Annotated in this window: 57 protein-coding genes and 1 pseudogene (2 of these 58 cut by a window edge); 39 read left to right on the top strand and 19 right to left on the bottom strand. The window is 75.2% G+C overall.

Translation table 11 applies throughout. From position 1 onward, the window contains the following. Together ACR9E3_RS15975 and ACR9E3_RS15970 are read right to left on the bottom strand one after the other, a co-directional pair. On the bottom strand, positions 1-191 hold the beginning of the coding sequence (locus ACR9E3_RS15975; protein ID WP_460381265.1) for a hypothetical protein. 769 nt of this gene lie to the left of the window's left edge; only the first 191 of its 960 coding nucleotides appear in the window; it begins with the start codon at positions 189-191; its stop codon lies beyond the left edge, outside the window. 94 nt (positions 192-285) lie between these two features. Beyond that, complete coding sequence (locus tag ACR9E3_RS15970; RefSeq protein WP_460381264.1) at positions 286-702, bottom strand: VOC family protein; 417 nt, start codon at positions 700-702, stop codon at positions 286-288. 85 nt (positions 703-787) lie between these two features. On the opposite strand from ACR9E3_RS15970, the gene ACR9E3_RS15965 reads away from it, so the two are divergent. Beyond that, positions 788-1732, top strand: coding sequence for a helix-turn-helix transcriptional regulator (locus ACR9E3_RS15965; RefSeq protein ID WP_460381263.1), 945 nt, complete (start codon positions 788-790; stop codon positions 1730-1732). Positions 1733-1778: 46 nt separating this feature from the next. Here the strand turns inward: ACR9E3_RS15965 and ACR9E3_RS15960 are convergent, their stop codons facing one another. Genes ACR9E3_RS15960 through ACR9E3_RS15945 form a run of 4 tightly spaced genes read right to left on the bottom strand, consistent with a single transcriptional unit; the run spans position 1779 to position 6523 of the window. Further along, positions 1779-3176, bottom strand: a complete 1398-nt coding sequence (locus ACR9E3_RS15960) for a (Fe-S)-binding protein (RefSeq protein WP_460381262.1) — start codon at positions 3174-3176, stop codon at positions 1779-1781. Beyond that, positions 3173-4309, bottom strand: a complete 1137-nt coding sequence (locus ACR9E3_RS15955; protein WP_460381261.1) for an FAD-binding oxidoreductase — start codon at positions 4307-4309, stop codon at positions 3173-3175. The genes ACR9E3_RS15960 and ACR9E3_RS15955 overlap by 4 nt, the downstream gene beginning before the upstream one ends. After that, on the bottom strand, positions 4306-5757 hold the full coding sequence (locus ACR9E3_RS15950) for an FAD-binding oxidoreductase (RefSeq protein WP_460381260.1): 1452 nt from the start codon (positions 5755-5757) through the stop codon (positions 4306-4308). The genes ACR9E3_RS15955 and ACR9E3_RS15950 overlap by 4 nt, the downstream gene beginning before the upstream one ends. 4 nt (positions 5758-5761) lie before the next feature. After that, on the bottom strand, positions 5762-6523 hold the full coding sequence (locus tag ACR9E3_RS15945) for an HAD family hydrolase (protein ID WP_460381259.1): 762 nt from the start codon (positions 6521-6523) through the stop codon (positions 5762-5764). Positions 6524-7072: 549 nt separating this feature from the next. Here ACR9E3_RS15945 and ACR9E3_RS15940 point away from each other — a divergent pair. Further along, positions 7073-7753 (top strand): uracil-DNA glycosylase, encoded by a 681-nt coding sequence (locus tag ACR9E3_RS15940; protein ID WP_460381258.1) that lies wholly within the window; start codon positions 7073-7075, stop codon positions 7751-7753. 6 nt (positions 7754-7759) lie between these two features. On the opposite strand, the gene ACR9E3_RS15935 is transcribed toward ACR9E3_RS15940, so the two are convergent. Further along, the gene (locus ACR9E3_RS15935; protein WP_460381257.1) at positions 7760-8194 is read right to left on the bottom strand and encodes a hypothetical protein; all 435 of its coding nucleotides are present in this window, start codon (positions 8192-8194) and stop codon (positions 7760-7762) included. Positions 8195-8316: 122 nt separating this feature from the next. On the opposite strand from ACR9E3_RS15935, the gene ACR9E3_RS15930 reads away from it, so the two are divergent. Together ACR9E3_RS15930 and ACR9E3_RS15925 are read left to right on the top strand one after the other, a co-directional pair. After that, the gene (locus ACR9E3_RS15930) at positions 8317-8559 is read left to right on the top strand and encodes a DUF397 domain-containing protein (RefSeq protein WP_460381256.1); all 243 of its coding nucleotides are present in this window, start codon (positions 8317-8319) and stop codon (positions 8557-8559) included. Between the two features lie 175 nt (positions 8560-8734). Beyond that, entirely contained in the window at positions 8735-9634 is a 900-nt protein-coding gene (locus tag ACR9E3_RS15925; RefSeq protein ID WP_460381255.1) for a helix-turn-helix domain-containing protein, read from the top strand. Here the strand turns inward: ACR9E3_RS15925 and rpmB are convergent. After that, complete coding sequence (gene rpmB, locus ACR9E3_RS15920; protein ID WP_460381254.1) at positions 9631-9819, bottom strand: 50S ribosomal protein L28; 189 nt, start codon at positions 9817-9819, stop codon at positions 9631-9633. The genes ACR9E3_RS15925 and rpmB overlap by 4 nt on opposite strands. A 173-nt stretch (positions 9820-9992) precedes the next feature. Between rpmB and recG the strand changes: the two genes are divergently transcribed. The 3 genes from recG (at position 9993) to ACR9E3_RS15905 (ending at position 14717) form a co-directional block, all read left to right on the top strand. Then, complete coding sequence (recG, locus tag ACR9E3_RS15915; protein ID WP_460381295.1) at positions 9993-12233, top strand: ATP-dependent DNA helicase RecG; 2241 nt, start codon at positions 9993-9995, stop codon at positions 12231-12233. Positions 12234-12646: 413 nt separating this feature from the next. Continuing rightward, positions 12647-13582, top strand: a complete 936-nt coding sequence (locus tag ACR9E3_RS15910) for a C40 family peptidase (protein WP_460381253.1) — start codon at positions 12647-12649, stop codon at positions 13580-13582. 238 nt (positions 13583-13820) lie between these two features. Further along, entirely contained in the window at positions 13821-14717 is an 897-nt protein-coding gene (locus tag ACR9E3_RS15905) for an alpha/beta fold hydrolase (protein WP_460381252.1), read from the top strand. A gap of 60 nt (positions 14718-14777) precedes the next feature. Here ACR9E3_RS15905 and ACR9E3_RS15900 read toward each other — a convergent pair whose 3' ends face one another. After that, positions 14778-15503, bottom strand: coding sequence for a hypothetical protein (locus tag ACR9E3_RS15900; protein ID WP_460381251.1), 726 nt, complete (start codon positions 15501-15503; stop codon positions 14778-14780). A 185-nt stretch (positions 15504-15688) separates the two neighbouring features. Here ACR9E3_RS15900 and ACR9E3_RS15895 point away from each other — a divergent pair, with 185 nt between their 5' ends. The 4 genes from ACR9E3_RS15895 (at position 15689) to ACR9E3_RS15880 (ending at position 21040) form a co-directional block, all read left to right on the top strand. Beyond that, positions 15689-19066, top strand: coding sequence for a pyruvate carboxylase (locus ACR9E3_RS15895; protein ID WP_460381250.1), 3378 nt, complete (start codon positions 15689-15691; stop codon positions 19064-19066). Further along, the gene (gene rsmD, locus ACR9E3_RS15890; RefSeq protein WP_460381249.1) at positions 19066-19602 is read left to right on the top strand and encodes a 16S rRNA (guanine(966)-N(2))-methyltransferase RsmD; all 537 of its coding nucleotides are present in this window, start codon (positions 19066-19068) and stop codon (positions 19600-19602) included. Before ACR9E3_RS15895 ends, rsmD begins: the two co-directional genes overlap by 1 nt. Before the next feature lie 230 nt (positions 19603-19832). Continuing rightward, positions 19833-20237, top strand: a complete 405-nt coding sequence (locus tag ACR9E3_RS15885) for a hypothetical protein (RefSeq protein WP_460381248.1) — start codon at positions 19833-19835, stop codon at positions 20235-20237. Between the two features lie 263 nt (positions 20238-20500). Continuing rightward, complete coding sequence (locus ACR9E3_RS15880; protein WP_460381247.1) at positions 20501-21040, top strand: hypothetical protein; 540 nt, start codon at positions 20501-20503, stop codon at positions 21038-21040. 21 nt (positions 21041-21061) lie between these two features. Here ACR9E3_RS15880 and ACR9E3_RS15875 read toward each other — a convergent pair whose 3' ends face one another. The 3 genes from ACR9E3_RS15875 to ACR9E3_RS15865 all read right to left on the bottom strand — a co-directional run bounded on the left by ACR9E3_RS15875 (position 21062) and on the right by ACR9E3_RS15865 (position 23194). Further along, on the bottom strand, positions 21062-21307 hold the full coding sequence (locus ACR9E3_RS15875) for a hypothetical protein (protein ID WP_460381246.1): 246 nt from the start codon (positions 21305-21307) through the stop codon (positions 21062-21064). Then, entirely contained in the window at positions 21304-22305 is a 1002-nt protein-coding gene (locus tag ACR9E3_RS15870) for a hypothetical protein (protein WP_460381245.1), read from the bottom strand. Before ACR9E3_RS15870 ends, ACR9E3_RS15875 begins: the two co-directional genes overlap by 4 nt. 220 nt (positions 22306-22525) lie before the next feature. Further along, positions 22526-23194 carry a GNAT family N-acetyltransferase gene (locus ACR9E3_RS15865; protein ID WP_460381244.1) on the bottom strand — a complete coding sequence of 223 codons (669 nt, stop codon included), beginning with the start codon at positions 23192-23194 and terminating at the stop codon, positions 22526-22528. 36 nt (positions 23195-23230) lie between these two features. On the opposite strand from ACR9E3_RS15865, the gene coaD reads away from it, so the two are divergent. The 6 genes from coaD (at position 23231) to mutM (ending at position 27104) form a co-directional block, all read left to right on the top strand. Then, entirely contained in the window at positions 23231-23704 is a 474-nt protein-coding gene (coaD, locus tag ACR9E3_RS15860) for a pantetheine-phosphate adenylyltransferase (protein WP_460381243.1), read from the top strand. 89 nt (positions 23705-23793) lie between these two features. Then, the gene (locus tag ACR9E3_RS15855) at positions 23794-24567 is read left to right on the top strand and encodes an ATP synthase F0 subunit B (protein WP_460381242.1); all 774 of its coding nucleotides are present in this window, start codon (positions 23794-23796) and stop codon (positions 24565-24567) included. Between the two features lie 66 nt (positions 24568-24633). Then, complete coding sequence (locus tag ACR9E3_RS15850) at positions 24634-25218, top strand: YceD family protein (RefSeq protein WP_460381241.1); 585 nt, start codon at positions 24634-24636, stop codon at positions 25216-25218. Between the two features lie 15 nt (positions 25219-25233). Beyond that, positions 25234-25416 carry a 50S ribosomal protein L32 gene (rpmF, locus tag ACR9E3_RS15845; protein WP_285649338.1) on the top strand — a complete coding sequence of 61 codons (183 nt, stop codon included), beginning with the start codon at positions 25234-25236 and terminating at the stop codon, positions 25414-25416. Between the two features lie 25 nt (positions 25417-25441). Further along, positions 25442-26224, top strand: a complete 783-nt coding sequence (rnc, locus tag ACR9E3_RS15840; RefSeq protein WP_460381240.1) for a ribonuclease III — start codon at positions 25442-25444, stop codon at positions 26222-26224. Then, on the top strand, positions 26217-27104 hold the full coding sequence (mutM, locus tag ACR9E3_RS15835) for a bifunctional DNA-formamidopyrimidine glycosylase/DNA-(apurinic or apyrimidinic site) lyase (RefSeq protein ID WP_460381239.1): 888 nt from the start codon (positions 26217-26219) through the stop codon (positions 27102-27104). Before rnc ends, mutM begins: the two co-directional genes overlap by 8 nt. A gap of 56 nt (positions 27105-27160) precedes the next feature. On the opposite strand, the gene ACR9E3_RS15830 is transcribed toward mutM, so the two are convergent. Continuing rightward, entirely contained in the window at positions 27161-27652 is a 492-nt protein-coding gene (locus ACR9E3_RS15830) for a DUF1059 domain-containing protein (protein WP_460381238.1), read from the bottom strand. A gap of 155 nt (positions 27653-27807) precedes the next feature. Between ACR9E3_RS15830 and ACR9E3_RS15825 the strand changes: the two genes are divergently transcribed. Continuing rightward, positions 27808-28377 (top strand): helix-turn-helix transcriptional regulator, encoded by a 570-nt coding sequence (locus tag ACR9E3_RS15825; RefSeq protein WP_460381237.1) that lies wholly within the window; start codon positions 27808-27810, stop codon positions 28375-28377. 20 nt (positions 28378-28397) lie between these two features. Here ACR9E3_RS15825 and ACR9E3_RS15820 read toward each other — a convergent pair whose 3' ends face one another. Beyond that, positions 28398-28622 carry a hypothetical protein gene (locus tag ACR9E3_RS15820; RefSeq protein WP_460381236.1) on the bottom strand — a complete coding sequence of 75 codons (225 nt, stop codon included), beginning with the start codon at positions 28620-28622 and terminating at the stop codon, positions 28398-28400. An 86-nt stretch (positions 28623-28708) separates the two neighbouring features. Next, positions 28709-29155, bottom strand: coding sequence for an SRPBCC family protein (locus ACR9E3_RS15815; protein WP_460381235.1), 447 nt, complete (start codon positions 29153-29155; stop codon positions 28709-28711). Between the two features lie 97 nt (positions 29156-29252). Here ACR9E3_RS15815 and smc point away from each other — a divergent pair, with 97 nt between their 5' ends. The 8 genes from smc (at position 29253) to ffh (ending at position 42462) form a co-directional block, all read left to right on the top strand. Beyond that, positions 29253-32972 (top strand): chromosome segregation protein SMC, encoded by a 3720-nt coding sequence (gene smc / locus ACR9E3_RS15810; protein ID WP_460381234.1) that lies wholly within the window; start codon positions 29253-29255, stop codon positions 32970-32972. 144 nt (positions 32973-33116) lie between these two features. Beyond that, positions 33117-33767, top strand: a complete 651-nt coding sequence (locus ACR9E3_RS15805) for a hypothetical protein (protein WP_460381233.1) — start codon at positions 33117-33119, stop codon at positions 33765-33767. Positions 33768-34017: 250 nt separating this feature from the next. Beyond that, on the top strand, positions 34018-35754 hold the full coding sequence (ftsY, locus tag ACR9E3_RS15800) for a signal recognition particle-docking protein FtsY (protein ID WP_460381232.1): 1737 nt from the start codon (positions 34018-34020) through the stop codon (positions 35752-35754). A gap of 31 nt (positions 35755-35785) precedes the next feature. Then, complete coding sequence (locus ACR9E3_RS15795; protein WP_460381231.1) at positions 35786-36169, top strand: VOC family protein; 384 nt, start codon at positions 35786-35788, stop codon at positions 36167-36169. Between the two features lie 297 nt (positions 36170-36466). Then, complete coding sequence (locus ACR9E3_RS15790) at positions 36467-37801, top strand: ammonium transporter (RefSeq protein ID WP_460381294.1); 1335 nt, start codon at positions 36467-36469, stop codon at positions 37799-37801. After that, entirely contained in the window at positions 37798-38136 is a 339-nt protein-coding gene (locus tag ACR9E3_RS15785; protein ID WP_133824904.1) for a P-II family nitrogen regulator, read from the top strand. The genes ACR9E3_RS15790 and ACR9E3_RS15785 overlap by 4 nt, the downstream gene beginning before the upstream one ends. A gap of 109 nt (positions 38137-38245) precedes the next feature. After that, a complete protein-coding gene (locus ACR9E3_RS15780) occupies positions 38246-40708 on the top strand; it encodes a [protein-PII] uridylyltransferase (protein ID WP_460381230.1) in 2463 nt (820 codons plus the stop codon). Positions 40709-40842: 134 nt separating this feature from the next. Next, positions 40843-42462 carry a signal recognition particle protein gene (gene ffh, locus ACR9E3_RS15775; RefSeq protein ID WP_460381229.1) on the top strand — a complete coding sequence of 540 codons (1620 nt, stop codon included), beginning with the start codon at positions 40843-40845 and terminating at the stop codon, positions 42460-42462. Here the strand turns inward: ffh and ACR9E3_RS15770 are convergent, their stop codons facing one another. Continuing rightward, entirely contained in the window at positions 42463-42867 is a 405-nt protein-coding gene (locus ACR9E3_RS15770) for an MmcQ/YjbR family DNA-binding protein (protein WP_460381228.1), read from the bottom strand. Further along, entirely contained in the window at positions 42864-43340 is a 477-nt protein-coding gene (locus ACR9E3_RS15765; RefSeq protein WP_460381227.1) for a MarR family winged helix-turn-helix transcriptional regulator, read from the bottom strand. Before ACR9E3_RS15765 ends, ACR9E3_RS15770 begins: the two co-directional genes overlap by 4 nt. A 120-nt stretch (positions 43341-43460) precedes the next feature. Between ACR9E3_RS15765 and ACR9E3_RS15760 the strand changes: the two genes are divergently transcribed. Both ACR9E3_RS15760 and ACR9E3_RS15755 read left to right on the top strand, forming a co-directional pair. Then, the gene (locus ACR9E3_RS15760; protein ID WP_460381226.1) at positions 43461-44666 is read left to right on the top strand and encodes an FAD-dependent monooxygenase; all 1206 of its coding nucleotides are present in this window, start codon (positions 43461-43463) and stop codon (positions 44664-44666) included. Positions 44667-44708: 42 nt separating this feature from the next. After that, on the top strand, positions 44709-45800 hold the full coding sequence (locus ACR9E3_RS15755; protein WP_460381225.1) for an amidohydrolase family protein: 1092 nt from the start codon (positions 44709-44711) through the stop codon (positions 45798-45800). A gap of 1 nt (position 45801) precedes the next feature. Here the strand turns inward: ACR9E3_RS15755 and ACR9E3_RS15750 are convergent, their stop codons facing one another. After that, positions 45802-47232 (bottom strand): MFS transporter, encoded by a 1431-nt coding sequence (locus ACR9E3_RS15750; protein WP_460381224.1) that lies wholly within the window; start codon positions 47230-47232, stop codon positions 45802-45804. A 66-nt stretch (positions 47233-47298) separates the two neighbouring features. Between ACR9E3_RS15750 and ACR9E3_RS15745 the strand changes: the two genes are divergently transcribed. The 4 genes and pseudogenes from ACR9E3_RS15745 (at position 47299) to rimM (ending at position 49317) form a co-directional block, all read left to right on the top strand. Next, positions 47299-48051, top strand: coding sequence for a LamB/YcsF family protein (locus ACR9E3_RS15745; RefSeq protein ID WP_460381223.1), 753 nt, complete (start codon positions 47299-47301; stop codon positions 48049-48051). A 132-nt stretch (positions 48052-48183) separates the two neighbouring features. Next, positions 48184-48516: pseudogene (rpsP, locus tag ACR9E3_RS15740) on the top strand (30S ribosomal protein S16); the annotation flags it as partial. Positions 48517-48536: 20 nt separating this feature from the next. Further along, a complete protein-coding gene (locus ACR9E3_RS15735) occupies positions 48537-48776 on the top strand; it encodes an RNA-binding protein (protein ID WP_133824910.1) in 240 nt (79 codons plus the stop codon). A 4-nt stretch (positions 48777-48780) separates the two neighbouring features. Continuing rightward, on the top strand, positions 48781-49317 hold the full coding sequence (rimM, locus tag ACR9E3_RS15730) for a ribosome maturation factor RimM (RefSeq protein ID WP_460381222.1): 537 nt from the start codon (positions 48781-48783) through the stop codon (positions 49315-49317). Between the two features lie 3 nt (positions 49318-49320). On the opposite strand, the gene ACR9E3_RS15725 is transcribed toward rimM, so the two are convergent. After that, positions 49321-50043 (bottom strand): MgtC/SapB family protein, encoded by a 723-nt coding sequence (locus tag ACR9E3_RS15725; protein ID WP_460381221.1) that lies wholly within the window; start codon positions 50041-50043, stop codon positions 49321-49323. Between the two features lie 44 nt (positions 50044-50087). On the opposite strand from ACR9E3_RS15725, the gene trmD reads away from it, so the two are divergent. From trmD to ACR9E3_RS15690, 7 genes are all read left to right on the top strand, one after another. After that, entirely contained in the window at positions 50088-50864 is a 777-nt protein-coding gene (gene trmD, locus ACR9E3_RS15720) for a tRNA (guanosine(37)-N1)-methyltransferase TrmD (protein WP_460381220.1), read from the top strand. 174 nt (positions 50865-51038) lie between these two features. Next, a complete protein-coding gene (rplS, locus tag ACR9E3_RS15715) occupies positions 51039-51398 on the top strand; it encodes a 50S ribosomal protein L19 (RefSeq protein WP_133824914.1) in 360 nt (119 codons plus the stop codon). 1199 nt (positions 51399-52597) lie between these two features. Beyond that, on the top strand, positions 52598-53587 hold the full coding sequence (gene lepB / locus ACR9E3_RS15710) for a signal peptidase I (protein ID WP_460381293.1): 990 nt from the start codon (positions 52598-52600) through the stop codon (positions 53585-53587). A 77-nt stretch (positions 53588-53664) separates the two neighbouring features. Continuing rightward, positions 53665-54489: a ribonuclease HII gene (locus tag ACR9E3_RS15705; RefSeq protein WP_460381292.1), complete on the top strand. Its 825-nt coding sequence runs from the start codon at positions 53665-53667 to the stop codon at positions 54487-54489. Beyond that, a complete protein-coding gene (locus ACR9E3_RS15700) occupies positions 54486-54806 on the top strand; it encodes a DUF2469 domain-containing protein (RefSeq protein WP_285649376.1) in 321 nt (106 codons plus the stop codon). Before ACR9E3_RS15705 ends, ACR9E3_RS15700 begins: the two co-directional genes overlap by 4 nt. 165 nt (positions 54807-54971) lie before the next feature. Then, positions 54972-55373 carry a YraN family protein gene (locus ACR9E3_RS15695; protein ID WP_460381219.1) on the top strand — a complete coding sequence of 134 codons (402 nt, stop codon included), beginning with the start codon at positions 54972-54974 and terminating at the stop codon, positions 55371-55373. Position 55374: 1 nt separating this feature from the next. Further along, positions 55375-56407, top strand: partial view of a YifB family Mg chelatase-like AAA ATPase gene (locus ACR9E3_RS15690; protein WP_460381218.1) — the 5' portion only. 545 nt of this gene lie beyond the right edge of the window; 1033 of the gene's 1578 nt are visible here — the first part of the coding sequence; the start codon lies at positions 55375-55377; its stop codon lies beyond the right edge, outside the window.

The raw sequence follows: 56407 nt of genomic DNA, 5'->3' as shown, positions 1-56407 counted from the left end.
AGCGCCTCGGGCGAGAGCGGCCCGTTGTGCAGCGCGTACACGCCGCGGTGCACCGGCTGCCACCGGCCTGCCCACACCTGTGCCTCGACGCCGCGCTTGGTGAAGCCGCGGCGGTAGAGCTGTTCGATCGTCACGATGTCGTGCTGCTCACGGCGGAGCGTCTGCCAGGCGTCCAGGTCGAGGTCATCCATGCCTGGTTCGACGCAGCCGCCACCTCACCGGATCCGTGTCCCTCGGCTCGTGAGCAGTTGGCGCCCTGATGAGGGCGCCAACTGCTCACATGGGTCAGGACGAGACCGCCACGTCCATGACCCACGTGACGCCGAAGCGGTCGGTGAGCATGGCGTAGAGCGGGGACCAGGGCGCCGGGCCGAGCGGGGTCCGCACCTCGGCACCCTGGGCGAGGCCCTCGTACAGCGCCGTGACCTCCTCCGCGCTCTGCGCGCGCACCGACACGAAGAACGACTCGGTGCCCCCGTCGAACGCCCGCGCCGACGGGACGTCGAACGCCATGACGTGGAACCCGCCCGGCGCGGCGACCTCGCCCCACATCACCTGCTTCGCCTCGGCCGGGTCGCCGACCGCGCCGAGAGCCTCGTAGGTGACGATCGTCGGCTCCGCCCCGGCCACGCCCGCGTAGAACTCGAGTGCCTCCCGGGCCTCGCCGCGGAAGTTCAGGTGGACGACGGTCTGCACGCTCATGTCTGGCTCCTCTTCTCCGGCTGTGGAACCAGTCTCGGCGGTGAAGAGGTCAGTTACTGGCCTCTTCTCGAGGAGGATCGGGGACGTGCACGAGACCTCCGCCCGCCTGCTCGCGCTCCTGTCGTTGCTGCAGGCCCGCCGTGACTGGCCCGGCGGGCTGCTGGCCGAGCGCCTGGACGTCAGCCCGCGCACCGTCCGCCGCGACGTCGACCGCCTGCGCGAGCTCGGTTATCCGATCCGGGCCACGAAAGGCCCCGACGGCGGCTACCGCCTCGACGCGGGCACCGACCTGCCCCCGCTGCTGTTCGACGACGAGCAGGCCGTGGCGCTCGCCGTCGGCTTGCGGATCGTGGCGACGAGCGGTGTCGGCGTCGAGGAGGCGGCCGCCCGTGCCCTGGGCACCGTGCGACAGGTGATGCCGGCGCGGCTGCGGCACCGGATCGACGGCCTGTCGGTCACGGCGATGGGGCCGTCCACCACCGTCGACCCGGCCGTCCTCACGGCGGTCGGCGACGCCGTGCGGGCCCGCGAGGTGCTGCGGTTCGGGTACGGGAACGACGCACCGCCGAGGCGCGCCGAGCCCCACCACCTCGTGACCCGCGGCGGGCGGTGGTACCTCGTCGCGTGGGATCTCGACCGCGCCGACTGGCGCACGTTCCGCGTCGACCGCATCGACCCGCGCGTCCCGACCGGCCCGCGGTTCGCGCCGCGCGAGGTCCCCGGCGGGGACGTCGCGGCGTTCGTGGCGGGGCGCTTCCGCGGCAACGCGGGCGCCGGCGACTGGCCCTGCCGCGGCGAGGCGGTCGTCGCGCTGCCCGCGGCCGAGCTCGTCCCGTACGTCCGCGACGAGCTGGTCGAGGAGGTCGACGCCGGCCACTGCCGGATGGTGGCCGGGGCGTGGTCGTGGGTGGCCCTGGCCGCGCGCTTCGGCGCCCTCGGCGCGGACCTCTCCGCCGTCGCCCCCGCTGAGCTCCGCGACGCCTGCGCCACCCTCGCCGACCGTTACGCCCGCGCCGCCGGCACCACGTGAGCAGTTGGCGCCCCCATGGGGGTGCCAACTGCTCACATGGGGACGGTCAGCCCATCTCCGGCGGCCGGACGCCGCGGATGGAGGCGTCGACCAGCTGGATCGGGTGGAGCATCGGGAGCTCGCCGCCCAGGTACTTCCGGATCTGCAGCAGGCAGCCGGGGTTGGCGGTGACGAGCGCGTCGGCGCCGGTGCCGCGGATGTTGTCGGCCTTGCGCTCCCCGAGCGCGCCCGCGGCCTCCGGCTGGAGCATGTTGTAGATCCCCGCCGACCCGCAGCAGATCTCCGCCTCGGGCAGCTCGACCAGCTCGACACCCGGGATCGCGCGCAGCACCCGCCGGGGCTCCGACCGGATCTTCTGCGCGTGCCCCAGGTGGCAGGCGTCGTGGTAGACGACGGTCGCCTCGAGGGGGTGCCGGCGTGCCCGCGGGTCGGCGAGGGTCTCGTCGACCACCTCGGAGATGTCCCGGACCTTCGCCGCGAACGCCTGCGCCCGCGCCGCCCACGCCGGATCGTCGGCGAGCAGCTCGCCGTACTCCTTCATCGACGAGCCGCAGCCGGCCACGTTCGTGGCGATCGTGTCCACGTCCGCCCGCTCGAAGGTCGCGATGAGCTTCTTGGCGCGCTCGATCGCCTCGGACTCCCGGCCGGCGTGCAGCCCGAGCGCGCCGCAGCACGTCTGCTCGCGCGGCGCGATGACGTCCCAGCCCTCGGCGGCGAGCACCCGCACGGTCGCCTCGTTGACCGGGTGGAAGAACACGTCCTGCACGCAGCCCGTGAGCAGGCCGACGCGGCCCCGGCGCGGGCCGACCGCCGGCGTCCGGGCGGGGATGCGGGCGAAGGCGTCCCGCACCCGCACCGGCGGCAGCAGCGACTCCATCGCGACGAGCCGCTCCAGCCGCTGCGGCAGCCGGGCCATCAGCGCGTCCATCTTCTTCGGCCGCAGCTTCTGGTAGAGCGCGCCGCCGAGCGACGCCGCGCGCAGCCGCCGCTTGTAGGGGAACAGCGCGAAGATCGCCTCGCGGAACAGCCGGTCGGCCCGCGACCGCGTCACGTTCCGCTCGATCTGCGGGCGCGTGGCCTCGAGCAGCCGGTCGTACTGCACGCCCGACGGGCACGCCGTCACGCACGCCATGCAGCCCAGACAGCGGTCGATGTGGGTGGTGAACGCCCCCTCGAGCGGGATCTCGCCCTTCTCCGCCATCTCCATGAGGTAGATGCGCCCCCGCGGGGAGTCCATCTCCTCGCCCCACAGCGCGTACGTGGGGCAGGTGGGCAGGCAGAAGCCGCAGTGCACGCAGTCGTCGAGCAGCTCCTGCGCCGGCGGGTGGTGGTCGTCGAAGGACCCGAACCCGCCGCCGAGCACGTCGGCGCGCTCCGGTGCGGCCTTCTCGCCGCGCTCGGAGGAGAAGTCGGGGGTGGGGCCGCTGGTGGGGTGGGTGGTCATGCGCTCACTCCGGTGGTCTCGGGCAGCGGCACCCAGGGGGCCAGGCGTCCGCGCCCGAAGCGCTGGTCGGGGTCGAGGGACGTGACGACGTGGCGCAGCAGGGCGGCCGACGCGGGCGCGGGCCCGAACGCGGGCAGCTCGGCCCCCGCGGGCCGCTGCCGCAGCGAGGACGTCCCGCCGGCGTCGGCGACCCGGCGGTGCGCGGCGGCGACGACGTCGGGGTCGGCGGGCAGGGCGACGGTCGCGACGCCGGTGCGCGGGGAGACGGTGACCTCGGCGGCGTCCCCGAGCCCGTCGAGCACGCCCGGCAGGGCCGCGGGGATCACGCCGAACCGCAGCACCGCGCGGCCCTCGGGGCGCGCGCGGACCGCGGCGGCGTGCGCGTCCCACGCCGCGGTCGCGTCGTCGGGGGCCAGGAGCTCGCCGCCGACGGCGTCGACCAGCCGCTGCGCCCGCGAGACGGCGCCGCGCTCGGAGCCCTCGACGAGCGTGAGCAGGCGGTCGGCGTGCCACTGGATCGCGGTCGGCTCGACCGGGGTGTCGGCCACCCGGCGGGCGAGGTCGGCCATCGCCGCGCGGTCGCACGGCACGGCGACCGTGGCCGTCGCCTGGGGGGTCGGGTGCAGGCGCAGGACCAGCTGCGCGAGCACGCCCATCGTCCCGTGCGCACCGTGCAGGATCTTGGTGAGGTCGTAGCCCGCGACGTTCTTGATGACGTGGCCGCCGGAGCGGGCGACCGTGCCGTCGGCGAGCACGATCGTCGCGCCGATGACGAGGTCGCGCAGCGAGCCGTACTGCAGCGCGCGGGGTCCGGAGTCGGCGGTCGCGAAGAGCCCCGCGAGCGTGGCGCCCTCGGCGGCGCGGGCGGGGTCGACGGCGACGCGCTGGCCGTGCTCGCGCAGCTCGTCCCGGAGGTCGGCGAACGGCGTGCCGGCGCGCACCTCCACGGTCATGTCACCGGGGTTGTGGGTGACGATCCCGGTCAGGCCGGCGGTGGAGAGCAGCGTGTCGGCCGGGGCCGGCGTGCCGGCCCAGTCGGCGGCCGTGCCCGCACCGGTGATCCGGATCGGGCCGGGGCGGTCGAGGACGGCGTCGCGGAGCTCGTCGAGCGAGCCCGGGGTCAGGGTGGTCACAGCCGCTCGATCACTCCGGCCTCCTCGAGGGGGTGCGGTCGGTACGGGCCGGGCTTCTCGCCGCAGAGCCGCGGCGTGGGGAAGACCTTCCCGGGGTTGCACCGCGAGTCCGGGTCGAACCCCAGACGCACCCGGTGCATCACGGCGAGGTCGTCCTCGGAGAACATCCGCGGCATCGAGCACGCCTTGTCGGTGCCGATGCCGTGCTCGCCCGACAGCGACCCGCCCAGCTCGACGCACAGCTCCGCGATCTGCGTGGACAGCTCCTCGGCGGCGTGGTGCTCGCCGGCGGCCTCCGAGTACAGGACCAGCGGGTGCAGGTTGCCGTCGCCGGCGTGGAAGACGTTGGCCACGCGCAGCCCGGCGTCGCGGCCCATCTCGGCGATCCGGGTGAGCACCTCGGCCAACCGGGTCCGCGGGACGACGCCGTCCTGGACGATGTAGTCGGGGCTGATCCGCCCGACCGCGGCGAACGCGGCCTTGCGCCCCTTCCACACCTTCTGGCGCTCCTCGAGCTCGGTCGGCACGTGCAGCCGCGTCGCGCCGTGGCGCTCGCAGATCGCGGTGAGGTGCTCGAACTCCGCGTCGACCTCGTCCGCGGGACCGTCCAGCTCGATGATCAGCGCGGCCGGGGCGTCCACCGTGAGCCCGGCGCCGGTGGCGGCCTCCGAGGCCTCCATCGACAGCGAGTCCATCATCTCGACGGCGGCCGGGATGATCGCCGCGTCGACGATGTCGCCGACGGTGTCGCCCGCGGCCTCGATCGACGGGAAGTCGGCGAGCACCGTGCGCACGGTCTCGGGCGTCTGCAGCAGCCGCACCGTGACCTTGGTGCAGATGCCGAGCGTGCCCTCGGAGCCGATGAACAGCCCCCGCAGGTCCGGCCCCGCCTGCTCGCCGGTCGGCCCGCCGAGGGTGACCATCGACCCGTCGGCGAGCACGACCTCCATCTCCAGCACGTGGTTGGTGGTGAACCCGTACTTCAGGCAGTGCGCGCCGCCGGAGTTCTCCGCGACGTTGCCGCCGATGGTGCAGACCTGCTGGCTCGACGGGTCGGGCGCGTAGTACAGCCGGTGGGGCTTGGCCGCGGTGGAGATGTCCAGGTTGAACACCCCGGGCTCGAGCACCGCGCGCCGGTTCTCGACGTCGATCTCCAGGATCCGCCGCAGCCGCTGCAGGGAGATCACGACACCGTCCGCGACGGGCATCGCGCCCCCGGAGAGCCCGGTGCCCGCCCCGCGCGCGACGAACGGCATGCCGTACTTCGCGCACAGCTTCACCGCCCCGGCGACCTCCTCGGCGTCGCGGGGGAGGACGACGAGCGCGGGCACCTGCCGGAAGCCGGTCAGGCCGTCGCACTCGTAGCTGCGCAGGCCCACCTCGTCGGTGATCACCCCGTTGTCGGACAGGAGATCGGTGAACTCCCGGACCATCGCGGCGTCGAGCATCGCGCTACCTCCCCGTTCCGCTGCGTGACCGATCCTCGCCCGTGGAGCGCACGACCGCCACCAGGCGGCCGGGGTCGGCGAGGTCGGCGAAGACGTGCTCGGCGCCCGTCGCGTGCAGCTCCTCGACGCTCGAGCGCCCCGTCGCGACGGCCACCGCGACCGCCCCGGCCCGGTGGGCGGCCTCGACGTCCCGCGGGGTGTCGCCGATGACGACCATCGGCGGGGCGGCGCCGTAGCGCGCGGCGAGGGCGTCACGGGCCTGCTCCACCACGCGGACGCGCTCGCCCGGGCCCTCGCCGTACCCGCCGAGGTCGAGGTCGATGGGGCCATCGGCGAGGCCCACCGCCGCGAGCTTGGCGGTGGCGCCCACCCGGACGTTGCCGGTGGTCAGGGTCTGCACGACGCCGGGCAGACCGGCGAGTGCCGCGACGGTGTCGTCGACACCGGGCAGCGTGTGCGCGACGGCGGGGAGGTCCTCGGCGCGGCGGTGCCAGCCCTCGGCGACCGCGGCGATCATGTCGTGACCGAACGCGTCGCCCCGCGCGGTGACCGCGGCGGCGTCCGCGGCGTCGAGGGCGTCGCGCAGCGCCTCGCCGATGAGCCAGTCGGTGTGCCCGCCCATCCGGATCGCGTCGAACCTGGCGGGGTGGCCGGTGACCTGCGTGAACGCGGCGCCGAGCACCTCGGTGCCGATCGTCCCGCCGAGCAGCAGCGTGCCGTCGACGTCCCAGCAGACCGCGACGTGCGGGATCGGGCGCGGCGTCACCGCCACACCTCAACATCTCCGCGCCGGGGCCGCAGGAGGTCGCGGTGCGGAGCGACGCCGTCGCACGGTGGGAAGGTCCTCGCGCCCGGGCCGACGAGCTGATCGACGGGGCGGCGTGGCGGACACCGACGGCGGAGCGAGGGCGTCCCTCGCTGCCTCCCGCGCAGCGAGGGACGCCCTCGCTCCCACCTCGACGCCGACGTTCCGGGTCGCCGCCTACGACGACCCCGACAGCGTCCGGTTCGTCGACGCCGTGCAGGCCTTCTCCGTCGAGCGCTACGGCGGCGCCGACCGCACGCCCGTCGACCCCGCCGAGTTCGCCCCGCCGCGCGGGCTGTTCCTGCTCGGCAGCCTGCCGGGCACCGGGCCCGTCTGCTGCGGGGGCTGGCGGCGGCACGACGCGGCGACGATCACGGCGGAGGACCGCGCGGTCCTGCGCCCCGGCGACGCGGAGATCCAGCGCATGTGGTTCGGGTGGGGTGCGGCGACGACGGGGGCGCGCGCTAGCGTCGCCGGGTCCGTCAGCGCGTCCCAGCGGAGGCTTGCACCGTGGCCCGTCCCCTCAGCGAGTCGATGGAGGCCGGCTGGGCCGAGGCGCTCGAGCCGGTCGCGGACACCGTCGCGGCGATGGGCGACTTCCTGCGCGGCGAGGTCGCCGAGGGACGCACGTACCTCCCGGCCGGCGCCAACGTGCTGCGCGCGTTCCAGCAGCCGTTCGAGCAGGTCCGTGTGCTGATCATGGGCCAGGACCCCTACCCGACGCCGGGGCACGCGGTCGGGCTGTCCTTCTCCGTGGCCCCGGACGTACGCCCGCTGCCCAAGAGCCTGATCAACATCTTCCGCGAGTACTCCAGCGACCTGGGCCACCCGCCGCCGAGCTCCGGCGACCTCTCGCCGTGGGCCGGGAACGGGGTGCTGCTGCTCAACAGGGTGCTCACCGTCGCGCCGGGAGCGCCGGGCTCCCACCGCAACAAGGGCTGGGAGAAGGTCACCGAGGCCGCCGTGGCGGCGCTGGTCGCGCGGCCGGACCAGCCGCTGGTGGCGGTGCTGTGGGGCCGGGACGCGCAGACGGTCAAGCCGCTGCTCGGCGAGGACGTCCCGACGGTGGAGACGGCGCACCCGAGCCCGATGTCGGCCGACCGCGGGTTCTTCGGCTCGCGCGCGTTCAGCCGCGTCGACGAGCACCTGACCGAGCTCGGGGACGACCCGGTCGACTGGCGCCTGCCCTAGCAGGGTCTAGCGCCGACCCCAGCGGGACCGGCGGCGGCGCTGCGGGGCGAACATGCTCCAGCTCGCCGGCGGGGTGGTCTCCGGACGGTGCCGTCCCGCGCGGCGCCGGGCGAACACGAGGCGCCAGAGGTCGGAGACCCGGCGGCGCGGCCGCGGCGCCACGACCGGCAGCGACGGGCGCGCGAGCACGGGCGCGGACGAGGGGACGGCGGGCACGTCGGCCGGTGGCCAGGGGCCCCAGCCGTCGCCGCCGCGCGCGGCGGGCAGCGGCCCGGTGGGGGCGACGACCCCGGCCGGCGTGGGCGGCACGGCCGTGGCGACCGGGGCGGCGGGGGAGGGCGCCGCGGCGGCGCGCGCCTCGTCCTCGGTGAGCCGCTGGGAGGACACGCGGAGCGGCGCGGGAGCGCGTCCCGGAGCTCCTGGTCGTCCCGGCTGGCTCACGTGGACCTCCGTTCGTCGCTCTCCCCGACGTCGGCGACGGGTCCGATCCTGACCGACGTAGTGTGCAGATGCAAGAACATCTGCACCGCCTGAGAGCCGTTGCACGACCGGGGGGAGGTCGCATGCACGAGACGACGGAGGACGGCATCCCGACCGCGGACGCCGTGCGGTGGCGCAAGAGTCGCCGCAGCAACCCCAAAGGCAACTGTGTCGAGGTCGCCCCGCTCCCCGACGGCGGGGTGGCCGTGCGCAACTCGCGCCACCGTGACGGGCCCGTCCTCGTCTACACGCGCGCGGAGATGACGGCCTTCCTCCTGGGGGCCAAGGACGGCGACTTCGACGATCTCCTGGCGGAGGGCGCCTGACCGCACACCACCCGCGCCACCACGGGCACCGCCGGGTCGACTGTTAGGGTCGTCACCTGGACGGGCGCGCCCGTGTGCGCCGTGGAGCGAGGTCGGTGGAGGTTCCGGCGTGGTCCCACCCGGGCAACGCACGGGGACGGATGCCGCAGTGGCGGCGGTCGGTACGGCGGAACCGGTGCCCGAGCGGCCCCGCGACATCCGCGACGTCCCCGGTGGCGGTCCGACGGTCCTGCGGATGATGCTCGGCGCGCAGCTGCGCGGCCTGCGCGAGCGCGCCGGCGTCACGCGCGAGGCCGCGGGCGACCGCATCCGCGGATCCCACGCGAAGATCAGCCGGCTCGAGAACGGGCGCACCGGGTTCAAGGAGCGCGACGTCGTCGACCTCCTGACGCTCTACGGCGTCGACGACGGCGACGAGCGGGAGACGCTGATCGCGCTCGCGCGCCGGGCGAACGCGCCGGGCTGGTGGCACCAGTACTCCGACCTGCTGCCGCCCTGGTTCGAGACCTACGTCGGGCTCGAGCAGGCCGCGACCCAGATCCGCACCTACGAGCCCCAGTTCGTGCCCGGCCTGCTGCAGACCGCGGCGATGGCCCGCCACGTCACGGCGCTCGGCCACGGCTCGATGTCCGATGACGAGCGGGAACGGCGCGTCGAGTTCCGGCTGCGGCGTCAGCGCGTCCTCGACACCGACGAGCCGCCGACGCTGTGGGCGGTGGTCGACGAGGCGGCCCTGCGCCGGCTGACCGGCGGCGCGGAGGTCATGCGCGAGCAGATCGACCACCTGATCGAGGCCGCCGACCAGCGGCACGTGGTGATCCAGATGGTGCCGTTCCAGCTCGGCGGGCACGCCGGGGCGGGCGGGCCGTTCAGCATCCTGCGGTTCACGCGGGAGTCCGAGGTGCCGGACGTGGTCTACCTGGAGCAGCTGACCAGCGCGCTCTACCTGGACAAGCGCTCGGACGTGGACGACTACCTCGCCACGATGGAGCTGCTCTGCGTCCAGGCGCTCGCGCCGGCGGAGACCCGGACCGCGCTGGAGGCGATCCGGGCGGACCTGGCCGGGGTCGGCTAGCGGGCGACCTTGCCGGCCTTCAGGCAGGACGTGCAGACGTGCATCCGCTTGCGGTTGCCGTTGGCCAGGCGGGTGTGCACGACCTGCACGTTCGGGTTCCAGCGGCGGTTCGTGCGCACGTGCGAGTGCGACACCGACTTCCCGAAACCCGGGCCCTTCGCGCACACGTCACAGACGGCACTCACGGCTGAACTCCTCGACTTGCTGGTGATGTCCGCTCGCGCACCCACGCCGACAGGCGGTGCGCACCGGCCACCAGCGTAACGGAGCCCCGGTGCCGCCCCGGGTGCCGGGGTCGTGAGCGGGTCGCGCACGGCCGCTGTCGGTGCGGGATGACATCCTCGACCGCGTGGTCGGCATGGACACCTCGCTGCTCACGGCCCTGGGCGACAAGACCGCGCGGCCGCTCGCGCGCCAGCTCGAGCTGCACACGGTGGGCGACCTCCTGCGCCACTACCCGCGCCGCTACATCGAGCACGCCACGCTCACCCACAACTCCGACCGGGAGGACTCCCGGTTCCGTCCCGGCGAGCACGTCACGCTGCTCGGCACCGTCGAGAAGGTCACGGGACGGCGGATGCGCCATCGCAAGGGCCACGTCGTCGAGGCGACGGTCGCGATGGGCGCCCAGCGGTTCACGTGCACGTTCTTCAACCAGCCCTACCGCGAGCGCGACCTGGGGGCGGGCACGAAGGCGCTGTTCTCCGGCGACCTGAGCCGTTACAAGGGCGGCTGGCAGCTCGCCGCACCGGAGTTCATCGTGCTCGGTCCGGGGGCCAGCGCCCAGCTGCCGGGCCTCATCCCCGTCTATCCCGCCACCCGCAAGCTGCGGTCCTGGGCGATCATGATGGCGGTCCGCCAGGTCCTCGACGTGTTCGACGATCCCGGGGACCCGCTGCCCGAGGTGCTGCGCGCCTCCCACGGCCTCATGTCGCTCGGCGACGCCCTGCGCCGCGTGCACCTGCCCGACACACGCGAGGAGCAGGTGGCAGCCCGGCGGCGGCTGGTGTGGGACGAGGCGTTCGGTCTGCAGCTGGCGATGGCCGGGCGCCGGGCGAGCGCCACCACCCGCCCGGCGGCGCCCTGCCCCCGGCGCGACGACGGCCTGGCCGCGGCGTTCGACGCGCGCCTGCCGTTCGCGCTCACCACCTCCCAGCAGGCGGTGGGGGAGTCGCTGGCCGAAGCCCTCGCGGGCACCGAGCCGCTGAACCGCCTGCTGCAGGGCGACGTCGGCTCGGGCAAGACCGTAGTGGCGCTGCGGGCGATGCTGCAGGTCGTCGACGCGGGACGGCAGGCCGTGCTGCTCGCGCCCACCGAGGTCCTCGCCGCGCAGCACGCCCGCTCGCTGCAGGCGATGCTCGGTCCGCTGGGCCGAGCGGGCGAGCTGGGCGCCGACCCGGACGGCAGGGCCACGCGGGTCACGCTGCTCACCGGGTCGCTGGGGGCGAAGTCCCGGCGGGAGGCCCTGCTCGACGCCCAGTCCGGGGCGGCGGGCATCGTCGTCGGGACCCACGCGGTCATCCAGCAGGGCGTCGCGTTCGCCGACCTCGGCCTCGTCGTCGTCGACGAGCAGCACCGCTTCGGGGTCCACCAGCGCGACGAGCTGCGGTCGCGCCCGGGCCCCACCACGCCGCACGTCCTCGTCATGACGGCCACGCCGATCCCGCGCACGGTGGCGCTGACGCTCTACGGCGACCTCGACACCTCCGCGCTCGACGAGCTCCCCGCCGGGCGGCAGCCGATCGCCACCACGGCGGTGCCCGCACGGGTCAAGCCGCGCTGGCTCGAGCGGGCCTGGGAGCGCGTGCACGAGGAGGTCGCCGCGGGCCACCAGGTGTACGTCGTCTGCCCGCGCATCGGCGAGGAGGGCGGCGACGAGGGTGCCGAGCCCGCGGAGCCGCTGCCCCAGCACCTCGCCGGCGACCTGCTCGACCCCGAGGCGCCCGTCGAGGAGGACGAGGACGAGGCGGCCGACCCGACCGAGCGCCCGCCGCTGGCGGTCAGCGAGGTCGCGCCCCAGCTGGCGGGAGGGCCGTTGTCCGGGCTACGCCTCGAGATGCTGCACGGCCGGATGCCGGCCGACGAGAAGGACGCGGTGATGCGGGCGTTCGGGGAGGGCCGGGTGGACGTGCTGGTCGCCACCACGGTCATCGAGGTGGGGGTGGACGTCCCCAACGCCACCATGATGATCATCCTGGACGCCGACCGGTTCGGTGTCTCCCAGCTGCACCAGCTGCGCGGGCGGGTGGGCCGCGGGGCGGCGGCGTCGTCGTGCCTGTTCGTCACCGACGCCGCGGAGGGCTCGCCCGCGCTGACGCGCCTCGAACGGCTCGCGGCGACGCCCGACGGCTTCGAGGTCTCGCGGCTCGACCTCGAGGTGCGCGACGAGGGCGACGTGCTCGGGGCCCAGCAGTCGGGTCGGCAGTCGGGGCTGCACATGCTCTCCGTGCTCAAGCACGAGGAGCTGGTGGCCGAGGCGCGCGACGAGGCGCGCACCGTGCTGGCCGACGACCCGTCGCTGGCCCGTCACCCGGGTCTCGCCGCGCTCGTGCGCTCGGTGGTGGGCGACGAGCGGGCCGACTTCCTCGAACGGCTGTAGCGGCGCGGACCAGGCCCCTCGTCCGGACGCAGGACCGCGACGGATGGTGAACGCGGCCGCTCGTCGTCACCGATTCGGGCCATCGTTGCGGCGAGCGGTTCAGGTTTCGGCGGCGATGCCGATGAGCGCGGTGCGACGACCGGCGAGCGCGCTGGCGCGGCGTGGCGTGGCGTCCCGGGGTCACGGATCGGTTACGTTCTGGTGGTCGCCAGGCATCAATGCTTCGGCGGCGCGCTCGGCCGCTACGTCCGGTTCCCCGTCCGGCGGCCTCCCCGGAGCGCACCACCTCCCAGGACGGGGCGGGTGACCGACGTCGCGCCGCAGCTCCCCAGCGGCCCGCCGTCCCACGGACCCCGGCCGTCCCCACGGCCGTCGGTCCGTCGTGCGCCGCCCGGCGGGCGAGGAGATCGCGCATGACGGCTGTGCTTCCCGAGATCGGCGAGGCCCCGACCTCGCGTCCCATGGGACGTCACCGTGCCCCCGAGGACGCCACCACCGGTTCGATGGGCGTCGTCCCCGCGGAGTACCGCAACCAGGCCCGCCACGGCCACCAGGGCATGCAGGCCCCGGCCGGCCTCCCGCAGGGCGGCGCCGGGCGTCCGGAGAGCACCCACGCCCACCCGCTCTCGCGTGCCGCGCGCACCGCGGGCCTCTCGCTGGCCGCGCTCGGCGCCGTCGCGACGGCCGGTGGCATGGCGACCCACGGTCTGATCGGTGGCCAGGACGCGCCCGCCACGGGCGAGCACGCGATCTCCCCCCAGCTCGCGTCCGCGAACCTGGCGGTCGCGCCGGCCGCGCACGACACCTCGGCGGCCACCTCCTCGGTGATGCCGGTCGTGAACTCCGGCGGCGGTGCGGCGCAGTCGATCAAGCACGACTCGCCGGACTCCCGCGCCGCGGCCGCGCGCCAGACGCAGCAGCAGGAGCAGCCGCGCCAGTCCGCGCGCAGCACCCCGTCCTCGTCCTCCGACAGCCAGGCCTCCTCGGCCGGCTCGTCCGCGGCGCAGCAGGCCATCTCGGCGGCGCGCGCCCAGCTCGGCGTCCCGTACGTCTGGGGCGGCACGACCCCCGACGGGTTCGACTGCTCCGGCCTCACGCAGTGGGCCTTCGAGAAGGCCGGCATCGAGCTGCCGCGCACCTCCCGCGCCCAGGCGCAGGAGGGCCAGGAGGTCTCCCAGGACAGCATGAAGCCGGGCGACCTCATCTTCTTCAACAGCCCGGTCAGCCACGTCGGCATCTACATCGGCGGCGGCAAGATGATCGAGGCCCCGCGCTCCGGCGAGGACGTCAAGATCTCGGACACCGCGCGGCGCATGGACGACCTGAACACCATCCGCCGTCTCGGCTGAGGCGAGCTCCCCCACGCACGAGAAAGGCCCGGGCCCGTCGCCCCGAACGACGGGCCCGGGCCGTGTGGTGTGCGGAGGCTCCCCAGCTCCCACTCACCAAGCCTGAGCTACGCACCGGGTGCCCCACGGCGTTACCGCCAAACATCGACAGTGGGGTGATCGGTCGGTCTCGTACGGTGACCGGCATCCTCGGGGGGTGTCACGGACCGCCGGACGGCACCGACGGACCCCCGTCGGCGTGGTGAGGCGCCCGTTCGGCGCAGTGCTCTCGACCGTCCTGCTCGTTCTCGCGGCCGGGTGCGCCACGCCGGGGGCCGACCGGTGCCCGCCGGCGGTGCCGGTCGGGCAGACCGTGACCGTGCCCACGTCCGGGACGGCCCTGCACGTCACGCTCGCCGGCCCGCCCGGCGCGCCGGTCGTGGTGCTGCTGCACGGCTTCCCGGAGACCGCCGCGACGTGGCGACCCGTCGCCGCCGACCTCGCGCGGGACCACCGGGTCGTCGTCCCCGACCTGCGCGGGGCGGGCTGCTCGGGGTTCGCGCCGCCCGGGAGCGACGCCTACGCGACCCGGGACCTCGCCGCCGACCTGACCGAGCTCGCCGTCGCGCTGCGCCTGCCGCCCGCGACCGTCGTCGGCCACGACCTCGGCGCGATGACGGCCGTGGCCTGGGCCCGGCAGCGTCCGGAGCAGGTCGCGCGCCTCGTGCTCTCCGGTGGCGGTGTCCCGGGGTTCGGGCTCGCCGAGCTCGGTCCGCCGCATCTGGCGGCCTTCGGCCACGCGCCGCCGGGCGCCGTGGAGGCCGCACAGCGCGGCCGCGTGCGGGCGTTCCTCGCCGACTTCACCGGCACGCCGGCCTTCCCCCTCGACGAGGCGGTCGCCGCCTACGCGCCACCGGGACGCCTCGACGCGGCGATGGGCCGGTACCGGGCGCTCGACCGCGACGCCCTCGACAACCGCGCCGATCCGCGCCCGCTCGCGATGCCGGTGCTCGTCGTCACCGGGGGAGCGCCCGATCTCGCGGCCGCGACGGTCACGCCGCTCGCGCCCGGCCGTCGCGTCGTCGTGGTCCCGGGCGCGGAGCACTACGTGCTGGTGGAACGGCCGGCGGAGTTCGCCGCCGCCGTTCGTGGGTGATCAACGGGGACTTCGCGCGCGTAGAAGCAGCGAACCGCCCTTTCGCTGCGAAACGTGGGGTCAGGCGCGGAGGCGGTCGCGCAGGTCGCGGGCACCGCGGGCGGCGGCGCGGCGGACGGCCTCGGCGGCCTGGGTGTACTCCGAGCCCGGCGTCGCGACACGCGGCGGCGCGGGATCGACGGCGCGGGTCTCGCGCGCCGCGGCGGCGTCGCCCGGGTAGCCCTCGCGGCGGGCCTGGGCGAGCCCCTCGGCGACGCGCTGGGCGTCCTTCCACGCGGCGGCGGCCCGGTCGACCGCCGCAGAGAACTCGGCGCGCCGGGGGCCGCTCGGCTCGGTGTCGGTGGCGAGGAACTCGGCGTCGGAGAGCGCCTGCACGAATCGGGCGGTGGCCGGCACCGTCACGTCCGCGAGCGCCGGGCGGGCGGCCACGGCCATCCGGTCCGCCTCGAACGCGGCGTACTCGGCCTGGAGCGTGGCGAACCGCTTCTTCGCGAGGTGCCAGCGGGCCGTGTCGTGCTCGTCGAGGCGGCCCATCCGGCCCTGCGGGTGGCCGTGCACGACCGTGCGCACCCGGGTGATGCCGCGGCGCAGGGCGATCACCGTGGCGACGATCGCGGCGATGGCCGCCGCGACGAGGTCGGCGACCGCGGCCAGCAGCGCGGCGCCGAGGCCCTCGAGGTCGCCCGCCCCGACCCAGACCGCCAGGAACACCACGGGCGAGAGCAGGGCCAGCAGGATCGCGACACCGAACAACCAGGGGGCGGCGGAACGCTTCGGTCGGTCCACGGTGTCCTCCTGGGCAGGTGCGTCCTCTCCCTTGATACCGCACAGTCATGGCACGCGTCGCCTGTCGTGACGGTGCCGCGTCGATGGTCGAGCTCCGCTGCGCTGCGTCTCCCGGCCAGAACGATCAGCACGGTAGGTTGCGCCGGCCCGTGTCCCGGGTGGTGCCGGTAGGAGGGTGTCGATCGATGTTCCGCAAGGTGCTCGTCGCCAACCGTGGCGAGATCGCGATCCGGGCCTTCCGGGCCGCCTACGAGCTGGGGGCGGCCACCGTGGCCGTGTTCCCGCACGAGGACCGCAACTCCGAGCACCGGCTCAAGGCCGACGAGGCCTACCAGATCGGCGAGGTCGGCCACCCCGTCCGCGCCTACCTGTCGATCGAGGAGATCGTCGCGGCCGCGCAGCGCTCCGGAGCGGACGCCGTCTACCCCGGCTACGGCTTCCTCTCGGAGAACCCCGGGCTCGCCACGGCGTGCCAGGAGGCCGGCATCACCTTCATCGGCCCGCCGCCGCGTGTGCTGGCGATGGCGGGAAACAAGCACCGCGCCGTGGCCGCGGCGCGCGACGCCGGCGTCCCGGTGCTGGACTCCAGCGACCCCTCCGACGACCTCGAGACGCTGCTCGCGGCCGCCGGGTCCATGACGTACCCGGTGTTCGTCAAGGCCGTCGCGGGCGGTGGCGGGCGCGGCATGCGCCTGGTGCAGGAGCACGGCGGGATGCGCGACGCCCTCCAGGCCGCGATGAACGAGGCGTCCAGCGCGTTCGGCGACCCGACCGTGATCCTCGAGCAGGCCGTCGTCGACCCCCGCCACATCGAGGTGCAGATCCTCGCCGACGGTGACGGCCACGTCATGCACCTCTTCGAGCGCGACTGCTCGGTGCAGCGGCGTCACCAGAAGGTCGTCGAGATCGCCCCCGCGCCCCATCTCTCGAGCGAGACGCGCGAGCGGATCTGCGCGGACGCCGTCAAGTTCGCCGAGGCGATCGGCTACGTGAACGCCGGCACCGTCGAGTTCCTGCTCGACGGCGACGGCAACCACCACTTCATCGAGATGAACCCGCGCATCCAGGTGGAGCACACGGTCACCGAGGAGGTCGCCGACGTCGACCTCGTCGCCGCCCAGATGCGCATCGCGTCAGGGGAGACCCTCGTCGACCTCGAGCTCTCGCAGGACTCGGTCGCCCTGCACGGGTTCGCGGTGCAGTGCCGCATCACCACCGAGGATCCGGCCAACGAGTTCCGCCCCGACATCGGGATGATCTCGGCCTACCGCTCGGCGTCGGGTTCGGGCGTGCGGCTCGACGGCGGCACGGCCTACGCCGGCGCGGAGATCAGCGCGCACTTCGACTCGCTGCTGGTCAAGGTCACCTGCCGCGGGCGCGACTTCACGACCGCGGTCCGGCGGGCCCGCCGGGCGCTGGCCGAGTTCCGCGTGCGCGGCGTCGCCACGAACATCCCGTTCCTCATGGCCCTGCTCGACGAGCCGGACTTCCGCGAGGGCCGGGTCACGACGAGCTTCATCGCCGAGCACCCCGAGCTGCTCGCCGCCCGCGCGCCCGCCGACCGCGGCACGCGCCTCATGACCTACCTCGCCGACGTCACCGTCAACAAGCCCTACGGGGAGCCGCCGCGGCTCGCTGACCCGCGGGCCAAGCTGCCCGCCGCGGACCTGTCGGTCGCGCCGCCGGACGGGTCGCGCCAGCGCCTCGCGGAGCTCGGTCCGGAGGGCTTCGCGTCGTGGCTGCGGGCGCAGACGACGGTGCCGGTCACCGACACGACGTTCCGCGACGCGCACCAGTCGCTGCTGGCCACGCGCGTGCGCACCCGCGACCTGCTCGACGTCGCCCCGTCCGTCGCCCGCACCACGCCGGAGCTGCTCTCGCTCGAGTGCTGGGGCGGCGCGACGTACGACGTCGCCCTGCGCTTCCTCGCCGAGGACCCCTGGGAGCGCCTGGCCCGCCTGCGCGAGGCCGCGCCGAACCTGTGCCTGCAGATGCTGCTGCGCGGGCGCAACACCGTCGGCTACACGCCCTACCCGACCGAGGTGACCGACGCGTTCGTCGCCGAGGCCGCCCGCGTCGGCATCGACATCTTCCGGATCTTCGACGCCCTCAACGACGTCGGTCAGATGCGCCCGGCGATCGACGCGGTGCGGGCCTCCGGCGGCGCCGTCGCCGAGGTCGCCCTCTGCTACACGAGCGACCTGATGAACCCGGCCGAGGACCTCTACACCCTCGACTACTACCTGCGCCTCGCCGAGCAGATCGTCGAAGCCGGGGCGCACGTGCTCGCGATCAAGGACATGGCCGGCCTGCTGCGCCCGCCGGCCGCGCGCACGCTCGTCACCGCCCTGCGGGAGCGCTTCGACCTGCCGGTGCACCTGCACACCCACGACACCGCGGGCGGCCAGCTCGCGACGCTGACCGCCGCGATCGACGCCGGGGTGGACGCCGTCGACGCGGCCGTCGCCTCGATGGCCGGGACGACCTCGCAGCCCTCTCTGTCCGCGCTCGTGGCGGCCACGGACCACAGCGACCGCCCGACGGGGCTCTCGCTCGACGCGGTCAATGCGCTCGAGCCGTACTGGGAGCTGGTGCGCAAGGTCTACGCGCCGTTCGAGGCCGGCCTCGCGTCGCCGACCGGGCGCGTCTACACCCACGAGATCCCGGGCGGGCAGCTGTCGAACCTGCGCCAGCAGGCCGTCGCGCTCGGGCTCGGCGACCGGTTCGAGCAGGTCGAGGACGCCTACGCCGCGGCCGACCGGATGCTCGGGCACCTGGTGAAGGTGACGCCGTCGTCGAAGGTCGTCGGCGACCTCGCCCTGCACTTCGTCGGCGCCGGCGTCGACCCGGCGGCGTTCGAGGCGGAGCCCTCGAAGTTCGACATCCCCGACTCGGTGATCGGCTTCCTGCGCGGCGAGCTGGGCGACCCGCCCGGTGGCTGGCCCGAGCCGCTGCGCTCGCGGGCCCTGGAGGGCCGCACCGAGCGTCCGGGCCTCGCCGAGCTCTCCGACGACGACCGCAAGGGCCTCGAGTCCGACCGTGCCTCGACGCTGAACGACCTGCTCTTCCCCGGGCCGACCAAGGACTTCCGCGAGCACCGCCACGCCTACGGCGACACCTCGGTGCTGCGCAGCCAGGAGTTCTTCTACGGGCTGGAGTCCGAGCGGGAGTACGCCGTCGACATCGACACCGGCGTCCAGCTGCTCATCGAGCTGGAGGCGATCTCCGAGCCCGACGAGCGCGGCATGCGCACGGTGCTGATGTCGCTCAACGGCCAGCTGCGCCCGCTGCAGGTGCGCGACCGGGCCGTCGACACCGACGTCAAGGCCGCCGAGAAGGCCGACCGCAGCAACGCCGACCACGTCCCGGCGCCGTTCGCCGGTGTCGTGACGCTGCAGGTCGGCGAGGGTGACCGGGTCGAGGCGGGGGCGACCGTCGCCACGATCGAGGCCATGAAGATGGAGGCCTCGATCACCGCGCCGAAGGCCGGGACGGTCGAGCGGGTCGCCATCGGGTCGGTGCAGCAGGTCGAGGGCGGCGACCTGGTCGTGGTGCTGAGCTGATGACCCGGATCATCGGCGGCGCCGCCGGTGGCCGGACCATCGCGGTGCCGCCGACGGGCACGCGCCCGACCTCCGACCGGGTGCGCGAGGCGGTGTTCTCGGCCCTCGAGGCGCGCGGGGCGATCGAGGACGCGGAGGTGCTCGACCTCTTCGCCGGCTCCGGGGCGCTCGGCATCGAGGCGCTCTCGCGGGGGGCGTCGACGGCGATCCTCGTGGAGCGCGACCCGCGGGCGTGCGGGGTGATCCAGAGCAACATCGGCGTCGCGGGCGTCCACGGCGCGATGGTGCGCCGCAGCGCCGTCGAGGCCTTCCTGAAGAAGACCCCGGGCCCCGTCGACCTGGTCTTCGTCGACCCGCCCTACGGCGACCCCGTCGACGACGTCCTGGCGCGCCTGCCCCGCTGGCTGCGGAGCGGGGGTGTCGTGGTCCTCGAGCGCGACACGCGCTCCCCGGCCCCGGTGTGGCCCGACGGCCTCGAGCCCGAGGAACCGCGGACCTACGGCGAGACGACCGTGTACCTGGCGACCGCCGCCTGACGTCCGGGCGGCCGGGTGTTCGAGCGATGCGGCTTTCCTGGCGTGTGACGCCAGGATCGCCACATGCTCGCCGCGGCGACACGCCGGGGCGGGACTCTGGCGAAGCAAGATCCTCGGTTGTGGAGCGAACGCTCCGCTCAGCGGAACGATCGCTCCACAACTCCGGATCTTGCCGCCGTCGCGTCGCCCGGGGGCGGAACATCCCGGGGTGCGCCGAGCGTCCGAGCACCGTGACCGTCCAGCCCACCCCGCGGTGGCAGCCCCCGTACCAGGTCGTGCGCGCGGACCGCCGCGAGCGGGCCGTCCGGGCGCACTCGATCACCGCGCTCGGCGTGATCCTCGGGCTCGGCGGCGTCGGCGCGCTGCTCGCGATGATCGTGGGTCTGCTGATGGCCGACGACTGCACGCGCCACGGCTGGGCGTGGGGGTCGGGCTCCCCGGACTGCTCGGTGACGGCCTGGTGGCTGGACCTCGTCGTGTCGCCCGCGTCCGTCGCCCTCGGCGCGGCGCTGGCGATCACCGGGCTCGTCCTGGCCCGTCGCGGCGGCGGCCACGGCTGGGCGTTCGCGGCGTGGACGGTGTGGGGCGGGTCCTGCGCGGTGTGGTGGGCCTCCGTCCTCGTCGTCCTCACCTGATCGCGGACGGCGTCCGCGCCGGCCGCGACGGGGCCACGCGGCGGACGGACGGACGCAGGCGTGACGGTGGGCGGATCACGGTGCGCTGGTGGGGCGCACCGGATGGGCCGGTCGGAGCCACTTCGCCCCGAGGTCGGGATCCGCGGCGTCGAACGGCCGTGACCAGGGAATGTCGGGCTCCCACGCGGCGGGACGATCACCCGACCCGGACCGCGCACCGACCGGACGCCGGCGTCCGGATGCCCCGGGAAGGACCAGCAGCCATGACCGAACCGCTCGGCCTCGAGTCCATCGACCTTCACGGGACGATCGTCATCGGTGGCCGCACCGTGCGGATCGACATCACGACCGAGAGCGAGCCGCCGCGAGGCCGCGACGCGGGTGCGGGCGCGCCGCCCGCCGACGAGCTCGACGACGCGCTCGACGACGAGTTCGTGGACGAGGAGCGCGACGACGAGCCCCGGAACGAGGTCGCGGACGACGAACTCGCGGACGACGAGCTCGCGGACGAGGTCGCGGACGAGGTCGAGGACGAGGAACTCGAGGACGAGGAGTTCGAGGACGACGAGCTCGATGACGAGGTTGAGGACGACGAGCTCGAGGGCGAGCTCGAGGACGACGTCGAGGACGACGACGCCGAGGACGCCGAGGACGCCGAGGACGTCGAGGACGACGACGCCGAGGACGCCGAGGACGACGACGCCGAGGACGTCGAGCCCACGGACCGCGGGGCCGCGGAGGCCGGCCCGTCGGAGAAGCCGCGGCGGCGCGGGCGGCGGACGAAGGCCGGATCGCGCGGCTGATCCCTCCCGGCGGCCGGTGGGTCAGCGGCCGCCGGGCCGATCGGCGTTCTCCGACGGGTCGTCGGTCGCCTCGAGCCAGGACAGGATCGCCGCGTCGACCCGGATGTCCTCGTAGGTCACGTGGGCCGCCACCTCGTCGGGGAGGTTCGTCCGCCGGCTCCCGTGACGGGTGGCGTCGATGTGGACCCGCGGTTCGGCGTGGAAGCGCACGCGGCGGGCCCGCACCGCGGCGCGGACCTCGACGTCGGGCGTGCGGTCGTCGTTCACCCGGTCGCCCGCCGCGCCGGCCGGGGGCGGGTGGACGAGCCGCGGCGCGAGGCGCTCTTCGGCGCGGAGTCGCCGCTGGAGTCGCCGCTGGAGCCGCCGGTGGAGTCGCCAGCGCCCTCGTCAGCCCCGGAGGCCTTGCGGGGGGACCGCCGCCGGCGGGCGCCCTGCGGTGCCCCGTTCCCCGACGCGCCGCCGGACCCGTCCGACTCGTCGACCGGCTCGGACGCGGTGCCGGTCGACGCCACCGCCGAGCCCACTGCGGACGCCGTGTCGTCCGCCGTCCCGGCGACGTCAGCGGTCACGTCGCTCGCCGCGCTGCCCACCTCGTCGGCGACGTCCGACGCGGCTTCGCCGACGCTGCCGACGGCGTCGCCGGCAGCCTCACCGACGGAGCTGCCGAGCTCGCCGACCGCCGACCCGGCGTGTCCGCCGAGCTCCTCCACCGCGGAACCGGCCGCGCTCCCGACCTCGCCGACCGCCTCGCCGACGCCCGACCCGACCTCGCGGACGGCGTCCTGCGCGGTCCGCGCGATCGTCTCGAGGATCGCGGGGTTGCGGTCGATGGTGGTCAGGACCCGGTCGATGATCGCCGCGACCTCGTCGAGGCGGACCTTCAGCGTCGCCTCGGCCGAGACGCCGTCGATCTCCAGCTCCACGGAGCCCAGCTGGGCGTCGACACCGACGTTGAGCTTGAGCAGATCGAGCACCTCGGCCTGCAGGGAGACCTTCGCCCGCAGGTCCTCGACCTTCAGCCCGATGTGGTCGACCTCGAGCTTCGGAACGTCGAGGTAGACGTCCGGGCGCGAGGCGGCCTCGCCGCCGCGCTGCGCCGTGGCGCGCTGCTCGGGGGAGCGTCGGGCGCGGGGCGTCTCCCCGCCGTCCTCGGCTCGGCGCCGGGAGCCGCCCTCCTCGCCGTCCCCGGCGCGGCGTCGGGCTCCGCCCTCCGCGGCGTTCCGGACGTGGCCGCCGTTGCGGCGCCGGGCTTCTCCTGTGGCCATGGGGCCTCCTTCGCGGGATCGCAGGAGGATGGCCGCCCGGGCTCGGCCGGGAAACGGCTCCGGTCAGCCGCTCCCGACCCGCCTCCTGCCGCGCGTCGGCGCGTCCGACCGCGTCGGATCGGTGGGCGACACGGGGCAGGCTGCGCGCCGGCGTGTCGCGCCGCGAGGCTGTGGCGATCCTGGCGTCACACGCCAGGAAAGCCGCATTGCTCGAACAGCCTCAGCCGCCCTGCTCCAGCGCCGCCAGGAACGCGTCGACGCCCTCGACGTCGACGTCGGTCAGGCGGCGCTTCCGCCACGCCGCGGGGGTGATCGCCGCATGCACCTCGACGACGCCGTCGGCGCCGGTCTCCCGGTGGGTCTCCCGGTAGCCGCAACGGGCCGTCACGCGGCGGGAGGCGGCGTTGCCCTCGGCGGCGCCGGTCACCGCGCGGGTCGCGTGGAGGTGGCCGAACGCCAGCTCGAGCAGCATCAGACGGACGCGCCGCCCGATGCCGCGTCCCTGGTCGGCGCGGGCGAGCCAGGACGACGTGCGGACGGTGCCCGCCGGGTCGTCGAGCTCGTGGGCCAGGACCGCCAGCCCGAGCGCGCGGCCGCCGTCGAGGACCGCGAGCGGTGCCCGCCAGCGCGCCGCCGTGGGCGCCTCGCGCAGCCGCCAGGCCCATTCGACGAACCGCCGGGCCGCGTCGGCACCCGTGTCGGACGGCCACCCCAGCAGCTCGCCCTCGCGTCCCGGCTCGACGATCCCGCCGGGCTCACCGACGATCTCGGCGAGCTCCAGCAGCTCCTCGTCGGTGGGCGCGACGAGCACCGTGCCCGCGTGGGCCACCCGCAGCCCGAACTGCGGGTAGAGCGCGGCGAGGTCGGAGCGCAGGAGGTCGGCGTCCACGCCCGTGATGGTCCCGCTCTGGAATGATCAGGCGCCATGGCGATCGCGGTCTGCCCCGGCTCGTTCGACCCCGTCACGCTCGGGCACGTCGACGTCGTGACGCGGGCGGCCGCGCTGTTCGACGAGGTGGTCGTCGCCGTGGCCGTCAACCCGAACAAGCAGGGCCTGTTCACCGTCGACGAGCGCCGCGAGCTGCTGGCCACCGCGCTCGAGGGCGTCGACAACGTCCGCACCGACGCCTTCTCCGGCCTCGTCGTGGACTACTGCGCCTCGATCGGCGCCGCGACGCTGGTCAAGGGTCTGCGCACGGCCGTCGACTACGGGTTCGAGGAGCCCATGGCGCAGATGAACCGCCACCAGACCGGCGTCGACTCGACCTTCCTGATCACCGACCCGCGGTACTCCTTCGTGTCCAGCTCGCTGGTCAAGGAGGTCGCCCGCGGGGGCGGCGACGTCAGCGCGTTCCTGCACCCGGAGGTCCACCGGCGCCTGATGGCCCGCATCGGCTGAGTCCGGAGACGCGGGTCGGTCGCCCCCGACACGCCGACGGGGACGCGCAATCCGCGGGGCCCGCGCGCCGCGGCGGCACACTGATCGGCGTGTACCGCGTGTTCGAGGCGCTCGACGAGCTCGTGACCCTCTGCGAGGAGGCCCGCGGGCTGCCGATGACGACCAGCTGCGTCGTCCCGCGCGGCGACGTGCTCGAGCTGCTCGACGACGTTCGTGAGGCCATCCCCGGCGAGCTGGACGACGCCCAGGACGTCCTCGACCACCGCGACAAGCTGGTCGCCGACGCCACCGACGAGGCCGAGAAGGCCCGCGCCGACGCGCAGGCCGAGGCCGACCGCCTCCTGGCCGAGGCCCGCGAGCAGGCCCAGCAGATGATCGCCGAGGCCGAGCACGAGGCCGAGCGCACCGTGGGGCGCGGCCGCCGCGAGTACGCCGAGCTCACCGAGCGCGCCGAGGCCGAGTCCGAGCGGATGGTCGAGGCCGGACGCCAGCACTACGAGCGCTCCGTCGCCGACGGGCGCACCGAGCAGGCCCGCCTCGTCGAGGCCCACGAGGTCACCCGCGCCGCCCACACCGAGGCCGAGCGCATCGTCGACGCCGCCACCGACGAGGCCGAGCGGCGCCGGGCCGAGTGCGACCACTACGTCGACGGCACGCTCGCCGACTTCTCCGAGACCCTCGAGTCCGTGCTCGACACCGTCGGGCGCCACCGCCACCAGCTGCGGATGAGCGCGCCCGCCGGGCCGTCCGCGGCCGGGCCGCCGCGATCGCGGGAGGACGACGAGCCCGACCCGCGCGACGAGGGCCGCGAGGGGCGCCGGCCGCGCTGGGGCGAGCGACTGAGCGAGCGGCTCGGCGCCTGATCCTGCTCGCGTAGACTGGCCCGTCGGGCCGTGCTCTGCGGCCGCACCCCGTCACCGAGCGGCGAGATGAGCGAGAAGAAGAACCCCGAGTCCCAGGTCGACGCCACCAGCCCGTGGGTGGTCGACGTCGCGCGCGAGCTCCTGCGCCGTCCCGGCCAGATGAAGGCGCTGCGCCGCGACGTGCCCGCGCCCGAGGGCTTCGGCCTCGAGATGGTCGGCGTGCCCGTCGGGGCGCCGATCCACCTCGACCTGCGCCTGGAGTCCGTGATGGAGGGCGTGCTGGCGTCCGGCACCGTCGAGGCGGACGTCACCGGCGAGTGCTCCCGGTGCCTCGAGCCGTTCACCGACCACGTCGACGTCGACCTCACCGAGCTCTACGCCTACCCCGACTCGGTCACCGACGAGACGGCCGAGGAGGACGAGGTCAGCCGCATCGTCGACGAGCGCATCGACCTCGAGCCGGCCGTGCGGGACGCGGTGCTGCTGGAGCTCCCGGTGACCCCGCTGTGCCGCGAGGACTGCCCGGGTCCGGAGTCCCCCGACCCCGAGGCATGGGCCTTCGTCCCGGCCGGGGAGGCTCGTGAGACAATCGATCCTCGCTGGGCCGCGCTGCAGGAGAAGTACGGCGGCACCGGCCGCACCGAGAACTAGGGAGAAGGAAACACCGTGGCCGTCCCGAAGCGCCGGATGTCGCGCGCGAACACCCACGCCCGCCGCTCGCAGTGGAAGGCGTCCGTGCCGCAGCTGGTGGCGTGCCAGAACAAGGCCTGCGCGAAGCCGAAGCCGCCGCACGTCGCCTGCCCGCACTGCGGCCAGTACGCCGGCCGCCGGGCCGTCACCCCGGCCTGACGCCCCGTCCGGACGTGACGGTGGCATGACGGCGACGAGCGCCCAGCAGGCCCAGGAGCAGGCCGAGTCCCCCACCGAGCCGACGCTCGGGGACGTCCTGCAGGTCGATCTCGACCCCGAGCTGGTCGAGCTCGCCCTCACCCACCGCTCCTACGCGTACGAGCACGGCGGGCTGCCCACCAACGAGCGCCTGGAGTTCCTGGGCGACGCGGTGCTGGGCATCATCGTCACCGAGCGGCTCTACCGCGAGCACCCCGACCTGCCCGAGGGGCAGCTCGCGAAGCTGCGCGCGAGCGTCGTCAACATGCACGCCCTCGCCGGCGTCGCCCGCGAGCTCGGCCTCGGCGAACGCCTGCACCTGGGGCGCGGCGAGGAGCTCACCGGCGGGCGCGACAAGCCGAGCATCCTCGGCGACGCCGTCGAGGCCGTGCTCGGCGCGGTGCACCTGCAGCACGGCATCGAGACCTCGCGCTCGCTCGTCGAGCGCCTCTTCGGCGAGCTGCTGCGCACCGCGCCGCTCCTCGGCGCCGGGCTCGACTGGAAGACCAGCCTCCAGGAGCTCACGGCCGCCTCCGACCTCGGCGTGCCCGAGTACCGGATGGAGGAGGAGGGCCCGGACCACCTCAAGGAGTTCACGGCGACCGTCGTCGTCGCGGGCGAGGAACGCGGCACCGGGGTGGGGCGCACCAAGAAGGAGGCCGAGCAGAAGGCCGCGCGCTCGGCGTACCAGTACCTCGACGGCTCGGACGGCTCGGCCGCGGGCCAGGAGGCGCAGCGCACCGGAGCCGGACCCTCGGGTAGTGCCTGAGCTCCCCGAGGTCGAGGTCGTCCGGCGGGGGCTCGCCGACCACGTCGTCGGCCGGCGGGTGAAGTCGGTCGAGGTCCTGCACCCGCGGTCGGTGCGCCGACAGCCCGGTGGCGCCGCCGAGCTCGGGGAGCGCCTGTCCGGCCAGGTGCTGCGGGCGATGCGCCGGCGCGGCAAGTACCTGTGGGCCGAGCTGGGCGAGGACGCGCCCGAGGCCGCCCTGCTCGCGCACCTCGGCATGAGCGGGCAGCTGCTCGTCCAGCCCGCCGAGCGGCTCGACGAGCTCCACCTGCGCATCCGGATCCGGTTCGACGAATCAGACGAGCACGCCGATAGGGGACCCGAGCTGCGGTTCGTCGACCAACGCACGTTCGGCGGGCTGACGGTCGTCGACGTGACCGGCCCCGACGCGTTGCCGGTGCCCGTGGCGCACATCGGGCGCGACCCGATGGATCCCGCGTTCGACGCGGAGGCCGCGGTCGGTGGTCTGCGCCGGCGCCGCACCGGTGTGAAGCGCGCACTGTTGGACCAGACGCTGGTCTCGGGCATCGGCAACATCTACGCCGACGAGTCGCTGTGGCGCGCGAAGCTGCACTACGAGCGCCCGACCGCGACGCTGACCCGCCCCGAGGGCCGGCGGCTGCTGGCGGCGGCGGCCGAGGTCATGGGCGAGGCGCTGGCGGCCGGCGGCACGTCGTTCGACGCGCTCTACGTCGACGTCAACGGCGACGCGGGCTACTTCGATCGGGCGCTGGCGGTGTACGGGCAGGAGGACCGCCCGTGCCCCCGGTGCGGGACGCCGGTGCGGCGGGCCCCGTTCATGAACCGCTCGTCGTACTGGTGCCCGACCTGCCAGCCCCGCCCGCGCCGCCGCCACCCGTGACCGCCCTACGTGAGCGAACTTCGGGGCCATAGCCCCGAAGTTCGCTCACATACGGACTACGGCGTCTCGGCGCGGATGACGTCGAGGTTCCGGAAGGTGATCGGGCCGTCGCAGAGGGCCGTCATCTTGCCGGCGAAGGCGCTGGTCACGGGGCTGTCGGAGTTCTTCTGGGCGGCGTCGGGGCTGGGGAACTCGACGACCTCGAGGTAGGTGTCGGCGCGGTCGCGGTCGCGGCTCATGACCATCCACTGCGCCGTGCGGTCCGCGCCGATCTCGGACACCCAGCCGTCGATGAGCGCGTCCATCTCGTCGTAGGCCTGCGTGCGGAACTCGATGATCTGGACGAACGAGCCCGGTCCCGTCGCCTGGGGTGCGTCGCGCAGGGCCGCGCGGAGCCCGTCGCGCAGCTCCGTACCGTCGGTGTGCCCGTGCACCGCCACGGCGTGGGCGGCACCGGCGTCGAGGACCTCGTCCTCCTCGCCGGTCAGGGTGAGCGAGCAGTTCGCCTCGCTCGGGACCTCGCGGCAGTCCAGCATCTTGCGCGGCACGGCGGCCTCCTCGGTATCGGGGGTGTCAGGCGGATCGCAATGCTCCAGTGAAGGCCCGTGCGACCTCCGTGTTCGATACGGAGGACTCCGTAGACCGTCCGGGTGACAACAGTCCGGTCGGCGCTGGTCAGCGAGGCCGCGGAGGTCGACACTCGGTGACCCGCTGGTCCTCCGAGGAGGAGCGCGTGCCCCTGACCGCCGACCGTGCCCTCACCGTGGCGCTCGACCTCGCCGCGGCGGCGGCCGCCGTGCGCACGGCCGCCGACCTCGACCGCGGCGTCTGGCCGGGCCTCGCGTCCCTGGTCGGCGGCGACAGCCTCGCGGCCACCGGCTTCGACGGCCGGCCGCTGGCGTGGGCGCGGCGCGGGGCGTCGGGAGCGGGACACCGCGCGACGCTGGTCATCCACCGCGAGGGAGCCGAGGCGTGCGTCGCGCTGCGTCGGGGCGACCGCGAGTTCGGCGACCGCGACCTCGCCCTCCTGCGGCTCGTCCGCCCCCACCTCGCCGACGCGCTCTGGCGCGCCGCGCACCGACCGGCCCCGCGGCGTCTGACGACCCGCGAGCTGGCGGTGGTCGCCCGTGTCGCCCGGGGCGCCACCGACGCGGCGATCGCCCACGAGCTGGGCATCAGCCGCCGGACCGTGGGCAAGCACCTCGAGAACGCCTACGCCGCCCTCGGTGTGCACGACCGCACGTCGGCCGTGGTGCGGCTGTCGTCGAGCTAGCCGTCGAGCTGGTCGTCGAGCTAGCCGTCGCCGCGGACCGAGCGGCGGATCTCCTCGAGCTTGTCCCGCGCGGCGGCGTCGTGCTTCGCCTCGCGCTCGGCGCGGGCCTGCCCCGCCGCGCTCTCGTTCGCCAGCTCCTCGGCGCCCATCGCCGTCGACGCCCGGCGCTCGATGGTCTCCCGGACGTGCTCGAAGGTCGGCACGCCGTCCTCGGTCCAGCCGCTCGGGTCCTCCGGCTCGGTCATGTCGTCAGGTTACGGCCGTGGTGGCGGCCCCGGGAACACGTCGGGCCCCGCACCGCGGAGGGTGCGGGGCCCGACGGGGCGCACGATCAGTTGCGCTGCGCGGACTCCATGAGGCCCTTGAACTCCTGGAGCGCCTTCTCGATCTTCTTCTGCGGGTCGGCGAAGAGCTTCGCCACCGCGTCGCCTGCCGACCCACCGGGGGTCTCCACGTGGAGGCTGACCTCGACGCCGGTGGAGTCGCCGTGCGGGTCGAAGCGCACTGCGCCGCCGGTCTCGACGGTGTTGTTGCTCTCTTCGAGCGACTTCCACGCGATCTTGCGGTCGGTCTCCTCGTCGATGATCTTCGCGTCCCACTCCACCGGCTTGCCGAGCGGGCCGTCGACCACCCAGTGCGTGATGCCGGCCTGGCCGCTCTTCGGCTCGACCGACTGCACGTCGTCGAGGATCTGCGGCAGGTGGGTCAGCGGCCGCCACCACTGGTAGCACTGCGCGGCCGGGGCGTTGACCTCGAGGTAATGGGTCGCTGTAGCCATGGGGCCGGGTTGACGGTCCGACCCGTGCCCGAAACCGGCGTGTCGGGGGTCTCGCGTAGCGTCTCGGGACACCCGGGGCGGGGGAGGAGGACCGGGCGTGCACCTGAAGAGCCTCACGCTGAAGGGCTTCAAGTCCTTCGCGTCGTCGACGACGCTGCGCTTCGAGCCGGGCATCACCTGCGTGGTCGGCCCCAACGGCTCCGGCAAGTCCAACGTCGTCGACGCCATCAGCTGGGTGCTCGGCGAGCAGGGGGCCAAGGCGCTGCGCGGCGGCAAGATGGAGGACGTCATCTTCGCCGGCACGTCGGGGCGCGCCCCGCTGGGCCGGGCCGAGGTCACGCTGACCATCGACAACGCCGACGGCGCCCTGCCGATCGAGTACGCCGAGGTGTCCATCACCCGGCGGGTGTTCCGCTCCGGCGCCGGCGAGTACGAGATCAACGGCAGCAGCTGCCGGCTGCTCGACGTCCAGGAGCTGCTCTCCGACTCGGGCATCGGCCGCGAGCTGCACGTCCTCGTCGGCCAGGGCCAGCTCGACACGATCCTGCAGTCGCGCCCCGAGGAGCGGCGGGCGTTCATCGAGGAGGCCGCCGGGGTCCTCAAGCACCGCAAGCGCAAGGAGAAGGCGCTGCGCAAGCTCGAGGCGATGCAGGCCAACCTCACGCGCCTGTCCGACCTCACCAGCGAGCTGCGGCGCCAGCTCAAGCCCCTCGGACGCCAGGCCGAGATCGCCCGCCGGGCGCAGACCATCCAGGCCGACCTGCGGGACGCCCGCCTGCGCCTCGCCGCCGACGACCTGGTGACGCTGCGGTCGACGATCTCCCGCGAGCAGGCCGACGAGGACGAGGCGCGGCGGCGCCGCGACGAGACCGAGCGCGCGCTGGCCGAGGTCGGGGCGCAGGTGACGTCGCTGGAGGCGGCGGTCGAGGCCGCGACGCCGGCGCACACCCGCGCCCAGGAGGGCTGGTACCGGCTCTCCGCCCTGCAGGAGCGCCTGCGGGGCACCGTCGCGCTCGCCGCCGAGCGGCACCGCCACGTCGCGACGCCCGAGGAGGCGCCCACCGGCCCGGACCCCGCAGACCTCCTGCGGCAGGCCGACGAGGCCGAAGGGCACGAGGCCACGCTGGACACCGAGGTCGCCGAGGCCCGCGCCGTGCTCGAGGGGCACGCCGAGACCCGGGAGGCGGCCGAGGACGCGCTGACCACCGCCGAGCGGCGTCTCGCGGCCGCGACGCGCGCCGCGGCCGACCGCCGCGAGGGCGTGGCCCGCCTCGCCGGGCAGGTCGAGACGCTGCGCGGACGGCTCGCGTCGTCGACCGAGGAGCTCGAGCAGATCGACGCCTCGCTCACCGAGGCCCGCGAGCGTGCCACCACCGCGCGCGAGGAGCTCGCGGCCGAGGAGGAGGAGAACGGGCCGGTCGAGGCCGCGGCGGTGGCGGCACCGGAGGAGGAGCACGCCTCCGGCGACGGCGACATCGACCCCGAGGCCGCCCTCGACGCCGCCGTCGAACGCCACGAGGCCGCCCGCAGCGCGGTCGACACGGCGGGCGCCGCGCACCGCGACGCCGAGCGCGACCGCGCGCACTGGCAGGCGCGCACCGACGCCCTCGCCCTCGGGCTCACGCGCCGCGACGGCGCCGGCGCGCTGCTCGCGGCCACCGACCGCGTGCCGGGGATCCTGGGTTCGGTCACCGCCCTGGTACGGGTCACGCCGGGCGACGAGGACGCCGTGACCGCGGCGCTCGGCCCCGCGGCCGACGCGGTCGCCGTCCGCGGCCCGGACGACGCCGCCGACGCGCTGGCCGAGCTGCACGCCTCCGAGGGCGGGCGCGCCGGGCTGCTGGTGGGCGGGGGAGCCGACGCCGAGGCGCCGCCGGACGCGCCCCCGCCCGGCGCGCGCTGGGCCGCCGACCTCGTGCAGGCGCCCGCAGGCCTCGCAGGGGCGGTGGCCCGGGTGCTCGCCGGGGTCGTCGTCGTCGACGACCTCGACGCCGCCCGCGCCGTGGTCGGCGAGCACCCGCACCTGCGGGCGGTCACCCGCGCCGGGGACCTCCTCGGCGCCGACTGGGCGTCCGGGGGCCCCTCGGGCAACCAGAGCTTCCTCGAGATGCAGGCCGCCGCCGACGAGGCCGGCGACCGGCTGGCCGCCGCCGAGCGGCACCTCCGCGAGGCCGACGCCGCCCTCGAGACCGCGCGCGAGGCCGAGTCCGCCGCCCGCGCCGAGGTCGGGGTCGCCCGCCAGGTCCGTGACGACCGCCGCCGGGCCGACGCCGAGGCGCGCCGGGCCGCCGACGCGCGTCGGGCCGCCGACGACGCGGCCCGTGCCGAGGCCGCCCGGCGGCTCGGGCGCCTCGGGGAGACCGTGCGGGGCGCCGAGGCCGAGGCCGAGCGGCTCACGGCGCGCCGCGCCGCCGTCGAGCAGACCCGCGACGAGCGCCGCGCCGAGCTCGACGACCTCACCGAGCGCCTGGCCATGGCCCAGGACCAGGCCGCCGACGACGCCGCGGGCGACGACACCGACGAGCAGGCCGCCGCCCGCGACCAGGCGTCGGCGGCCCTGACCGCGGCGCGCGCCGCGGAGGTCGACGCCCGCCTCGCCCTGCGCACCGCCGAGGAGCGGCTGCGTGCGGTCGCCGGGCGCGCCGAGGGTCTGCGGCGCCGGGCCGAGGGCGAACGCGAGGCGCGTGCCCGCGCCGAGGAGCGCGCGGCGGAGCGGGCCCGGGCGGCGACGCTCACCGAGGAGGCGGTCCGCCACGGTCGCGACGCCCTCTCGCGACTCGAGGGCTCCCTGGCCCGTGCCGCCGAGGCCCGCGACGCAGCGGCGGCGGTGCGCACGGCCCGGGCCGGCGAGCTCGACACCGCCCGGGAGCGGCAGCGCGAGCTCCAGGCCTCGCTGGAGCGGCTCACCGACACGGTGCACCGCGACGAGGTCGTGCGCGCCGAGCAGCGCACCCGGCTCCAGCAGTTGGAGGCGGGGATCGGCGAGCGCTTCGGCATCGGGCTGGAGGACCTCGTCACCGAGTACGGCCCGGACGTCGGCATCCCGCCGCCGGCCGGCGAGGTGGCCGAGGTCGAGGCGGCCCGCGAGCGTGGCGAGCAGGTCGTCATGCCGCCGCCCGAGGCCTACGACCGCGCCACGCAGGAGCGCCGGGCCGCCCGGGCGGAGAAGGAGCTCGGGACCCTCGGCAAGGTCAACCCCCTCGCGCTCGAGGAGTACGCCGCGCTCGAGGAGCGCTACCGGTTCCTCTCCACCCAGCTCGAGGACGTGAAGAACAGCCGCAAGGACCTCCTCGAGGTCGTCTCGCAGGTCGACGCGACGATCCTCGAGGTCTTCGCGACGGCGTTCACCGACGTGGCCCGCGAGTTCGAGGCCGTGTTCCCGGTGCTCTTCCCCGGCGGCGACGGACGGCTCGTGCTCACCGATCCCGACGACCTGCTGGCCACCGGCGTGGAGGTCGAGGCCCGCCCGCCCGGCAAGAAGGTCAAGCGTCTCTCGCTGCTCTCGGGCGGGGAGAAGTCCCTGACGGCCGTGGCGATGCTCGTGGCGATCTTCCGGGCCCGCCCGTCGCCGTTCTACGTGCTCGACGAGGTCGAGGCCGCCCTCGACGACGCCAACCTCCGGCGCCTCATCAGCCTGCTCGCCGACCTGCGGCGCAGCTCGCAGCTCGTCATCATCACGCACCAGAAGCCGACGATGGAGATCGCCGACGCCCTCTACGGCGTGAGCATGCGCGGCGACGGCATCACCGCTGTCATATCGCAGCGCCTCCGGGGCGCCGACGCGCCGGGACCCTTCGCGGAGACCACCCCAACGTGATCACTCTGCGTACTGCTACGTTGCGCTGAGTATCACGACGGCCCGGATCGGGGGGCCAGGACGACGCTGTCGTGGCCTCCCGAGCCGTTGGCGGCCGCTCTACCGTGCTGGTCAGAGCGCTGCGAGGGACCGGGGGGAGCAGACATGACGGCGGTGCGACACGGACCGGCCCACGCCGCCCCGTCCCACGCCTCCCCGGGCGACGCGGTCCGCACCGTGGAGACGTCGTCGAGCGCACTGAACGCCGCGGCCGGGTCGACCGGCCGGCACGCCCGCGTCGGCTCCGGGACCCCGTCCGGGCCCCTCGTCGCGCTGACCGTCAGCCCGCCCCGGACCGCGATCCGGCAGCGGTCGGTGGTGCCGCAGCGCGCCGCGGTGCCCGCGCTCGCCGAGCCGGACGCCGGACGCCTCGTCATCGACAGCTCCTACTGCCGCCTCACGCCGTACCTCGGCGCGCGGAAGGTCGCGGTGAGCGTCGACGGGCTGCCCTGGCGCTTCGCCTGGGGCCGGACCCCGATCGACCTGCCCGCCGGACGCCACCTCGTGGAGATCGAGGTCGAGCACGGCCGCACCGGCCGTCGCTCCTGGGGACACGTCGCCGACGCGGTCCCGGTCTGCGCGGGCAACACCGTCGAGGTCTTCTACCGCGCGCCCGCCCTGCCCCGCCTCGCCGGCTCGCTGGGCCCCGACCGCCAGCGGACCGCGGGCTTCTCCCTCTGCGCCCTGCTCCTGGCGCTGGGCGGCGCGGCGGCGCTGGCGCTCGTCGTCCTGGCGGTCGTCCTGCTCGTGGCCTGACGTCCGTCGCCGGTCCGCGCCCCTTGGCCGTGATCAGGGGCGCGTGGTGCACGCGGGTCGTGCTCCTCGGGTGGACAGCGCTCTCCTGATCTCCGGGACGCGGCGATCACCCCGGCGGCGCGCGTGATCAGGGGCGCGTCATGCACCGGGGTCGTCCTGCTCGGGTGGACGGCGCTCTCCTGATCTCCGAGGTCCGGCGCCTGCCCCCGGCCGCGCGCCCGGGCCTCGCCCTGCTGGGACACTGGCCGCCGTGTCCCGGAGCTCCCTGCTGACCTCCCCGCTCGACCTCCCCGCCACGGACGCCCCGCTCGCGGCGGCCGGGTCGGGCACCCTCTCGACCGGGCTGATCGCCACGATCGTCGTGGTCGCGGTGATCGTCGTCCTGCTCATCGTGCTGGGCGTCGGGCTCTACCTGCGCCGACGCCGGCAGGTCTCGCTCGCCGAGCCCGAGCCGGAGGAGCCGGCCAAGCCGGCGAAGGGCTCCTACCAGGCCGGCGGCGGGTTCAACTTCAGCGCGGGCACGGGCGGTGCGACGGCCGCGCCGCCCCGGCGCCCGGATCCGGGACCGGAGCCCGAGACCCCCGCGGAGCGCCCGGAGATCGCCGGGCCCCAGGGCACCGCGCCGCCCGGAGCCGCCGACGCGCCCCCGACCAGCGCCCCCGCCGAACCCACACCGGCGCCGGAGCCCACTCCCGAGCCGACGCCGGAGCCGGAGCCGGAGCCGGAGCCGGAGCCGGACACTGCGGGCCCGGGCACGACCGCCGAGCCCCAGGTCGCCGCCGGCCCCCAGGCCACGGCACCGCCGGAGGCCGCGGGCGAGCCCGCCGCCGACGCCAGCGCGACGGCCGAGACGACGACGGCCGAGACGACGACGGCCGGCACGACGACGGCCGGCACGAGCAGCACCACCGACACGACGGCCGACACCACTACCACCGCACCGGTCGCCGAGCCCGACACCACGACCCCCGCCACGACCCCCGCCGCCCCGGAGTCCGCCACCACGGAGTCCCCCGCCACGGTGACCGACACGCCCGCGGCGCCCGGCGCGCCGGCGGAGGAGATCGCGCCGACCGAGGGCCGTCTGGAGCGTCTCCGCAGCCGGCTGGGTCGCTCGCGCTCGACACTCGGCCAGGGCCTGCTCGGTCTCCTCGGCGCCGGCGACCTCGACGAGGACTCGTGGGAGGAGGTCGAGGACACGCTGCTCATGGCCGACCTCGGCTCGTCGACGACCCAGCAGGTCGTCGGCAAGCTCCGCGAGCGGATCGCGTCGCGCGGGATCCGCACCCCGGAGCAGGCGCGGGATCTGCTCCGCGAGGTACTGGTCGAGGAGCTCGGGCCGCAGATGGAGCGCTCGGTGCGGGCGCTGTCGCACGACGGCCGGCCCGCGGTGGTGCTGGTGGCCGGGGTCAACGGCACCGGCAAGACCACGACCACCGGCAAGCTCGCCCGGGTCCTCGTCGCCGACGGCTTCGTGGTGCTCCTCGGCGCCGCCGACACGTTCCGGGCCGCCGCGGCCGAGCAGCTCTCGACCTGGGGTGAGCGCGCGGGCGCGGAGACCGTGCGCGGCAAGGAGGGCGCCGACCCCGCGAGCGTCGCGTTCGACGCCGTGAAGCGCGGCACCGACGCCGGGGTCGACGCGGTCCTGCTCGACACCGCAGGCCGGCTGCACACCAAGACCGGGCTGATGGACGAGCTCGGCAAGGTCAAGCGGGTCGTCGAGCGCCAGGCCGAGGTCGACGAGGTCCTCCTCGTCCTCGACGCCACCACCGGGCAGAACGGGCTGACCCAGGCCCGGGTCTTCAGCGAGGTCGTCGACGTCACCGGCGTCGTGCTCACCAAGCTCGACGGGACGGCCAAGGGCGGCATCGTGTTCCAGGTGCAGCGCGAGCTCGGCGTGCCGGTCAAGCTCGTCGGGCTCGGCGAGGGCCCCGACGACCTCGCGCCGTTCGAGCCCGGGGCCTTCGTCGACGCGCTGCTCAAGTAGGGCTGTCGGGGAGCGGCCCTAGCCTGCGCCCATGACCGGCATCGCCCGCCTGCAGCTGACCGCCATCGACACCCCCGACCCGCTTGCGCTGGCGCGCTTCTACGCCGAGATCCTCGGCGTGGCGGTGGGGTCGACGGAGCCCGACTGGGTCGAGCTCGAGGGGGACGGCGGCCCGACGCTGGCGTTCCAGCTCGCGCGGGCCCGCCGTGCGCCGGCGTGGCCGGACGAGGGCGCGCTCCAGATGCACCTGGACCTCGAGGTCGACGATCTCGACGCCGGCGAGGCGGCCGTCCTCGCCGCCGGCGCGCGGAAGACCGAGCACCAGCCGGGGGAGACGTTCCGGGTCTTCCTCGACCCCGACGGCAACCCCTTCTGCCTCGTGCGGGCCACGGGTCCCGGTGTGGGTTCCGCGTGAGAGGGTGTGCTCCGAACGTGGCCTGGCGAGCTCGTTCGGGACGCCTCTGATCGCGCAGAGTCATGACGCACGTCTCTCGCGGACCGGTAACGCTCCTGAATGTCCGCCTGGGAAACACAACCGTCACATGGATCGGCAGGCTGTTAACTGCCGTGAAACGGTCAGCGCGGCTGCGCGAAACACGACGTCTTCATTCTCTCCTCGCAGTGAGCACGACAGGAGCAGGAGGGACGAGCGAACGTGCCCGAACTCAACGCAGGTAGCACCGCGTGGGTCCTCACCAGCGCTGCGCTGGTGATGCTGATGACCCCCGGGCTGGCCTTCTTCTACGGCGGCATGGTCCGCTCTCGCAGCGTTCTCAACATGCTCATGATGAACTTCATGTGCCTGGCGATCGTGGGGGTGCTCTGGTGCCTCTACGGCTTCTCCCTGGCGTTCGGTAACGACGCCTTCGGGGGCCTCGTCGGCAACCTCCAGTTCATCGGGCTGGGCGGCATGGGCAGCGCCGACGCGCCGACCCTCATCGGGACCGCCCCGGACACGATCCCGATCTGGGCGTTCGCGATGTTCCAGCTGATGTTCGCCGTCATCACGCCGGCGCTCATCTCGGGCGCGCTGCCCGACCGCGTGAAGTTCTGGGGCTGGACGCTGTTCGTCGCCCTCTGGGTCACGATCGTCTACTTCCCGGTCGCGCACTGGGTGTTCGCCTTCGACGGCAGCACCGCCGAGACCGGCGGATGGATCGCCAACCAGCTCGGTGGCTGGATCACCACCGACGGCGCGACGCTCGACTTCGCCGGTGGTACCGCGGTCCACATCAACGCCGGTGCCGCGGGCCTCGCGATCGCCCTGGTGGTCGGCAAGCGCCGCGGCTGGCCGCGTGACCCGGGCCGTCCACACAGCCTGCCGTTCGTGCTCCTCGGTGCTGCTCTGCTGTGGTTCGGCTGGTTCGGCTTCAACGCCGGTTCGGCCCTGGGCGCCAACGTCAACGCCGGCATCGCGTTCACCAACACGATGCTCGCCACCTGCGCGGCCCTCATCGGCTGGCTGATCGTCGAGCAGATCCGCGACGGCAAGCCCACCACGCTGGGTGCCGCGTCCGGTGCGGTCGCCGGCCTCGTCGCGATCACCCCGGCCTGTGCGTTCGTCAACCCGATCGGCGCGCTGGCGGTCGGCATCATCGCCGGCATCCTCTGCGCCCTCGCGGTGTCGCTGAAGTTCAAGCTCGGCTTCGACGACTCCCTCGACGTGGTCGCCGTCCACCTCGTCGGCGGCCTCTGGGGCACGCTGTCGCTGGGCTTCTTCGCCACGACGTCGCTGAACTCCAGCAGCGCCGACGGCCTGTTCTACGGCGGCGGCTTCAGCCAGCTGATCATCCAGCTCATCGCCGCCCTCGCGGTGCTGGTCTACTCGTTCGTGGTCACGCTGATCCTTGCCACGATCGTCAAGGCCACGGTCGGTCTGCGAGTCTCTGACGAGGACGAGAGCACCGGCATCGACGAGTCCCAGCACGCGGAGTCCGGGTACGACTACTCCGGTCTGCGCATCGGCGGCGGCTCCGGCTCGCTCTTCGAGCACACGACCGCCAGTGACCGCGTCCCCGCTACCCCGAGGGAGGGCTCGACGCCGTGAAGATGGTGACCGCGATCATCAAGCCGTTCGTGCTGGAGGACGTCAAGGGCGCCCTCGAGCAGCTCGGGGTCCTGGGCATGACCGTGAGCGAGGTCCAGGGCTACGGCCGCCAGAAGGGCCACACCGAGGTCTACCGGGGTGCGGAGTACTCCGTGGACTTCGTGCCGAAGGTCCGCATCGAGGTCGTCACCGACGACACCGCGGCGGAGAAGGTCGTCGACGCGATCGCCGAGACCGCCCGCACCGGCAAGATCGGTGACGGCAAGGTCTGGGTGACGCCCGTCGAGACCGTGGTGCGCGTGCGCACCGGTGAGCGCGGGGCCGACGCCCTGTAGTCACCGCGACGACGACGGCGCCGGGTTCCCTCGGGAGCCCGGCGCCGTCGTCACACCGGGCCGGGAGCAGGCCGTCGTCGTGACGTGCCGGAGAGGACGTGGGGGACGGATGGCCACGGAGGCGAGCGCGGCGCCGGGGGAGGGGCCGGTGGGCCCGGGCGACGAGCGGGGCGGCGCCCACGGCGACGCGGCCGACCTCGTCCGCGCGCGGGGTGCGCTGCTCGACCCGCCGGCGGGGGCGCGCCGGCTCGGGCCGGCCGCGCTGCGTGAGGCGCTGGTCGAGCTGCACGACTTCTGGTTGTCGTCGCGCGCCGCCGCGGTCGGCGTCGGCGAGGGCTCGGCCCTGGTCGCCGTCGGCGCGCTGGGCCGTCGCGAGCTGGCCCCGCACTCCGACCTGGACCTGGTCCTGATCCACGACGGGCGCAGCCGCCGGGGCGGACGCGAGCAGATCTCCCGCATGGCCGACGCGCTCTGGTACCCGCTGTGGGACGCCGGGGTCGGGCTCGACCACTCGGTCCGGACGGTCGGCGAGGCGATCGAGGTGGCCACCACCGACCTCCGCGTGGCCCTGGGCCTGCTCGAGGTCCGGTTCCTGGCCGGCGACCCCGAGCTGGCCGAACGCCTGGCCGCGACCGCCCGCCAGGCGTGGCGCGCCGGCATCCGCAACCGCTTCGACGATCTCGTCGCCGCCACCGAGGCCCGGTGGGAGCGGTCCGGCGAGGTCGCCCACCGCATCGAACCGGACCTCAAGAACGGCCACGGGGGCCTGCGCGACATCCAGCTGCTCGACGCGCTGTCCGCGGCGCAGCTGGTCGACCGCCCGACCGTCGACGTCCAGGACGCCCGCCGCCTCATGCTCGACCTGCGCGTCGAGCTGCACCGCCGCGCCGGCCGCGCCCGCGACGTGCTGCAGGCCGAGGACGCGCACGAGGTGGTCGCCGCGGCCGCGGGCGAGCTCGGTGTCACCGACCGTTTCGACCTCGCGCGCGCCCTCTCCGGCGCCGCGCGCACCGTCGTCTTCGCCACCGACACCGCCCTGCGCTCGGCGCGGGCCGCGCTGCCCCGCCGGGGCCTGGCCGCGCTGCGCCGCACCCCGGCGCGCCGGCCCCTCGACGACGGCGTCGTCGAGCACGCCGGCGAGGTCGTGCTCGCCCGCGAGGCGCAGGTCTCGCGGGACCCGGCGCTGGTGCTGCGCCTCGCCGCCGCGGCGGCGCGCACCCGGCTGCCGATCTCCGCCAGCACCCTGCACCGGCTGGCCGAGGCGGCGCCCGAGCTGCGCGAGCCGTGGCCGCGGGCGGCGCTGTCCGAGCTGCTCGCCCTCCTGGGCGCCGGGGAGGGCATGGTCGACGTGGTCGAGTCCCTCGACCGCACCGGCCTGTGGGGGCGGCTCTTCCCCGAGTGGGGCGCGGTCCGCGACCTGCCGCCCCGCGACCGCCAGCACGTCTGGACCGTCGACCGCCACCTCATCGAGGTCACCCGCCGCGCCGCCGAGCTGACCACCCGCGTCGCCCGGCCCGACCTCCTGCTGCTCGGCGCACTGGTGCACGACATCGGCAAGGGGCGCGAGGAGGACCACTCCGTGGTGGGCGAGCGCCTCGCCGGCAACATCGGCCGGCGCCTCGGGCTCTGGCCCGCGGACGTCGACCTCCTCGCCGCGATGGTGCGTCACCACCTGCTGCTGCCCCACACCGCGTCCCGCCGCGACCCGGAGGACCCCGCGACCGTGGAGCGCGTCGTCGACACGCTCGACGCCGACCCGGTGCTGCTCGAGCTGCTGGCTGCGCTCGCCGAGGCCGACTCCCTGGGCACCGGGCCGGGTGTCTGGACGCCGTGGCGGGCGACGCTCATGGGCGACCTGGTGCGCCGCTGCCGCGTCGTCATGTCCGGCGGCCCGGTCCCGGGACCGTCGCCCCTGTCCGAGGACGCGCTCGCGCTCGCGAAGGCCGTCGCCGAGAGCGGGCGGCCCGAGGTGTCGATCCACGGCGAGGGCGAGCTGACGACGATCACCATGACGGTCGCGGCCCCCGACCGGCCCGGACTGCTCTCCCGCGCGGCCGGGGTGCTGGCGCTGCACTCGCTGCAGGTCCACACCGCCGACCTCGGCGAGCACGACGGCGTCGCCGTCGACGCGTTCACGGTGTCCCCGCGCTTCGGGCGCCTGCCCGAGGCGTCCCTGCTGCGCGAGGATCTCGTCCGGGTGCTGCGCGGGTCGCTCGACCTGCCCGCACGCCTGGAGGCGAAGGAGCGCGACTACGACCGGCCGGGCCCGCCGCCCGCGCCCAGCCGCGTGGTGTGGTTCGACGACGAGGCCACCGGGGCCGTCGTCCTCGAGCTGCGCACCACCGACCGGATCGGCCTCCTGCACCGCGTGGCCGCTGCGCTCGAGGGCGAGGGGCTGGACGTCCGCTGGGCGCGGGTGTCGACCCTGGGCAGCTCGGTGCTCGACGCCTTCTGCCTGGAGACCGCCGAGCACTCCGGGCCCGACCCGGAGCGCCGCCGGGAGGTCGAGGAGGTCGTGCTGGCCGCGGCCGCGGGCGGCTACGCCGCGCCGGAGCCCACCGCGCCGAGCTGACACCGGGCCGACACGGGCTGACGCCGGGGCCGCCCGGACGCGCCCGTTAGGCTGGGGGTTCGTCCCCGACGGTGCCGACCCGCAGCGTCGAGGCTTCCCAGCGCCGCCAGCGAGACCCGAGGAGTGCGAGCGCCGTGTTCGACACCCTGTCCGACCGCCTCACGTCGGTCCTCTCCGACCTGCGCGGCAAGGGGCGACTCTCCGAGACCGACATCGACACGACGTGTCGCGAGATCCGGATCGCGCTGCTCGAGGCCGACGTCGCGCTGCCCGTGGTGCGGGGGTTCGTCAGGCAGGTCAAGGAGCGCGCCCGCGGCGCCGAGGTCTCCGAGGCGCTGAACCCGGCGCAGCAGGTCGTCAAGATCGTCAACGAGGAGCTCGTCGGCATCCTCGGCGGCGAGACCCGCCGGCTGCGCTTCGCCAAGAACCCGCCGACGGTGATCATGCTCGCGGGCCTGCAGGGCTCCGGGAAGACGACGCTGGCCGGCAAGCTCGCGCACTGGCTCAAGGGCCAGGGGCACACGCCCATGCTCGCGGCCTGCGACCTCCAGCGTCCGAACGCCGTCAACCAGCTCCAGATCGTCGGCGAGCGCGCCGGTGTCGAGGTCTTCGCCCCCGAGCCCGGCAACGGTGTCGGCGACCCGGTCGACGTCGCCCGCCGTGCGGTCGCCGACGCGAAGTCCCGCCAGTACGACGTGCTCGTCGTCGACACCGCCGGCCGTCTCGGCGTGGACGAGGAGCTGATGCGCCAGGCCGCGGACATCCGCGACGCGGTCACGCCGGACGAGACGCTGTTCGTCCTCGACGCCATGGTCGGCCAGGACGCCGTCACCACGGCCGAGGCGTTCCGCGACGGCGTCGGCTTCTCCGGCGTGGTGCTCACCAAGCTCGACGGCGACGCGCGCGGCGGCGCGGCGCTCTCGGTCCGCGAGGTCACCGGCGAGCCGATCCTCTTCGCCTCCAACGGCGAGAAGCTCGACGAGTTCGACGTCTTCCACCCCGACCGGATGGCCTCGCGCATCCTCGGCATGGGCGACGTGCTCACCCTCATCGAGCAGGCCGAGCAGGCCTTCGAGGAGGGGCAGGCCGAGAAGGCCGCCCAGAAGATGTCCGAGGGCGAGCTGACCCTCGAGGACTTCCTCGAGCAGATGATGGCCGTCCGCAAGATGGGCCCGATCGCCAACGTGCTCGGCATGCTGCCGGGCGCCGCGCAGATGAAGGACCAGCTCGCGGGCCTCGACGAGAAGCACCTCGACCGCGTCCAGGCGATCATCCGCGGCATGACCCCCGCCGAGCGCGACGACCCGAAGATCATCAACGGGTCCCGCAGGCTGCGGATCGCGAACGGGTCCGGCGTCGGCGTCTCCGACGTCAACCAGCTGGTCGAGCGGTTCTTCGAGGCCCGCAAGATGATGAAGTCGATGGCCGGCCAGTTCGGGCTGCCGGGCATGGGCGGGGGCCGCAAGGGCAAGCGCCAGGCCGCGAAGGCCGCCACCAAGGGGCGCAAGGGGCCCAAGCAGATGCCGGCGATCGCGGGCATCGCCCAGGAGAGCACCGGCGCCGACCGCGGCGAGCGGTCCGTCGGCAGCTACCAGACCCCGGGGCTCAACCAGCTCCCGCCGGCGCTCGCGGGCATGAACGAGCTCCCGGCGGGCTTCGACGCGGGCGCGCTGACCTTCCCGGGCAACAGCGGCGGCGGTGGCTCCCGCGGCAACGGCGGCGGCAAGAAGGGCAACAAGAAGAAGCGCAAGTAGCTAGCGGTCCAGCCACTTCGCCCGGCGGCGGTGCGACGCCCGCGCCAGCCAGGCGTCCTGCACGATCTCGGTCAGTTCCTCGTGGCTGATCCGGTCGAGGTGCGCGGCCCGGAGCAGCACCGAGAGGTGTCCGTCGAAGTGCGACGTCGTGAAGAACGGCGTGGACGTGTCGCGCACCAGCGCGTCCTTGTCCTCCTCCGACTCGACCCAGAACATGATCACGTCGGAGTACTTCTCGCCGGTGTCGGGGTCGCGCGCGTCGGGCCGTGGCGTCCGGAAGAACACGAACGACTTGCCACCGACCTGGTAGACGGTGTTGCCCTTCGGGCCCTCGAGGCTCGTCACGTGCGGCATCGCCGCGGCGAGCGCGTGGACGTCCTCGACGGTCGCGGGCCGGCCCGTCACGGCTCGCCCTCCCGGGCGGCCAGGCGCGCGGTGAGCTCGTCGACGAGGCGGCCCAGCAGGCGGCCCAGCTCCCGGCGGTCGTCGTCGGGCCAGTCCGCGAGCACCTCGGTGAACCACCGCAGGACCGTCTGGACGTAGCGGTCCGCGGCGGCCGCGCCCTCGTCGGTCAGCTCGACGAGGCGGGCGCGGTGATCGCCGGGGTCGGCGGCCCGCCGGACCAGTCCGCGCTGCTCGAGCCCGGTGACGGTGCGGGTGACGTGGGGACCGGCCACCTGCTGGCGCTCGGCGATCTCCCCGATCCGCAGGGGGGCGCCGGCCATCCGCAGCGCGGACAGGACGCCGATCGCCGGGCGTTCGAGGTCGGCCCCCGCCGCGCGCTGGGCCTCCTCGACCACCCGGCTGCGGTTGAGCATGGCGCCGAGCTGCGTCAGCCGCGGGAGGACCTGGCCGACCAGGTCGGACTCGGCGGTCACCGCCACCTCCTGGTCAGATACCTAAGTTAGGTATATGGTTGTCCCGTGCGATCGCGCAACCAATACCGGGGTCGTCGGTCGCGGAAAAGATACCAAAGGTAGGTAAACGAGGAGGTCGCCATGCCGGGAACCGTGCTCATCTCGGGCGCGAGCATCGCCGGGCCGACGCTCGCCTTCTGGCTCGCCCGCCGGGGCTTCGCCGTCACCGTCGTCGAGCGGGCCGACGCCGTCCGGGGCGGCGGCTACCCGATCGACGTCCGCGGGACCGCGCTCGGGGTCGTCGAGCAGATGGGGGTGCTGCCGGCGGTCCGCGCCGCCCACGTCGACTCGCAGCGGATCACGTTCCTCGACGCCGACGGATCGGCCGTGGGCGCCGTGTCGCCCGAGTCGGTGTCGGGCGGCACCGGCGGGAACGTCGAGCTGCCCCGGGGCGCCCTCACCGAGGTGCTCCACGCCGCCGTGCGCGACGACGTCGAGTTCCGCTTCGGCGACACGATCGCGACGCTCCACGACGACGGCGACGGGGTCGACGTGGCGTTCGCGAGCGGGGAGCGACGCCGCTTCGACCTCGTCGTCGGGGCCGACGGGCTGCACTCGCACACCCGCGCGCTCGCCTTCGGTCCGGAGGAGCAGTTCCACCGCTACCTCGGCTACTGCTTCGCCGGGTGGACCATGCCGAACGAGTTCGGGCTCGACCACGAGGGCGTGATCTGGAGCGTGCCCGGGCGGGCGGCGGTGATCTACGCGGTGGGCGGCGCCGACCAGGTGCACGGGTTCCTCAGCTTCACCCGCGACGACCCGCCGTTCGACGCGTTCCGCGACCCCCGCGCGCAGCGCGAGCTGGTGGCCGCGCGGTTCGCCGGCGACGACGTGTGGGAGGTGCCGCGTCTCGTCGCCGCGATGCAGGAGGCCGACGACGTGTTCTTCGACGTCGTCAGCCAGATCCGCATGCCGCGGTGGTCGACCGGCCGGGTCGGGCTGGTCGGCGACGCGGCGCACGCGCCGTCGTTCCTGTCCGGCCAGGGCTCGAGCCTGGCGCTGGTGGGCGGGTACATGCTCGCGGGCGAGCTGGCCACGGCGCCGACGTACCGCGAGGGCTTCGCGCGCTACGAGCACCGCCTGCGCGACTTCGTGGCGCAGAACCAGGCGCTGGCCGACGGCGGGCGCAGCGTGATCGTCCCGCGCACGGAGTCCGACGTCGCCCGTCGCGACGCGGCGCTGCGGGAGCCCGACCGGACCCGGATCCCCACCGGCGACGCGGTCGACCGGGCCGCGACCGCTCTCGAGCTGCCGGTGTACCCCGGAGCCGTCGACGGCGCGGCCTGAGGCCAGCGGCGACGCGGGCGGGTCGTCGCTACCCTCCGCAGCATGTCGCAACCCCCGCTGCACCTGCGCGGCGTGCTGCTCGACGGCACCGCCGAGGGCGAGCACGCCGGCGAGCTGTGGGTCACCGCGGACGGGCGGATCAGCCTCGACCCGGTGCCCGACGCGCAGACCGTCGCCGACGGCGCCTGGATCCTCCCCGGGCTCGTCGACGCGCACTGCCACGTCGGCATCGGGGCGGACGGGCCGGTGGATCTCGAGACCGCCCGCGAGCAGGGGCACGTCGACGCCGCGGCCGGCGCGCTGTTGCTGCGCGACTGCGGCAGCCCGATCGACACGCGCCCGCTCGACGACGACCCGCGGATGCCCGAGATCGTCCGCGCCGGGCGCCACCTCGCGCGCCCGAAGCGCTACATCCGCGGCCTGCCGGTCGACGTCGAGCCCGACGAGCTGCCGGCCGCGGTCGCCGAGCAGGCGCGGGCGAACCCGTGGGTGAAGCTCGTCGGCGACTGGATCGAGCGCGAGGCCGGCGACCTCGCCCCGCTCTGGCCCGACGACGTGCTGCGCGCCGCGATCGACGCGGCGCACGCGGAGGGGGCGCGGGTCACCGCCCACGTCTTCGGCGAGGACGCCCTGCCCGGGCTCATCGGCGCCGGGATCGACGGGATCGAGCACGGCACCGGCCTGACCGACGACACGATCGCGATGATGGTCGAGCGCGGCACGGTTCTCGTCCCGACACTGATCAACGTCGAGAACTTCCCGCTGTTCGCCGAGGCGGCCGGCGACAAGTTCCCGCGCTACGGCACGCACATGCGCGAGCTCTACGCGCGGGCGCCGCGGAGGATCGCCGCGGCGATCGAGGCCGGCGTCCCGGTCTTCGCGGGCACCGACGCCGGCGGGGGCATCGAGCACGGGCTCATCGTCGACGAGATCGCGGCCCTGGCGGCGGTGGGGCTCGGGCCCGCGCGCGCCCTGGCCGCGGCCTGCGGTGCGGCCCGGGACTGGCTGCGCCGGCCGGGACTCACCGACGGAGCGCCCGCCGACCTGATCGTGACCGACGGCGACCCGCGGACCGACGTCGACCTGCTGCGGCGCCCGCTGCTGGTCCTGCGGGCGGGCACCGCGCTGTCGTAGCTCAGGTCCGCGCGGGCAGGCGGCGCGAGAGCAGGACGGCGACGACGAGCACCCCGGCGACCACCAGCAGGGCATCGGAGAACGCGGCCCCGGCGCCGTCGTGCAGCGGGTTCCACGAGCCGGCACCGGCCGCGGTCCGGGCGGCGAGCACGGTCCCGAGCACGGCCGCCCCGGTGCCGCCGCCGAGGAAGAACGCGCCCTGGTAGAGCCCGAGGCCGACGCCGGCGTGCTCGGCGGGCACCGCGGCGGCGACCGCGTTGATCAGTGGTGAGGTGATCGACGCGAGGGCCACGCCGACCACGAACGTCACCGCGCTGAGCAGGACCGCCGACCCGCCCGCCGCCGTCGAGAGCGTCACCACGGCGACGGCCAGCAGGCCCAGCCCGATCCCGACGAGGCGGCGCGGTCCGAGGCGGTCGGAGAGCCGGCCCGCGGGGGACGAGAGCGCGGCGACCGCGACCGCGCCGGGCAGCAGCACGAGGCCGACCTGGCCGACCCCGAGCCCGTTCACCGTCGCGACGAGCAGCGGCACCAGCAGGATCGTGGCGAGGTAGCAGAACATCGCCAGGAACCCGACGCCGACGGCGGTGACGAACGGGCCGTGCGTGAGCAGCGCCGGCGGCACGAACGGCCGCGGCGCCCGGCGGATGCGCAGCGCGAAGGCGCCCGCGAGCACGAGCGCGCCGAGGACCGCGCCCCACGACGACGGCGCCACGCCGACCTGCTGGGCGCGGGTGAGCCCGAAGAGCCCGAGGCCCACGGCGCCGCCGAGCAGGACGCCGCCGATGAGGTCGATCTGCCGCCACGACGGGTCGGCGCTCTGCCGGCCGTCGGGGAGGACCCGCGGCGCGATCACCAGCAGCGGGGCGACGAGCAGGGCCGCGCCCAGGAAGGGCCAGCGCCACCCGGCGACCTCCGCGACGAACCCCGCCAACGGCGGCCCCAGCGCCTGGCCCGCCCCGACGCCGGTGCCGACGATCCCGAAGCCGAACCCGCGGCGGCCCGGCGGCAGCGAGCGTGCCACCGCGACCGACCCGAGCGCGGGCACCGCGGCGCTCCCGAGGCCCTGCAGGACCCGCCCGGCGAGGTGCAGGCCGATGCCCGGTGCCAGGCCCGCGAGGACCGAGCCGACGAGGAAGATCGCGATCCCGGCGGCGAACACCCGTCGCACGCCGAACACGTCGGCAATCCGCCCGTAGAGGGGTGTGGCGACCGCGAAGCTCAGCGAGAACGCCGTCACCACCCAGGCCAGCCCGCCCGGCGAGGCGGCGAAGTCCCGGCCGATCTCGGGCACGAGGACGAGCACCATGCTGTTGGCCAGCACCGCGACCGCGACGGCGACCAGCAGCACGCCGAGCAGCAGGCCGACGCGGACGGGCGGTGCCTCGGTCCCGGACGGCGCGGACGGCGCGGACGGCCGGAGATCGGTCACGGGGGACAGACTGCGCCCTCGAGTGCGCTCGAGGTCAAGGAGCGGCCGGTCCTAGGCTGGGGCGCCGTGCCGACCCTCGACCTCAACGCCGACCTCGCCGAGGGCTTCGGCATCTGGGCGCTCACCGACGACGACGCCCTGCTCGACGTCGTGACCTCGGCGAACGTGGCGTGCGGCTTCCACGCCGGAGACCCCGCGACCATGCGCCGGGTCTGCGAGCGCGCGGTGGAGCGCGGGGTGACGATCGGCGCCCAGGTGTCCTACCGCGACCTCGCCGGGTTCGGTCGCCGCTTCGTCGATGTCGACCCGGCCGAGCTCGCCGCGGACCTGCTCTACCAGGTCGGCGCGCTGCGCGAGTTCGCCCGCGCGGCCGGGGGAGAGGTCGCGTACCTCAAGCCCCACGGCGCCCTCTACAACGCCGTCGTGCACCACGACGCCCAGGCAGGCGCCGTCGTCGAGGCGGCGGATCGCGCGGGGCTGCCGGTGCTCGGGCTTCCGGGCTCGCGGTTCCTCGCCCGGGCGCTGGAGGCCGGGCTCACCACCCACGCCGAGGCGTTCGGCGACCGCGGCTACACCCCCGAGGGGACCCTCGTGCCGCGCCGCGAGCCCGGGGCGCTGCTCCCGGACGCCGACGCCGTCGTCGAGCGCGCCCGCCGCCTCGCCACCGACGGCGTCGTCGTGGCGGTCGACGGCACCGAGATCCCCACCCGGGCGGCCTCGCTGTGCCTGCACGGCGACAGCCCCGGCGCGGTGGCCTCGGCGCGCCGCGTGGCCGAGGCCCTGCGCGCCGCGGGCGTCACCCTGGCGCCGTTCGCCTGACCTGCCGTCTGGCACAATCGTCGCGTTGCCGTGGTCACGTGAGGCCACGGACGAGCACGAGCGGGCACGCCGTCCCGGAGGTCCTCCTCGGCAGGGCGGCCCCGAACGCATCGACCGAGGAGTTCCCCAGCAGTGGCTGTCAAGATCAAGCTCGCCCGCATCGGCAAGATTCGCGAGCCGCACTACCGCGTCGTCGTCGCGGACGCCAAGAACCGCCGCGACGGTCGCGTCATCGAGACGATCGGCGAGTACCACCCGAAGAGCGACCCGAGCGTCATCAAGATCGACTCGGAGCGCGCGCAGTACTGGCTGGGGGTCGGCGCGATCCCCACCGAGCCGGTCCACGGCCTGCTCAAGGTCACGGGCGACTGGCAGAAGTTCAAGGGCCTCCCGGGCGCCGAGGGCAAGCTGAAGCCGCAGCCGGAGAAGGTCGACAAGCAGGCCCGCTTCAACGAGGAGCTGGCCAAGGTTTCCGGCTCCGCGGAGTGAGCGAGCTCGCCGAGGCGCTCGAGCACCTCGTGCGCGGCATCGTCGCCCACCCCGACGAGGTCGCCGTCGATCTCGTCACCAACCGCCGCGGCCGCACGCTCGAGGTCCGGGTGCACCCCGACGACCTCGGGAAGGTGATCGGCCGCAACGGCCGCACGGCCACCGCCCTGCGCACCGTCGTGGGCGGCATCGGCGGGCGCGGCGTGCGTGTCGACGTGGTCGACACCGACCGCTGAGACCGTGACGACCCCTCCCGACGAGCGTGTCGTCGGCCGGGTGGTCAAGGCCCACGGCCTGCGCGGAGAGCTCGTCGTCGAGCCCCGTACCGACAACGTCGAGGCCCGGTTCGCTCCGGGCACGGTGCTGTCGGTGCGGGGCTCGCGCCTTCCCGCGCTGACGATCCGGGCGGCCCGCCGTCACGGTGACCGCCTGCTCGTGACCGTCGAGGAGGTCGGCGACCGCGACGGTGCCGAGGCCCTGCGCAGCGCCGAGCTCACCGCCCCCGCGCTGGACGGCGTCCCCGACGACCCCGACGAGTTCCACGACCACCAGCTCGAGGGGCTCACGGCGGTGCTCGCCGACGGCACGGTCGTCGGCACCGTCACCGCGGTCCTGCACGGCGCCGGCGGGGAACTGCTCGCGATCGAGCGCCCCGGTGCCGACGAGGCGCTCGTGCCGTTCGTGGCCGCGATCGTCACCCAGGTCGACGTCCCCGGCGGCCGGCTCGTCCTCGACCCGCCCGAGGGGCTCCTCGAGGGCTCCGGGGAGGACGGGTAGGGCTCACTCCTCCTCGGCAGGCACGCCCACCGCGAGAACGCCGGGCAGCTCGGAGAGCTCGCCGGACAGCGTGTCCAGCCCGCCGCGCCCGGTCAACGAGAGCGTCACCGAGGCGGTGCGCGTCCCGGTCGGGTCGTCCGGCGCGCCACCGTCCTCGCGGTCGACGTGCATGCCGGCGACGGCGAACCCGCGCTCGGTGCACACCGTGAGCACGGCGCGGAGCACACCCCGGCCGTCGTGGTAGGAGATGGTGACGTCCCGCGGCACCGTCGAGGACTCCGTGACCAGGCGCGCGAGCGGGCGGTACCCGCGGGTGACGAGGTAGTGCACGGCGGTCCCGGCCACGGCGAGCAACGGCAGGCCGGCACCGCACGCCGTGCCGACCGCGGCGGCCGCCCAGACCGTCGCCGCCGTGGTGAGCCCGCGGACGGCGTCGCGGCGCACGAAGATCAGCCCGCCGCCGATGAACCCGATCCCGGACACGATCTGGGCCGCGACGCGGGAGGGGTCGAGGGCGATGTGCTCCATCCCGAGCAGGTCGGAGAAGCCGTACTTCGAGATCAGCATGAAGGCCGCCGACCCCACGCCGACCAGGGTGTGGGTGCGCAGGCCCGCGCTCTTCGCGGCGCGTTCGCGCTCGAGGCCGATGAGGGTGCACAGCACGAGCGCGAGGCCCAGGGGCGCGAGCAGGCGCCACTCCTGCGGGTAGGAGACGAACTGCTCCACCCTCGCCACCCCCTTCGCGTCCGGCCGGGGCAGGATCGTGCCCGATGCGCATCGACGTCGTCACGATCTTCCCGGGCTACCTCGCCCCGCTCGACGAGGCCCTCGTCGGCCGGGCGCGGCGGGCGGGCCTGCTCGACGTGCGTGTGCACGACCTGCGGCGATGGGCCGGTGGCGTGCACAAGGCCGTCGACGACGCACCCTACGGCGGCGGCCCGGGGATGCTCATGACGGCGCCGGTGTGGGGGGCAGCGCTCGACGAGGTCGCCGGGTCGGGGGAGGGCTCCCCGCGGCTGCTCGTGCCGACCCCGGCGGGCGCGCCGCTGACCCAGGCGCGCGTCGCCGGGTGGGCGGGAGAGCCGTGGCTGGTGGTCGCGTGCGGGCGCTACGAGGGCATCGACGCCCGGGTGCTCGACGACGCCGCGACCCGGATGCCCGTCGAGGAGGTCTCGCTCGGCGACTACGTGCTCGCGGGCGGGGAGGTGGCCGCGCTCGTCGTCGTCGAGGCCGTGTCCCGGCTCGTGCCCGGCGTGCTCGGGAACCCGGAGTCGGCGGAGCTGGACAGCTTCGCTGTCGGTACTGACGGCCTGCTGGAGGCGCCCGCGTACACCCGCCCCGAGACCTGGCGCGAGCGCGACGTCCCCGAGGTGCTCCGGGGCGGCAACCACGCCGCCGTGGCGCGGTGGCGCCGGGACCGCTCGCTGGAGCGCACCGCCGCCGTGCGACCCGACCTCCTCGACACGCTGCTCGCCCGCCACGGCCCGCGCGCGTTCGACGCCCGCGACCGCGAGGTGCTCACGGCGTGCGGGTACGACCCGGCCTGAGGAGCGCGACGGGCGGCATGGCAGACTGGGGAGGTTGCCGCGGACGGCGCACGGCCCGATCGGGGTCGGTGAGCGCCGGTCCGCTGCCCGAGAAGCCATCCCGGTCGGCAGCACACGGACGCCCGCCCCGTGGGGTCCGTCGCGCCGGCCCGTGAGACCGCGAGGACGCTGACGATGAACGCCCTGGACGAGCTCGACGCCAAGTCGCTGCGCTCCGACATCCCGGACTTCCGTGCCGGGGACACCGTGAAGGTGCACGTCCGGGTCATCGAGGGTTCACGCTCTCGTGTACAGGTCTTCCAGGGTGTCGTGATCCGCCGCCACGGTGGCGGCCTGCGCGAGACGTTCACCGTCCGCAAGGTCTCCTTCGGCGTCGGGGTGGAGCGCACCTTCCCGGTGCACTCCCCGAACATCGCCGAGATCGAGGTCGTCACGCGCGGTGACGTCCGGCGCGCGAAGCTCTACTACCTCCGTGAGCGCCGGGGCAAGGCCGCGAAGATTCGCGAGAAGCGCGAGACCACGCCGGCTTCCTGAGCCGACGGCCCCGGTCTCCTAACCTGAAGCGCGTGCGCCCCCAGGAGCCCTCCGTGCCCCCGTACCGGAGTCCCGGCGCGGGCACCGATCCGAGCCGTGACGGCCGGTCGGGCCCGGTCGGTGGCGACGGCTACGGCGGACGTGCGCCGGCCCACGCGCGACCGGACGACGACCAGGGGCCGGACGACCCCTACGGCGACGTCCCGGCGCCCGCACGCGGCGGGCAGGCGCCCTACGGCGCCTCCGGCTGGTCGGGATCGGACGTGCCGGGCGACGGCTACGGCACCCCCGACCTGCCCTCGTACGGCGCGGGCCCGAGCTACGAGACGTCGGGGCTGTCGGGGACCGGGTACTCCGGCGGCTCGTCCCTCCCCGGGAGCAACGGCTACGGCGGCGCCGGGTACTCGGGCGGCTCGTCCCTCCCCGAGAGCAGCGGCTACGGCGGCAACGGCACCGGCGGCGGCTACGGATCGGGTCACGGGAACGGCCAGGGCGGCTACGGCAGCCACGACCTGGGCCACGGCGGTGGCCACGGTCCGGGCAACGGGCACGGCGGCGGTCCGGACGACGGGCGCCGAGCCGCCCCCGGCGCACCGGGGCCGCGCTACGGCGCTCCCGAGCCGGGCGCTCCGGCGGACGGACCCGGGCGGCCCGACGAGCCCTCGCGGGCTCCGTCCGGCCCGTCGTGGGGGGCGCCCGGCGGCGTCGCGGCGGCCCCGGGTCAGGGCGGCGTCGCGGCGGCCCCGGGTCAGGGCGGCGTCGCGGCGGTGCCGGGTCAGGGCGGCCCCCGGCCGCCCGGCCCACCGGCGGGTGGGCCGTACCCGCCTCCGCAGGGCTCGCCTCCCCACGGTGGAGCGGCGAACGGTGCGGGGCCCGGTGGCGTGAACGGCGCCAACGGTGCGGCGCCCCACGGCCCCGGTGGTCCGGGCGGTTCCGCTGGTCCCGGCGGTCCGGGTCACGCGGCGCCCGGGCGCCCGTCCGGCCCCGCGGGGCCGGCGGCAGCGGCCGGTCCCGCGCCCGGCGGAGACGCCGAGTCGACCTCGTCCGCCACTCCCGGCGCGTCCGACAGCGGCCTCGCGGGCGCCGACGGCTTCGCCTCCCGGCCCCCCAAGCCGCGGGATCCCGCGACCACCGGCAGCACGGCCACGACGACCGTCACGCAGACCGCCGGGGCGAGCCCGGGGCGGCACCGGCGGGGTCTGGCGGACGCCGGTCGCGACGAGGAGGGCCCCGAGGACGGCGACGAGCCCGAGAGCGGACCGGGTCGGTCCGGGCGCCACGGGAGCACCGGCCCCGGGCGGACGACCAAGAAGAAGAAGCGCAAGGGCTCGTTCTGGCGCGAGCTGCCGTTGCTCATCGTCGTCGCGGTGGTGCTGACGTTCGTCATCCAGACGTTCCTGGCGCGGATCTACGTGATCCCGTCGGCGTCGATGGAGCGCACGCTGCACGGCTGCAACGGCTGCGCCAACGACCGCGTCGCCGTCGACAAGATCACCTACCGGTTCGCGGACCCGTCGCCGGGCGACGTCGTCGTGTTCCGCGGTCCGCCCTCGTGGGGAGCGAACGACGAGGTGTCGGGCGGCGAGCCGTCGGGCAACGCGCTGGTCCGCGGCCTGCAGAGCGGGCTCTCGCTCGTCGGTCTCGCGCCGCCGAACGAGAAGGACTTCGTCAAGCGCGTCATCGCCACCGGCGGGCAGACCGTCGCCTGCTGCGACGCCCAGAACCGCGTCACCGTGGACGGCCGTCCGCTCAACGAGCCCTACATCTACTACCAGCCCAACCTGGGCCGGACGCAGGCCGACTTCGCGCCCGTGCGGGTGCCCGACGGCCAGCTGTGGGTCATGGGCGACAACCGCAACAACTCCGCGGACGCCCGCGTGCACGGCCCGATCGGGGTCACCGACGTCATCGGCAAGGCGCGCGTCATCGTGCTGCCCGTCGGCCGGTGGGGCGGTGTCCCCGACACCGATCCGCAGGCCCAGGCCTCCGCGCTCGGCGCCCCGACGTGGACCTCCGGTGCCCCGCTGGCGGCGGGCGTGCTCGTCGGGGTGCCGCTCGTCGGGGTGTCCCGACGTCTGCGACGGCGCTGGTCGGCCTACCACGGCGGCCCGCGGGCGCCGGACGACCCGGATCCGCTCGGCCCCGGTGATCGCGGCGGTCCGCCACCACCCGGCCAGACCGGCCGGTGACGGCCGGACACGACGCGGGTCGTCGGCGCGGCACCGGCCGGCCGGCGGGGCGGCGCCCCGCTCGCCGGCGGGCCCCGCTGCCGCCGCGCACCGGCGTACAGCCGCCCCGGGCGATCGTCCGCCGCAGCACCGAGAGCTGGGCGCTGCAGTCGGCCCTGGAGCGGCACGGTCTCGGCCCGGTCGTCGGCGTCGACGAGGCCGGACGCGGGGCGTGCGCCGGCCCGCTGGCGGTCGCGGCCTGCATCCTGCGGCCGGGGGACGCCAAGCGTCTCGAGGGCCTGACCGACTCGAAGCTGCTCACCCACGACGAGCGGGAACGGTTCGCGACGATCATCCGGCGGCGCGCGCTCGACTGGCACGTCGTGCTCGTCGACCCGCCCGAGATCGACCGCCGCGGCGTGCACGCCGCCAACATCGACGGGATGCGCCGGGCCGTCGCCCGCCTCGACGTGCGGCCCGGCTATGTCCTCACCGACGGGTTCCCGGTGTCGGGCTTCGGCGTGCCGGCCCTGGCGGTGCCCAAGGGCGACCTCGCCGCGGCGTGCGTGGCGGCGGCCTCGGTGCTGGCGAAGACCACCCGCGACCGCCTGATGGCCGACCTCCACCAGAAGCGTCCGGAGTACGGCTTCGACCTCCACAAGGGCTACTGCACACCGACGCACAACGCAGCGCTCACCGAGCACGGGCCCAGCGAGGACCACCGCTTCAGCTTCGTCAACGTCGCCGCGGCGGCACGGGGCCGGAGCCTGGACGGGGCGATGGCCGGCGTGCGCCACAATGGAGCCGTGACCGTCGACGAGGCGTCCGCGGAGAGCGGGGAGGCCGACGAGCTGGTGGACCTGGAGGCGGCGCTCGGCCCCGAGGAGTACCCGGGGGACGCGCCGGAGGGGGGAGAGCGATGAGCGCGGAGGATCTCGAGAAGTACGAGACCGACATGGAGCTGTCGCTCTACCGCGAGTACCGCGACATCGTCGCCCAGTTCTCCTACGTCGTGGAGACCGAGCGGCGCTTCTACCTGGCGAACTCGGTGGACGTCGCGGTGCGCAACGCCGACGGCGAGGTCTACTTCGAGGTCACCATGGCCGACGCCTGGGTCTGGGACATGTACCGGCCCGCGCGCTTCGTCAAGAACGTCCGCGTCGTGACGTTCAAGGACGTCAACGTCGAGGAGCTGGAGAAGCCCGACCTCCGCCTCGACGAGGGCCCGTTCAGCGGCTGACGCTGCCCCGGCCGGCTGATCGCGGCCGCCACCACGGCCTCGCTCCGTCCCCAGCCCTCCCGGTTGTCCCCAGACGCGACATCGCTGCTGGAGCCCCGGTCCCCGTCCCGGCCACGCTCGGAGCCGCCGCCGGACCCTCCGGCGGCGGGGACGAGGGGGCTGGGCATGGTCACCACGCGCGACACACCGGGACGGCCGCCGGACGATCGGCGCCTGCTCGGGCAGCGCGGCGAGGACGTGGCCGCCGCGCACCTCACGGCGCGCGGCCTGCTGGTGCTCGACCGCAACTGGCGCTGCCGCGAGGGCGAGCTCGACCTCGTCGCCGCCGACGGCGAGCGCCTCGTGGTCGTGGAGGTCAAGACCCGCTCGGGCACCGGGTTCGGCGTCCCGGCCGAGGCGGTCACCCGCGAGAAGGCCGCCCGGATCCGGCGCCTCGCGCAGCGCTGGCTCGCCGAGCGGCACGCCGCCGGCGGGTCGGGGTTCGACGAGGTGCGCTTCGACGTCGTCGCCGTGCTCCTCGTCCGCGGCGCCGAGGCCCGGGTCGAGCACTACGAGGGGGCGTTCTGACGTGGCCCTCGCGTGCGCGTGGTCGATCGGGCTGCGCGGGGTCGACGGCGAGGTCGTCGAGATCGAGGCGGACATCGGGCAGGGCCTGCCCGCCGTCTCGCTGGTCGGGCTGCCCGACGCCGCGCTCGCCGAGTCGCGCGACCGGGTCCGCGCCGCCGTGGTCAACTCCGGCGAGACGTGGCCGGCGCGGCGGATCACGCTCGCGCTCTCCCCGGCGACCCTGCCCAAGCAGGGCAGCGGGTACGACGTCGCGCTCGCGTGCTCGGTGCTGGCCGCGGCGAAGTCGGTGCCCGTGGCCGCCCTGCGGGACGTCGTGCTGCTGGGCGAGCTCGCGCTCGACGGCCGGGTGCGGGCGGTCCGCGGCGTGCTGCCGGCGCTGCTCGCGGCGCGCCGGCTCGGCGTCGAACGCGCGATCGTCCCCGCCGGGGCGGCGGTCGAGGCTGGTCTGGTCGAGGGGATGGAGGTCCTGGGCGCCGAGCACCTCGCGGACGTGCTGGCGTGGTTGCGGGGCGAGCGCGGGCGGCTGCTCGGCGTGCCGTCCGCGGCGCGCCCGTCGGGCGGCGGCCCGCGCGAGGACCTCGCCGACGTCGTGGGCCAGCAGGCGGCGCGGCGGGCGGTCGAGGTGGCCGCGGCGGGCGGGCACCACCTGCTGATGGTCGGGCCGCCGGGCTCGGGCAAGACGATGCTGGCCCGGCGGATGACCGGCCTGCTGCCCGACCTCGACGTCGACGCCGCACTCCAGGTGGCGGCCGTGCGCTCGCTGGCCGGGGTCATCGACCCGCAGGAGGCGCTGCCCGCCGCGCCGCCGTTCGTCGCGCCGCACCACTCGGTGTCGTCGGCCGCGCTCGTCGGCGGCGGCAGCGGGCTGGCCCGGCCGGGCGCGGTGTCGCTGGCCCACCGCGGGGTGCTCTTCCTGGACGAGATCTACGAGTTCGGCCCGCACGTGCTCGAGATGCTGCGCACGCCGCTCGAGGAGGGTGAGGTCCGGCTGGCGCGCACCGACGGCGTCGTGCGCTACCCGGCGCGCTTCCAGC

The organism is Actinomycetospora sp. C-140, from assembly GCF_054796175.1.
The sequence above is the reverse complement of the archived record's forward strand: the minus strand, read 5'-3'. Positions and strand labels throughout refer to the sequence as shown.

Excerpts from the sequence above, each read along its gene's own strand:
- ACR9E3_RS15970 (WP_460381264.1), bottom strand. The coding sequence starts at position 702 with ATGAGCGTGCAGACCGTCGTCCACCTGAACTTCCGCGGCGAGGCCCGG.
- ACR9E3_RS15960 (WP_460381262.1), bottom strand. The coding sequence starts at position 3,176 with ATGACCACCCACCCCACCAGCGGCCCCACCCCCGACTTCTCCTCCGAG.
- ACR9E3_RS15950 (WP_460381260.1), bottom strand. The coding sequence starts at position 5,757 with ATGCTCGACGCCGCGATGGTCCGGGAGTTCACCGATCTCCTGTCCGAC.
- ACR9E3_RS15930 (WP_460381256.1), top strand. The coding sequence starts at position 8,317 with ATGCACGAGACGACGGAGGACGGCATCCCGACCGCGGACGCCGTGCGG.
- recG (WP_460381295.1), top strand. The coding sequence starts at position 9,993 with ATGGACACCTCGCTGCTCACGGCCCTGGGCGACAAGACCGCGCGGCCG.
- ACR9E3_RS15910 (WP_460381253.1), top strand. The coding sequence starts at position 12,647 with ATGACGGCTGTGCTTCCCGAGATCGGCGAGGCCCCGACCTCGCGTCCC.
- ACR9E3_RS15895 (WP_460381250.1), top strand. The coding sequence starts at position 15,689 with ATGTTCCGCAAGGTGCTCGTCGCCAACCGTGGCGAGATCGCGATCCGG.
- rsmD (WP_460381249.1), top strand. The coding sequence starts at position 19,066 with ATGACCCGGATCATCGGCGGCGCCGCCGGTGGCCGGACCATCGCGGTG.
- ACR9E3_RS15880 (WP_460381247.1), top strand. The coding sequence starts at position 20,501 with ATGACCGAACCGCTCGGCCTCGAGTCCATCGACCTTCACGGGACGATC.
- ACR9E3_RS15870 (WP_460381245.1), bottom strand. The coding sequence starts at position 22,305 with ATGGCCACAGGAGAAGCCCGGCGCCGCAACGGCGGCCACGTCCGGAAC.
- coaD (WP_460381243.1), top strand. The coding sequence starts at position 23,231 with ATGGCGATCGCGGTCTGCCCCGGCTCGTTCGACCCCGTCACGCTCGGG.
- ACR9E3_RS15850 (WP_460381241.1), top strand. The coding sequence starts at position 24,634 with ATGAGCGAGAAGAAGAACCCCGAGTCCCAGGTCGACGCCACCAGCCCG.
- rnc (WP_460381240.1), top strand. The coding sequence starts at position 25,442 with ATGACGGCGACGAGCGCCCAGCAGGCCCAGGAGCAGGCCGAGTCCCCC.
- ACR9E3_RS15820 (WP_460381236.1), bottom strand. The coding sequence starts at position 28,622 with ATGACCGAGCCGGAGGACCCGAGCGGCTGGACCGAGGACGGCGTGCCG.
- ACR9E3_RS15815 (WP_460381235.1), bottom strand. The coding sequence starts at position 29,155 with ATGGCTACAGCGACCCATTACCTCGAGGTCAACGCCCCGGCCGCGCAG.
- ACR9E3_RS15805 (WP_460381233.1), top strand. The coding sequence starts at position 33,117 with ATGACGGCGGTGCGACACGGACCGGCCCACGCCGCCCCGTCCCACGCC.
- ACR9E3_RS15795 (WP_460381231.1), top strand. The coding sequence starts at position 35,786 with ATGACCGGCATCGCCCGCCTGCAGCTGACCGCCATCGACACCCCCGAC.
- ACR9E3_RS15790 (WP_460381294.1), top strand. The coding sequence starts at position 36,467 with ATGCTGATGACCCCCGGGCTGGCCTTCTTCTACGGCGGCATGGTCCGC.
- ACR9E3_RS15780 (WP_460381230.1), top strand. The coding sequence starts at position 38,246 with ATGGCCACGGAGGCGAGCGCGGCGCCGGGGGAGGGGCCGGTGGGCCCG.
- ACR9E3_RS15760 (WP_460381226.1), top strand. The coding sequence starts at position 43,461 with ATGCCGGGAACCGTGCTCATCTCGGGCGCGAGCATCGCCGGGCCGACG.
- ACR9E3_RS15755 (WP_460381225.1), top strand. The coding sequence starts at position 44,709 with ATGTCGCAACCCCCGCTGCACCTGCGCGGCGTGCTGCTCGACGGCACC.
- trmD (WP_460381220.1), top strand. The coding sequence starts at position 50,088 with ATGCGCATCGACGTCGTCACGATCTTCCCGGGCTACCTCGCCCCGCTC.
- rplS (WP_133824914.1), top strand. The coding sequence starts at position 51,039 with ATGAACGCCCTGGACGAGCTCGACGCCAAGTCGCTGCGCTCCGACATC.
- ACR9E3_RS15700 (WP_285649376.1), top strand. The coding sequence starts at position 54,486 with ATGAGCGCGGAGGATCTCGAGAAGTACGAGACCGACATGGAGCTGTCG.
- ACR9E3_RS15695 (WP_460381219.1), top strand. The coding sequence starts at position 54,972 with ATGGTCACCACGCGCGACACACCGGGACGGCCGCCGGACGATCGGCGC.